General features: G+C 55.3%; 56 protein-coding genes and 4 pseudogenes. 38 read left to right on the top strand and 22 right to left on the bottom strand.

The genetic code is table 11. From position 1 onward, the window contains the following. The 4 genes and pseudogenes from G6Q29_RS21590 to G6Q29_RS09595 form a co-directional block, all read left to right on the top strand. Positions 1–68, top strand: a pseudogene (locus G6Q29_RS21590) (dimethyl sulfoxide reductase subunit B); the annotation flags it as partial. 1 nt (position 69) lies between these two features. Continuing rightward, positions 70–924, top strand: a complete 855-nt coding sequence (locus G6Q29_RS09585; protein WP_165465421.1) for a dimethyl sulfoxide reductase anchor subunit family protein — start codon at positions 70–72, stop codon at positions 922–924. 44 nt (positions 925–968) lie between these two features. Then, positions 969–1,583 (top strand): Tat proofreading chaperone DmsD, encoded by a 615-nt coding sequence (gene dmsD / locus G6Q29_RS09590; protein ID WP_165465422.1) that lies wholly within the window; start codon positions 969–971, stop codon positions 1,581–1,583. Positions 1,584–1,692: 109 nt separating this feature from the next. Then, positions 1,693–2,004: a YebG family protein gene (locus G6Q29_RS09595; protein ID WP_165465423.1), complete on the top strand. Its 312-nt coding sequence runs from the start codon at positions 1,693–1,695 to the stop codon at positions 2,002–2,004. 118 nt (positions 2,005–2,122) lie between these two features. Here G6Q29_RS09595 and G6Q29_RS09600 read toward each other — a convergent pair whose 3' ends face one another. The 3 genes and pseudogenes from G6Q29_RS09600 to G6Q29_RS09610 all read right to left on the bottom strand — a co-directional run. Then, positions 2,123–2,437 carry a nitroreductase gene (locus G6Q29_RS09600; protein ID WP_165465424.1) on the bottom strand — a complete coding sequence of 105 codons (315 nt, stop codon included), beginning with the start codon at positions 2,435–2,437 and terminating at the stop codon, positions 2,123–2,125. Positions 2,438–2,449: 12 nt separating this feature from the next. After that, positions 2,450–3,151, bottom strand: coding sequence for a type A chloramphenicol O-acetyltransferase (gene catA / locus G6Q29_RS09605; protein ID WP_165465425.1), 702 nt, complete (start codon positions 3,149–3,151; stop codon positions 2,450–2,452). 85 nt (positions 3,152–3,236) lie between these two features. Further along, positions 3,237–3,416 (bottom strand): annotated as a pseudogene (locus G6Q29_RS09610) (LysR substrate-binding domain-containing protein); the annotation flags it as partial. 62 nt (positions 3,417–3,478) lie between these two features. Between G6Q29_RS09610 and G6Q29_RS09615 the strand changes: the two are divergent. From G6Q29_RS09615 to clcB, 7 genes and pseudogenes are all read left to right on the top strand, one after another. After that, a pseudogene (locus tag G6Q29_RS09615) lies at positions 3,479–3,808 on the top strand (MFS transporter); the annotation flags it as partial. 146 nt (positions 3,809–3,954) lie between these two features. Further along, a complete protein-coding gene (locus G6Q29_RS09620; protein WP_165465426.1) occupies positions 3,955–4,704 on the top strand; it encodes a YoaK family protein in 750 nt (249 codons plus the stop codon). A gap of 250 nt (positions 4,705–4,954) precedes the next feature. Beyond that, positions 4,955–5,665, top strand: a complete 711-nt coding sequence (gene osmY / locus G6Q29_RS09625) for an osmoprotectant ABC transporter permease OsmY (protein WP_165465427.1) — start codon at positions 4,955–4,957, stop codon at positions 5,663–5,665. An 18-nt stretch (positions 5,666–5,683) separates the two neighbouring features. Continuing rightward, positions 5,684–6,583 carry an osmoprotectant ABC transporter substrate-binding protein OsmX gene (osmX, locus tag G6Q29_RS09630; protein ID WP_165465428.1) on the top strand — a complete coding sequence of 300 codons (900 nt, stop codon included), beginning with the start codon at positions 5,684–5,686 and terminating at the stop codon, positions 6,581–6,583. Between the two features lie 8 nt (positions 6,584–6,591). Beyond that, positions 6,592–7,239 carry an osmoprotectant ABC transporter permease OsmW gene (osmW, locus tag G6Q29_RS09635; protein ID WP_165465429.1) on the top strand — a complete coding sequence of 216 codons (648 nt, stop codon included), beginning with the start codon at positions 6,592–6,594 and terminating at the stop codon, positions 7,237–7,239. Continuing rightward, a complete protein-coding gene (gene osmV / locus G6Q29_RS09640) occupies positions 7,239–8,387 on the top strand; it encodes an osmoprotectant ABC transporter ATP-binding protein OsmV (RefSeq protein ID WP_165465430.1) in 1,149 nt (382 codons plus the stop codon). Before osmW ends, osmV begins: the two co-directional genes overlap by 1 nt. Positions 8,388–8,492: 105 nt before the next feature. Continuing rightward, on the top strand, positions 8,493–9,803 hold the full coding sequence (gene clcB, locus G6Q29_RS09645) for a voltage-gated ClC-type chloride channel ClcB (protein ID WP_165465431.1): 1,311 nt from the start codon (positions 8,493–8,495) through the stop codon (positions 9,801–9,803). Here the strand turns inward: clcB and bioD are convergent. From bioD to G6Q29_RS09660, 3 genes are all read right to left on the bottom strand, one after another. Continuing rightward, complete coding sequence (gene bioD / locus G6Q29_RS09650; RefSeq protein WP_165465432.1) at positions 9,738–10,433, bottom strand: dethiobiotin synthase; 696 nt, start codon at positions 10,431–10,433, stop codon at positions 9,738–9,740. The two genes, clcB and bioD, sit on opposite strands and share 66 nt — an antisense overlap. Before the next feature lie 131 nt (positions 10,434–10,564). Further along, positions 10,565–11,785 carry a sugar metabolism global transcriptional regulator Mlc gene (gene mlc, locus G6Q29_RS09655; RefSeq protein WP_165465433.1) on the bottom strand — a complete coding sequence of 407 codons (1,221 nt, stop codon included), beginning with the start codon at positions 11,783–11,785 and terminating at the stop codon, positions 10,565–10,567. 121 nt (positions 11,786–11,906) lie between these two features. Next, positions 11,907–12,812: a LysR family transcriptional regulator gene (locus tag G6Q29_RS09660; RefSeq protein ID WP_165465434.1), complete on the bottom strand. Its 906-nt coding sequence runs from the start codon at positions 12,810–12,812 to the stop codon at positions 11,907–11,909. Between the two features lie 121 nt (positions 12,813–12,933). Here G6Q29_RS09660 and G6Q29_RS09665 point away from each other — a divergent pair, with 121 nt between their 5' ends. Then, entirely contained in the window at positions 12,934–14,187 is a 1,254-nt protein-coding gene (locus G6Q29_RS09665) for an MFS transporter (RefSeq protein ID WP_165465435.1), read from the top strand. A gap of 73 nt (positions 14,188–14,260) precedes the next feature. Here the strand turns inward: G6Q29_RS09665 and G6Q29_RS09670 are convergent, their stop codons facing one another. Beyond that, complete coding sequence (locus G6Q29_RS09670; RefSeq protein WP_165465436.1) at positions 14,261–14,851, bottom strand: hypothetical protein; 591 nt, start codon at positions 14,849–14,851, stop codon at positions 14,261–14,263. Positions 14,852–15,115: 264 nt separating this feature from the next. Between G6Q29_RS09670 and G6Q29_RS09675 the strand changes: the two genes are divergently transcribed. The 4 genes from G6Q29_RS09675 to G6Q29_RS09690 all read left to right on the top strand — a co-directional run bounded on the left by G6Q29_RS09675 (position 15,116) and on the right by G6Q29_RS09690 (position 18,157). Beyond that, on the top strand, positions 15,116–16,603 hold the full coding sequence (locus G6Q29_RS09675; protein WP_165465437.1) for a carboxypeptidase M32: 1,488 nt from the start codon (positions 15,116–15,118) through the stop codon (positions 16,601–16,603). A 148-nt stretch (positions 16,604–16,751) separates the two neighbouring features. Continuing rightward, a complete protein-coding gene (asr, locus tag G6Q29_RS09680) occupies positions 16,752–17,057 on the top strand; it encodes an acid resistance repetitive basic protein Asr (RefSeq protein WP_003857459.1) in 306 nt (101 codons plus the stop codon). 92 nt (positions 17,058–17,149) lie between these two features. Beyond that, positions 17,150–17,233 (top strand): hypothetical protein, encoded by an 84-nt coding sequence (locus G6Q29_RS21870; protein ID WP_057979992.1) that lies wholly within the window; start codon positions 17,150–17,152, stop codon positions 17,231–17,233. Positions 17,234–17,335: 102 nt separating this feature from the next. After that, on the top strand, positions 17,336–18,157 hold the full coding sequence (locus tag G6Q29_RS09690) for a trypsin-like serine peptidase (protein WP_165465438.1): 822 nt from the start codon (positions 17,336–17,338) through the stop codon (positions 18,155–18,157). A 5-nt stretch (positions 18,158–18,162) separates the two neighbouring features. Here G6Q29_RS09690 and mdtI read toward each other — a convergent pair whose 3' ends face one another. From mdtI to G6Q29_RS21875, 3 genes are all read right to left on the bottom strand, one after another. Then, positions 18,163–18,492: a multidrug/spermidine efflux SMR transporter subunit MdtI gene (gene mdtI, locus G6Q29_RS09695; RefSeq protein WP_165465439.1), complete on the bottom strand. Its 330-nt coding sequence runs from the start codon at positions 18,490–18,492 to the stop codon at positions 18,163–18,165. Beyond that, positions 18,479–18,841, bottom strand: coding sequence for a multidrug/spermidine efflux SMR transporter subunit MdtJ (mdtJ, locus tag G6Q29_RS09700; RefSeq protein WP_165465440.1), 363 nt, complete (start codon positions 18,839–18,841; stop codon positions 18,479–18,481). Before mdtJ ends, mdtI begins: the two co-directional genes overlap by 14 nt. Before the next feature lie 118 nt (positions 18,842–18,959). Then, positions 18,960–19,130 carry a hypothetical protein gene (locus G6Q29_RS21875; protein WP_006808891.1) on the bottom strand — a complete coding sequence of 57 codons (171 nt, stop codon included), beginning with the start codon at positions 19,128–19,130 and terminating at the stop codon, positions 18,960–18,962. Between the two features lie 132 nt (positions 19,131–19,262). Here G6Q29_RS21875 and G6Q29_RS09705 point away from each other — a divergent pair, with 132 nt between their 5' ends. Continuing rightward, a complete protein-coding gene (locus G6Q29_RS09705; RefSeq protein ID WP_165465441.1) occupies positions 19,263–20,303 on the top strand; it encodes an AI-2E family transporter in 1,041 nt (346 codons plus the stop codon). Here G6Q29_RS09705 and G6Q29_RS09710 read toward each other — a convergent pair. Together G6Q29_RS09710 and G6Q29_RS09715 are read right to left on the bottom strand one after the other, a co-directional pair. Then, positions 20,300–21,247 (bottom strand): zinc-dependent alcohol dehydrogenase family protein, encoded by a 948-nt coding sequence (locus G6Q29_RS09710; RefSeq protein WP_165465442.1) that lies wholly within the window; start codon positions 21,245–21,247, stop codon positions 20,300–20,302. The two genes, G6Q29_RS09705 and G6Q29_RS09710, sit on opposite strands and share 4 nt — an antisense overlap. After that, on the bottom strand, positions 21,240–22,274 hold the full coding sequence (locus G6Q29_RS09715) for an LLM class flavin-dependent oxidoreductase (RefSeq protein WP_165465443.1): 1,035 nt from the start codon (positions 22,272–22,274) through the stop codon (positions 21,240–21,242). The genes G6Q29_RS09710 and G6Q29_RS09715 overlap by 8 nt, the downstream gene beginning before the upstream one ends. Positions 22,275–22,465: 191 nt before the next feature. Here G6Q29_RS09715 and G6Q29_RS09720 point away from each other — a divergent pair, with 191 nt between their 5' ends. Then, positions 22,466–23,359 (top strand): PhzF family phenazine biosynthesis protein, encoded by an 894-nt coding sequence (locus G6Q29_RS09720; RefSeq protein ID WP_165465444.1) that lies wholly within the window; start codon positions 22,466–22,468, stop codon positions 23,357–23,359. Between the two features lie 75 nt (positions 23,360–23,434). Next, the gene (gene yajD, locus G6Q29_RS09725; protein ID WP_045907530.1) at positions 23,435–23,782 is read left to right on the top strand and encodes an HNH nuclease YajD; all 348 of its coding nucleotides are present in this window, start codon (positions 23,435–23,437) and stop codon (positions 23,780–23,782) included. On the opposite strand, the gene G6Q29_RS21710 is transcribed toward yajD, so the two are convergent. Then, positions 23,754–23,999 carry a hypothetical protein gene (locus G6Q29_RS21710; RefSeq protein WP_242637209.1) on the bottom strand — a complete coding sequence of 82 codons (246 nt, stop codon included), beginning with the start codon at positions 23,997–23,999 and terminating at the stop codon, positions 23,754–23,756. The genes yajD and G6Q29_RS21710 overlap by 29 nt on opposite strands. 538 nt (positions 24,000–24,537) lie before the next feature. Here G6Q29_RS21710 and G6Q29_RS09735 point away from each other — a divergent pair. The 7 genes from G6Q29_RS09735 (at position 24,538) to pqqF (ending at position 31,190) form a co-directional block, all read left to right on the top strand. Continuing rightward, the gene (locus G6Q29_RS09735; RefSeq protein ID WP_165465445.1) at positions 24,538–25,557 is read left to right on the top strand and encodes a dipeptidase; all 1,020 of its coding nucleotides are present in this window, start codon (positions 24,538–24,540) and stop codon (positions 25,555–25,557) included. Between the two features lie 138 nt (positions 25,558–25,695). Further along, positions 25,696–25,767, top strand: a complete 72-nt coding sequence (gene pqqA, locus G6Q29_RS09740; RefSeq protein ID WP_165465763.1) for a pyrroloquinoline quinone precursor peptide PqqA — start codon at positions 25,696–25,698, stop codon at positions 25,765–25,767. Positions 25,768–25,822: 55 nt separating this feature from the next. Beyond that, a complete protein-coding gene (gene pqqB / locus G6Q29_RS09745) occupies positions 25,823–26,740 on the top strand; it encodes a pyrroloquinoline quinone biosynthesis protein PqqB (protein WP_165465446.1) in 918 nt (305 codons plus the stop codon). 2 nt (positions 26,741–26,742) lie between these two features. Beyond that, a complete protein-coding gene (gene pqqC / locus G6Q29_RS09750; protein WP_165465447.1) occupies positions 26,743–27,498 on the top strand; it encodes a pyrroloquinoline-quinone synthase PqqC in 756 nt (251 codons plus the stop codon). A gap of 2 nt (positions 27,499–27,500) precedes the next feature. Continuing rightward, on the top strand, positions 27,501–27,779 hold the full coding sequence (gene pqqD, locus G6Q29_RS09755; RefSeq protein WP_003857508.1) for a pyrroloquinoline quinone biosynthesis peptide chaperone PqqD: 279 nt from the start codon (positions 27,501–27,503) through the stop codon (positions 27,777–27,779). Continuing rightward, positions 27,766–28,908 (top strand): pyrroloquinoline quinone biosynthesis protein PqqE, encoded by a 1,143-nt coding sequence (pqqE, locus tag G6Q29_RS09760; protein ID WP_165465448.1) that lies wholly within the window; start codon positions 27,766–27,768, stop codon positions 28,906–28,908. The genes pqqD and pqqE overlap by 14 nt, the downstream gene beginning before the upstream one ends. A gap of 5 nt (positions 28,909–28,913) precedes the next feature. After that, on the top strand, positions 28,914–31,190 hold the full coding sequence (pqqF, locus tag G6Q29_RS09765) for a pyrroloquinoline quinone biosynthesis protein PqqF (RefSeq protein WP_165465449.1): 2,277 nt from the start codon (positions 28,914–28,916) through the stop codon (positions 31,188–31,190). Positions 31,191–31,276: 86 nt separating this feature from the next. Here pqqF and G6Q29_RS09770 read toward each other — a convergent pair whose 3' ends face one another. Continuing rightward, complete coding sequence (locus G6Q29_RS09770) at positions 31,277–33,706, bottom strand: glucose/quinate/shikimate family membrane-bound PQQ-dependent dehydrogenase (protein ID WP_165465450.1); 2,430 nt, start codon at positions 33,704–33,706, stop codon at positions 31,277–31,279. 236 nt (positions 33,707–33,942) lie between these two features. After that, positions 33,943–34,035, bottom strand: a pseudogene (locus G6Q29_RS09775) (DNA polymerase V subunit UmuD); the annotation flags it as partial. Positions 34,036–34,361: 326 nt separating this feature from the next. Here G6Q29_RS09775 and G6Q29_RS09780 point away from each other — a divergent pair. Further along, a complete protein-coding gene (locus G6Q29_RS09780) occupies positions 34,362–34,562 on the top strand; it encodes a hypothetical protein (RefSeq protein ID WP_006808907.1) in 201 nt (66 codons plus the stop codon). Between the two features lie 46 nt (positions 34,563–34,608). Here G6Q29_RS09780 and G6Q29_RS09785 read toward each other — a convergent pair whose 3' ends face one another. Beyond that, positions 34,609–35,475, bottom strand: a complete 867-nt coding sequence (locus tag G6Q29_RS09785) for an aldo/keto reductase family oxidoreductase (protein WP_165465451.1) — start codon at positions 35,473–35,475, stop codon at positions 34,609–34,611. A gap of 145 nt (positions 35,476–35,620) precedes the next feature. On the opposite strand from G6Q29_RS09785, the gene tcp reads away from it, so the two are divergent. Then, positions 35,621–37,282 carry a methyl-accepting chemotaxis citrate transducer gene (tcp, locus tag G6Q29_RS09790; RefSeq protein WP_165465452.1) on the top strand — a complete coding sequence of 554 codons (1,662 nt, stop codon included), beginning with the start codon at positions 35,621–35,623 and terminating at the stop codon, positions 37,280–37,282. A gap of 36 nt (positions 37,283–37,318) precedes the next feature. On the opposite strand, the gene smrA is transcribed toward tcp, so the two are convergent. Further along, positions 37,319–37,882 (bottom strand): DNA endonuclease SmrA, encoded by a 564-nt coding sequence (smrA, locus tag G6Q29_RS09795; protein WP_165465453.1) that lies wholly within the window; start codon positions 37,880–37,882, stop codon positions 37,319–37,321. A gap of 348 nt (positions 37,883–38,230) precedes the next feature. After that, complete coding sequence (locus G6Q29_RS09800; RefSeq protein ID WP_165465454.1) at positions 38,231–39,139, bottom strand: LysR family transcriptional regulator; 909 nt, start codon at positions 39,137–39,139, stop codon at positions 38,231–38,233. A 175-nt stretch (positions 39,140–39,314) separates the two neighbouring features. Here G6Q29_RS09800 and G6Q29_RS09805 point away from each other — a divergent pair, with 175 nt between their 5' ends. The 6 genes from G6Q29_RS09805 (at position 39,315) to uspE (ending at position 46,190) form a co-directional block, all read left to right on the top strand. Continuing rightward, complete coding sequence (locus G6Q29_RS09805) at positions 39,315–40,625, top strand: M20 family metallo-hydrolase (protein ID WP_165465455.1); 1,311 nt, start codon at positions 39,315–39,317, stop codon at positions 40,623–40,625. Beyond that, positions 40,625–42,070 carry a M20 family metallopeptidase gene (locus tag G6Q29_RS09810; protein WP_165465456.1) on the top strand — a complete coding sequence of 482 codons (1,446 nt, stop codon included), beginning with the start codon at positions 40,625–40,627 and terminating at the stop codon, positions 42,068–42,070. Before G6Q29_RS09805 ends, G6Q29_RS09810 begins: the two co-directional genes overlap by 1 nt. 44 nt (positions 42,071–42,114) lie before the next feature. Next, positions 42,115–43,641 carry a p-aminobenzoyl-glutamate transporter gene (gene abgT, locus G6Q29_RS09815; RefSeq protein ID WP_165465457.1) on the top strand — a complete coding sequence of 509 codons (1,527 nt, stop codon included), beginning with the start codon at positions 42,115–42,117 and terminating at the stop codon, positions 43,639–43,641. A 9-nt stretch (positions 43,642–43,650) separates the two neighbouring features. Then, positions 43,651–44,166: a methylated-DNA--[protein]-cysteine S-methyltransferase gene (ogt, locus tag G6Q29_RS09820; RefSeq protein ID WP_165465458.1), complete on the top strand. Its 516-nt coding sequence runs from the start codon at positions 43,651–43,653 to the stop codon at positions 44,164–44,166. Positions 44,167–44,349: 183 nt separating this feature from the next. Then, positions 44,350–45,102, top strand: coding sequence for a fumarate/nitrate reduction transcriptional regulator Fnr (fnr, locus tag G6Q29_RS09825; RefSeq protein WP_000611906.1), 753 nt, complete (start codon positions 44,350–44,352; stop codon positions 45,100–45,102). 137 nt (positions 45,103–45,239) lie between these two features. Further along, complete coding sequence (gene uspE, locus G6Q29_RS09830; RefSeq protein WP_165465459.1) at positions 45,240–46,190, top strand: universal stress protein UspE; 951 nt, start codon at positions 45,240–45,242, stop codon at positions 46,188–46,190. A gap of 39 nt (positions 46,191–46,229) precedes the next feature. Here the strand turns inward: uspE and G6Q29_RS09835 are convergent, their stop codons facing one another. The 3 genes from G6Q29_RS09835 to pntA form a co-directional block, all read right to left on the bottom strand. Beyond that, the gene (locus tag G6Q29_RS09835; RefSeq protein ID WP_165465460.1) at positions 46,230–47,342 is read right to left on the bottom strand and encodes a mechanosensitive ion channel family protein; all 1,113 of its coding nucleotides are present in this window, start codon (positions 47,340–47,342) and stop codon (positions 46,230–46,232) included. 107 nt (positions 47,343–47,449) lie between these two features. Next, complete coding sequence (gene pntB / locus G6Q29_RS09840) at positions 47,450–48,838, bottom strand: Re/Si-specific NAD(P)(+) transhydrogenase subunit beta (protein WP_165465461.1); 1,389 nt, start codon at positions 48,836–48,838, stop codon at positions 47,450–47,452. Positions 48,839–48,848: 10 nt separating this feature from the next. Further along, a complete protein-coding gene (gene pntA / locus G6Q29_RS09845; RefSeq protein WP_165465462.1) occupies positions 48,849–50,378 on the bottom strand; it encodes a Re/Si-specific NAD(P)(+) transhydrogenase subunit alpha in 1,530 nt (509 codons plus the stop codon). Positions 50,379–50,913: 535 nt separating this feature from the next. Between pntA and ydgH the strand changes: the two genes are divergently transcribed. The 3 genes from ydgH (at position 50,914) to folM (ending at position 54,187) form a co-directional block, all read left to right on the top strand. Further along, positions 50,914–51,858: a DUF1471 family protein YdgH gene (gene ydgH / locus G6Q29_RS09850; protein WP_165465463.1), complete on the top strand. Its 945-nt coding sequence runs from the start codon at positions 50,914–50,916 to the stop codon at positions 51,856–51,858. A gap of 184 nt (positions 51,859–52,042) precedes the next feature. After that, positions 52,043–53,425, top strand: a complete 1,383-nt coding sequence (locus G6Q29_RS09855; RefSeq protein WP_165465464.1) for an amino acid permease — start codon at positions 52,043–52,045, stop codon at positions 53,423–53,425. A gap of 39 nt (positions 53,426–53,464) precedes the next feature. Next, positions 53,465–54,187: a dihydromonapterin reductase gene (folM, locus tag G6Q29_RS09860; protein WP_165465465.1), complete on the top strand. Its 723-nt coding sequence runs from the start codon at positions 53,465–53,467 to the stop codon at positions 54,185–54,187. On the opposite strand, the gene G6Q29_RS09865 is transcribed toward folM, so the two are convergent. Continuing rightward, positions 54,184–54,519, bottom strand: a complete 336-nt coding sequence (locus G6Q29_RS09865) for a GlpM family protein (protein ID WP_165465466.1) — start codon at positions 54,517–54,519, stop codon at positions 54,184–54,186. The genes folM and G6Q29_RS09865 overlap by 4 nt on opposite strands. A gap of 127 nt (positions 54,520–54,646) precedes the next feature. Between G6Q29_RS09865 and rstA the strand changes: the two genes are divergently transcribed. Next, positions 54,647–55,363, top strand: a complete 717-nt coding sequence (rstA, locus tag G6Q29_RS09870) for a two-component system response regulator RstA (protein WP_165465467.1) — start codon at positions 54,647–54,649, stop codon at positions 55,361–55,363. Positions 55,364–55,567: the final 204 nt, after the last annotated feature.

Raw genomic sequence — 55,567 nt, forward strand, 5'->3', positions numbered from 1 at the left:
AGCCTAACGCCAACAGCCGTCCGACGGGTGACACCACCGGCTACCTGGCAAACCCGAAGGAGGTGTGAGATGGGAAGTGGATGGCATGAATGGCCGCTGGTGATCTTCACCGTTTTCGGGCAGTGCGTAGCCGGCGCGTTAATCGTGATGGGCTTCATCTGGCTTAGGGAAAATGATGGCAAGGCCAGAAAGCGCATCGTGCGCAGCCTGTTTTTGCTCTGGGTTATAATGGGTATTGGCTTTATGGCCTCGGTACTGCATCTTGGCTCCCCGCTGCGTGCCTTCAACTCGCTTAACCGCGTGGGAGCGTCAGCGCTAAGTAATGAAATCGCGGCGGGTTCGATCTTCTTTGCCGTGGGCGGTTTCTGGTGGCTGGTGTCGGTTATCGGTAAAATGCCCCCAGCTTTGGGCAAAATCTGGCTGGTTGTCAGCCAGCTTCTGGGCATCGTTTTTGTCTGGGCGATGACCCGGGTCTATCAGATTGAGACCGTCCCGACCTGGTATACGGGTTACACCACGCTGAGCTTCTTCCTGACGATGGTCCTTGCTGGTCCTCTGCTGGCTGCGCTGCTGCTGCGCATTGCAAACGTGACATTCACAGGTACTCCTGCCGCGTCTGTGAGCGTACTGGCACTCATCGTCTGCGTGGCAGTCGTCGTGTTGCAAATCAATACGCTGGGGACGATACAGAGTTCTATCCAGCAGGCCAGCGCCCTGCTGCCGGACTATGGTTCGCTTCAGGTATGGCGCATCGCGTTGCTGGCGGCGGGTTTGGGCTGCTGGATCTGCCCGCTTATTCGTCGTCAGGAGCCAAAAACGCTCGGCCTGTTTGCAGGTGTCGTGCTGGTGGCGCTGGGTGAACTGATTGGGCGTGGGCTATTTTATGGTCTGCATATGACCGCAGGGTTAGCAATTGCAGGTTAACACAGGTGCGCGGGGATACCCGCGCGCAAGTAAGGAAAGTCGTAATGAATGACGTCTCACACCGCGAATCGTTCGCGTTCAGCGCCCGGGTACTGGGCGCGCTGTTTTATTTCGCTCCAGACAGCGAGCAGACCGCACCGCTGGTGAGTGCTCTGACCGCAGGTGACTGGATTCAGGACTGGCCGCTGAGGGAGGAAAGCCTGCTGCCCGTCGCCAGGATGTTTAAGACCCCGTCGGATGAAGCGTTGAAAGACGCCTGGCAGCGTCTGTTTATTGGCCCGTATGCCCTGCCTGCCCCGCCGTGGGGCTCGGTCTGGCTTGATCGCGAGTCCGTGCTGTTTGGCGATTCGACCCTCGCGTTGCGTCAGTGGATGCGTGAAAACCATATCGCCTTTGAGATGCAGCAGAATGAACCCGAGGATCATTTCGGAACGTTGCTGATGCTGGCCGCATGGCTTGCCGAGAACGGTCGCGAAACAGAACGCGACCAGCTTCTGGCCTGGCATCTGCTGCCATGGAGCACGCGTTTCCTTAGCGTATTCGTTGAAAACGCGGCCCATCCGTTCTACTCCGCGCTGGGTAAACTTGCCCAGCTGACGCTGGCGGAATGGCAGTCCACTCTGTTGATCCCGATTACAGAAAAAACGCTGTACCGATAACAGCGCCTGGCTTGCTCATCCGTTGTGCAGGCCAGGTTCGCACATTTTTACTGCAACACAACTTCACAACTGCTATACTGTATATAATTACAGTATACGGGGGTGCACAATGGCTGTTGAAACAAAATTTGTTGTCGTAAGAAAAGGTGAAGAGAAAATGACATTTGCCAGTAAGAAAGAGGCTGACGCTCACGATAAACTGCTCGATATGGCAGAAGCGTTCACCGACTGGCTGTTGCAAAGCGGAATGCAGATGGATGAAACGCAGGCGGAAAACCTTGGTCTGTATCTCGCCGAGCAGAAAGAGTCCGTGCAGCATATCCTGCGTACCAGCAAGCTTCCCGAGCTCAATCCTGCAACGGATAAAACAGCATCAGATGCGGATGACAGCAAAAAAATCCGGGCCGTCAAAGCCGCCTGATCGTCAGAATCACTCATCGCCTGTCCTGCCGCCGCGGGCCGGAAACGGCTCGCGGCTTTATTATGGTCGACTTACAGAACCGGATATGTATTAACCGTAACCCTGAAAATACGTCCGGTTAACATGATTTGTCCGCCTCAACGTTTACGCTGATATTCAGCCTTTTGGCTTCCATAGTTATCAGTGTTTTGGCCAGTTCCTTATCGCCGCCGTGTACGTTATCTATCAGATCCTGTACAAGGGTCATCATCAGGAAGTTTTTATTTGCAGGATAGAAATCTGCCGTAGTGATCCCGTTATCCTTCAGGCGCTGATGCGCTACCTTCTCTGTATCTGCGATTATTTCAGCCACTTTCTCATGCATCTTTTCGATCTGCTCGAAAACAATGCGGTTAATCATTTCAATCTGTTCTGGCGTAAAATTTGGTTCCATTATCTCCCCTCGTCAACGATCTTCCCTTTGCGTCCCAGAAAAAACAAGCCCTTCAGAATGGCGCGGTAAATTATCGCACAACTCTTGCAACTCGTTGATCATCCGGGCCACATGGAAGCCGTCACAAACAGAATGATGAACCTGAACGGCGAAAGGCAACAGGACTTTACCATCCTGGTTAACGTATTTTCCAAACGTGAACATGGGCGCAAAAAAATTCCGCATGTTAGCTACGTTGACAGAAAAACTGGTAAAGCTGACCCATGGAATATCCGATATGAAAAATATATTTTCCCGTGACTCTTCCTTAGGCCAGTAGGCCAGGATATCGCCATAACGACTCACATCTTCTGCATAAACGCGTTGAAAACGGGCAATATTTCCATCGTAATGACTCCATAACGAAGAAAATGTCTCCGTTTCTTTATGGAAAAGGGTATAGCTTGGATGAACTTCATTCCATATTACAAGCTCATCATCCTTCATGGCCATGCGGAATTCCGGATGCCGGTTTACGACGTCAGAAATAAGGGAAATAATCGCAGGATAAAATTTCCAGCCAACCTCTTTGATATGCTTTAGCAGGACGGTAATGTCCAGCTGAACCGTTTGGTTAAAAGTGGATTGAGCAAAGCCCTGAAATACTTCAAAGTGTTCCTTTCTTGCCCAACGAGATAAGTCAACTACCGTATATTCTGGCGTTATTTTCGTCATTTCAGAGCCTTAGTTGAGCTGCGCTATATAAAATAGTAGCGTATCACAAACGTAGGGGCTGTATAGACCGTAGCATAGAGGCACTCTAAATTTTCAGCGTATCAATCACCGCTCTCAGCGCCGGGGATACGTTGCGGTGTGGATAATAGAGGTACAGTCCGTCCATCCGCAGGCTGTAGCGCTGTAAGACGCGTATAAGCGTGCCACGCTCCAGATCGTCAGCCACCAGCTCAACCGGGACATAAGCCAGCCCGAGTCCCAGCCGCTCTTCCAGCTCGCGAACCGATCGACCGATCCCGGATTGTGCCAGCCCGAGCCGTTGCGCGGCTGCCGCTGCTTATGGCGTTGTTTGCAGGGATATTAATGCTCACCGGGGACAGCCTGTGGATCGTGGCCGTGCTGTTAGGTTTCCGGGGAGTGCTGGCAACAGCGGCCCCCACGGGCTGGTGGACGTGGATCGCTCGTACGTTACCGAAAGATGCCGAGGCTGGCGGCGGGCTGATGGTCGCGGTGCTCCAACTCTCTATTGCGCCTGGCTCAACGGCGGGTGGCGTGGTGTTTGATACCTTTGGCTGGCAGAGCACCTTCGCTTTAAGCAGCATATTACTCCTGGGTGCAGGGGTGCTGACTTTTACGACGTCGCGCCATCGGAAATAAGGCATTATATTCACAGGGTTATTTTATTTAATTACAAAACCTCGCTCACCTCCCGTTGAAATAATAATTAAGCAATATCCTGGTCAGCCAGCGACATCGCTTTGTTAGCTTGAGCGTTCAGGCAAAGCTCAAACCGGAGGTATTCTTTGCTGATTAAATTAAAGAAAGAACGAACGCATCAGGAGGATCGTCGTCTTGCCCTCTGGCTGGCGACCTCTGCGGGACTGCTGAATGCCATTGCGCTGGGCGCGTTCGGTTTTTTTCCCTCTCATATGACGGGCAATACCTCGCAGTTATCCAGCGAAGTTTCCTCCACCGATCTCAGCGATATTCTTTTCTTTGGCGCCATTATTCTTTCGTTTGTCTCAGGCGCCATCGCTGCGCGGATTATTGTTATCTGGGGGATTATCCATAACGTCAGGCTGGTATTCAGCCAGGTCCTTTTTGTTGAAGGGCTATTACTGGCAGGGGTATCCCTGTACGAAATGTATTTTCACTCCTTTGCCACGAATCAGGAAATTATTATTTTCCTGTGCGGGTTGATGGGAATTCATAATTCCACCTCCACGCAGCTATCCGGCGGTCGGGTGAGATCCACGCACATCACCGGCACGCTGACCGATGCGGGCATTTCGCTGGCCTCCGTTATGGTCGCCATGCTGCGCCGGGACTATTCCAAAGATACGGCCGCACAAAAAAGTCAGCTCAAAACCCATTTAACCACCCTTTTCTCCTTTATCACCGGAGGTATCGCGGGGCTGATCCTGTTCAGAGCGTTTGGATTCCACGCGATGCTGGCGCTGGGCCTGATGCTGGTAGTCGTCGCCGCCTTCTCTATCGTCCGCATCTCGTGGCGGGTACGAAAAGTGCGCGCCGCGCTTAGTCGACAGGTTTAATCAGTACGCCTTACGTGACGGTGTCACATAAGATGTACTTCTTTAAGACTATTCTGCCTGCCCACTGACAGCCCTTATGCCATAAGGCTTCCCTCAGGTTGTCACTAATTTCATAGGGTTACTGATTTACTCCCTTTTATGGAACCCTTCCGTTTCGCTTGCTATAGGTGAAGTACCCCTGCCGAAACATGGCATAACAACAGGCAGCCGGTGGTTGCTATAACGCATGCGCACAGGGAGACACACCGCAATGCACCCAATACTTAAACGTTCGCTGCTTTTTGTCGGCGCGATTATCGTGGTTCTCGCTCTCCTCACCTGGGGAATTGGACTGGAGACGATTAAGGCGCGCCAGGTTGATCTGATCTACCTCGGGCAACAGCACCTCATTCTGGTCTTTTCATCCATGTTCTTTGCTCTGCTGGTGGGCATTCCAAGCGGCATTCTGCTGAGCCGACCGGCCGCGCGTGGTATCGCCGAATATGTGATGCAAATCTTTAACGTGGGCAACACCCTGCCGCCGCTGGCCGTTCTGGCTCTGGCGATGGTAGTCATTGGCATCGGTGATAAACCGGCCATTATCGCCCTCTTTCTGGCTTCTCTGCTGCCGATTGTACGTAACACCTATGCCGGGCTGTGCTCTGTTCCCGCGTCGTTGCTGGAAGCGGCAAACGGCATCGGCATGACCAAATGGCAGCGCCTGCGTCAGGTTGAGATCCCTAACGCGTGGCCGGTGATGCTTTCCGGTATTCGCATTGCCACTGCGATTAACGTCGGTACCGCACCGCTGGCATTCCTGATTGGCGCCAGCAGCTACGGCGAGCTGATTTTCCCGGGGATCTATCTTAACGACTTCCCGACGCTGATCCTGGGCGCGGCGGCCACCGCCCTGTTCGCCCTGATTCTGGATACGCTGCTGGCGGCACTGGGTCGACTACTGAGCCCGCATCTCGCGCGATAATTATAACAAGGAGCTTCTATGAGACTGTTTTCCGGCCTGACGGCGCTGTGCGCCGCCGCGCTCCTCACAAGCCAGGCGCTCGCCGCGCCGCTGATCCTGGCAACCAAGAGCTTCACCGAGCAGCACATTCTCTCGGCCATGACCGTGCAGTATCTACAAAAGAAAGGGTTTCAGGTACAGCCTCAGACCAATATTGCAACGGTGATTTCCCGTAACGCGATGATCAACAAGCAGATTGATATGACCTGGGAGTACACCGGCACGTCGCTGATCATCTTCAACCACATTAATAAACGCATGTCGCCGCAGGAGTCATACGAGACGGTGAAACGCCTCGACGCGAAGCACGGTCTGGTGTGGCTTAAACCTGCCGATATGAACAATACCTATGCCTTTGCCATGCAGCGCAAGCGCGCCGAGGCTGAACATATCAATACCATGTCTGAGATGGTGGCAAAGATTGAGCAGATCCGTAAAACCGATCCGGATAACAACTGGCTGCTGGGCCTTGACCTGGAATTTGCCGGGCGCAGCGACGGGATGAAACCGTTGCAGGCGGCCTACAACATGGAGCTGGACCGCCCACAGATCCGCCAGATGGATCCGGGCCTGGTCTATAACGCGGTGCGCGACGGGTTTGTCGATGCGGGGCTGATCTACACCACCGACGGGCGCGTAAAGGGCTTCGATCTTAAAGTGCTGGAAGACGATAAAGGCTTCTTCCCGAGTTATGCCGTGACGCCAGTTGTTCGAAAAGACACGCTCGAAGCTAACCCGGGGCTGGAGGAGGCGCTTAACACTCTCTCAGCCCAGCTCAATAACGACGTTATCACCGACCTGAATAAAAAGGTGGATATCGACCATCAGTCACCGCAGCAGGTCGCCCGTGATTTCCTGCGTAGCAAACAGTTGCTGTAGGAGGCGCTATGGAGACGATTCACTATATTCTCGACAACGGGGACTATCTCTTAACCCTGACGCTGCAACACCTCTGGCTGGTGGCTCTCGCCGTCGGCCTGGCAATTGTTATTGGCGTGCCGCTGGGCATTTTAATTGTCCGCCATAAATGGCTGGCAACGCCGGTGCTGGGGATTGCCACCATTGTGCTCACCATCCCGTCAATAGCGCTTTTCGGCCTGATGATCCCGCTCTTTTCGCTGATCGGTCAGGGCATTGGCGCCCTGCCCGCAATTACGGCAGTGTTCCTCTATTCGCTGCTGCCGATTGTGCGTAACACCCACACGGCGCTCGACAGCCTGCCGCCGGGCCTGCGTGAAGCGGGACGCGGCATCGGCATGACCTTCTGGCAGCGTCTGCGCTGGGTGGAATTCCCGATGGCGCTGCCGGTGATTTTTGGCGGCATCCGCACCGCCGTGGTGATGAACATCGGCGTCATGGCGATCGCCGCCGTGATCGGTGCGGGCGGGCTGGGCCTGCTGCTGCTTAACGGTATTGGCGGGAGTGACATTCGTATGTTGATTGCGGGCGCGCTGATGATTTGTCTTTTAGCGATTGTGCTCGACTGGTTGCTGCACCGTTTGCAGGTGGTACTGACTCCGAAGGGGATTCGATAATGATAAAACTGGAAAACCTCACCAAACAATTTTCACATAAACACGGCCAGACGTTTAAGGCCGTCGACAACGTCAACCTGAACGTGCCTGAAGGGGAAATGTGCGTGCTGCTCGGCCCGTCCGGCTGCGGGAAAACCACTACCCTGAAGATGATCAACCGTCTCATTACCCCAAGCAGCGGGACGATCCTGATTAACGGCGAAGACACGAGCGGCATGGACACCGTAACCCTGCGCCGCAACATTGGCTACGTGATCCAGCAGATTGGCCTGTTCCCCAACATGACCATCGAAGAGAACATTACCGTCGTGCCGCGCATGCTGGGCTGGGATAAAGCGCGCTGTAAATCCCGCGCCGAAGAGCTGATGGATATGGTGGCAATGGATCCGCATAAATTCCTTCACCGCTATCCGCGCGAAATGTCCGGCGGTCAGCAGCAGCGTATCGGCGTCATCCGTGCGCTGGCAGCGGATCCTCCGGTCCTGCTGATGGATGAACCGTTCGGCGCGGTCGACCCGATTAACCGTGAGGTGATCCAGAACCAGTTCCTGGAGATGCAGCGCAAGCTGAAAAAGACCGTGATGCTGGTGAGCCACGATATTGACGAAGCGCTGAAGCTGGGCGACCGTATTGCCGTCTTTCGTCAGGGGCGTATCGTGCAGTGCGCCAGCCCGGATGAGCTGCTGGCGAAACCCGCGAATGAGTTTGTCGGCTCGTTTGTGGGCCAGGACCGCACGTTGAAACGCCTGCTGTTGGTTTCGGCGGGCGACGTCACCGACCAGCAGCCTACCATTACGGTACGCGAATCGACGCCGCTGCCGGAGGCCTTCGCCACCATGGATGACAACGATATTCGCGCCATTACCGTAGTTGATGAGCACGGCAAACCGCTCGGCTTTGTGAAGCGCCGCGAAGCGCGTAACGCCAGCGGCAGCTGCGGGGATATTCTGCACCCGTTCCGCATGACCGGTAAGGCCGAGGATAACCTGCGCGTGGTGCTTTCTCGCCTGTATGAGAGCAACACCAGCTGGATGCCGATTGTGGACGAGGACGGACGCTATAACGGCGAGATATCCCAGGATTATATTGCGGAGTATTTGAGTTCCGGGCGTACGCGCCGGGCATTGAATATTCATAGCGAAATTTAAGCATTCAGGCCGGGTATTGCCCGGCCTTTTTCCGCACGCATACCTTTTGCTAACATCCCGAATTCCCGCCACAATATTGTATCGTCCCCGTTAAATCACGAGTTCATGCAACGTCTTCACGCTTACCCCGACATCCGCGCGATGTTTCGTCGTCTCCTGATAGCTACCGTCACCGGCGTGCTGGCGGCGCTGGCCGTTGCGGTGTTCCGCCACAGCATGTATCTGCTGGAGTGGCTATTTCTTAGCAACGAAAGCGGAAGTCTGGTGAACGCCGCAGCCGCGTTATCGCCCTGGCGGCGGGCGCTGACGCCTGCGCTGGGCGGTCTGGCCGCGGGAATGCTACTGTGGGGATGGCAGCGCATGACGGCACAACGTCCCCACGCCCCTACCGATTATATGGAAGCGCTTGAGACGGGTGACGGCCAGTTTGACTACGGCGCCAGCCTGGTGAAATCCCTCGCGTCGTTGCTGGTGGTCGCCAGCGGCAGCGCCATCGGCCGTGAAGGCGCCATGATCCTGCTCGCCGCCCTTGCCGCCTCCTTTTTTGCGCAACGTTGTACGCCAAAACCCGAATGGAAACTGTGGATCGCCTGCGGTGCCGCCGCCGGGATGGCCAGCGCCTATCATGCGCCGCTGGCGGGCAGCCTGTTTATCGCAGAGATCCTGTTTGGCACGCTGATGCTGGCCTCCCTCGGCCCGGTGGTGATTGCCGCTGTGGTGGCGCTGCTTACCACGCGCCTGTTAAGTCCCGGCGCGAATACGCTTTATACGGTACACCTGAGTGAGACACTAACAGCCGCAGATTATGCGCTAATAGCTGGCGTGGGTCTGCTGGCTGGCGTTTGCGGCCCGCTGCTGATGTGGCTGATGGCGGCCAGCCACAGGCTGTTTCTGCGTCTCAAACTCTCACCCCCGTGGCAGCTGGCGCTGGGGGGACTGATCGTCGGGCTGTTGTCGCTGCTGACGCCGAAGGTATGGGGGAATGGCTACAGCGTGGTTCAGGCGTTTTTGCAGTCGCCGCCGATGCTGTCGGTGATTGCCGGTGTCTTTATCTGCAAACTCCTGGCGGTGCTGGCAAGCAGCGGGTCCGGTGCGCCGGGAGGGGTGTTTACGCCAACCTTGTTCGTCGGTATGGCAACCGGCATGCTGTTTGCGCAGCTATTTACGCTGGGGTTTCCCGGTTCTGAGACGGCGATCCTGCTTGGGCTGGCGGGAATGGCAACGCTGCTCGCCGCCACAACGCATGCGCCAATTATGTCGGCCTTGATGGTATGTGAAATGACCGGGCAGTATTTTTTACTTCCCGGTTTGCTGGTTGCCTGTGTTGTGGCGTCGGTATTATCGAGAACGCTACGCCACGACTCGATCTATGGCCAGCATACCGCCGAAAGCCGCAAGATCGATATAGTGCGCTAATTCGCGCTGCTCGGCGCGTGGCAGATAAGGCAGTTCGCCCACCAGCGGGCCAGGCAGCTTTTTGCTCAGCACGTCGATGATTTCAGCGTAGTGCGCAAGGCCCGGGTTAATGCGGTTCGCCACCCAACCAATCAGCGGCAGGCCGTCATTAGCGATAGCCTGCGCCGTCAGCAAGGCATGGTTGATGCACCCTTCCTGAATGCCCACGACCATAATCACCGGCAACTGCTCCTGCACCACCCACTCGGAAAGGGGACGTAAATCGTTCATCAGGCTGCGCCAGCCGCCGGTCCCTTCAACAACTACGTGGTCAACCTTTTCACTCAGATTTGCCAGGCCATCAGAAAGCAGGCTGTAGTTGATAAGCCCACTGTGGGCAACGCTGCTTTCCTCTTCGCTTAACGCAATAGGATTGACGGCTTCATAAGGCAGGTCCGGAGACGAGACGCTTTGCAGAATCAGGGCGTCCTTATTGCGCAGCCCTTCCGGCGTCTCTTTACTGCCTTTTGCAACCGGCTTGTATCCTGCAACGCGTTTACCGCTTGCCGCCAGGGCCTGGAGTAACGCGCGGGATACGACCGTCTTCCCGACAGACGTATCCGTACCAGTAATAAAGAAACGCTTAAGCATGACTCATTCCACCTCTTGGGTATGCTTCAAAAAATATAAACCAGGTAAATAATTCAGTGGAGAAAGTCTACGGGAAGCGTGCGCTATCCAGCTTGAGATAGCGCAATTTTTCGTACATCTCTGGAAAAGAGTTAGCCCTGAAGCAAGCGAATCAGTAACGAGCCGTTGTACATAGCATCTTTTACCAGCGCGGCACCGGCCATGGTGCCCTGGTTGGAAAACTGCGTACTTTCGACCACGATATTTTTGCTGTAAGCGGGAAGCGCCTGCTGGTTGATGCAGGCGGAAATCGCAGGAAAGAGGATATCCGCGGCCTGGCTGAGCGGGGAGCCAATCAGTATTTTTTGTGGGTTAAACAGGTTCACCATAATGGCCAGAATGCGCCCGACGTTATTGCCCACGCCGGTAATGATGTCCTTTGCCAGCAGATCGCCCTGCCTTGCCGCCGTACACAGGGCATCGACGCTCAACGGTTGACCGTGCAGCGTGGAGCTCATCGACTGGCTGAGCCTCACCTGTGCCAGCTCCAGCACGCTTTCAACGCTGGCAATCGTCTCCAGACAACCATGGTTACCGCAGTAGCAGCGTTTTCCGTACGGATCGACCTGCGTATGGCCAATCTCCACCAGGCTACTGCTGCCGGCATGCAACAGGCGCCCGTCGGTGATCACCCCTGCGCCCACGTTGTGGTCAATCACCACCTGAATCACGTCCCGCGCGCCACGAGAGGCCCCAAACAGCGCCTCCGCCATCGTCCATGCGCTGATATCATGCTGAATGTAGACCGGCACACCGGTGTGGTTTTCCAGCACGTCGCCCAGCGGCATCTCTTTGACGTTTTCATAAAACGGCATGCGGTGCACAATGCCATTTTCGGTATCAATAATTCCCGGCAGGGTGATCGCAATCGCGGTTAAACGTTCAAGGCGCTGCTGGTGACGAATAAAGAACTGGTCGATATGGGTCAGAATGGCATCGAGGAGGGGTTGCTCTGCATCAAGCGGGAGTTCCAGCCGGTCTTCTACCACCAGCTTGCTGCTGAGGTCGCGCAGCGCAAGGAAGATCTCCCCACGGCTGATGCGCAGTGAAAGATAATGCCAGGCTTCCGTTTCCACCACCAGCCCGACCGCCGGACGGCCACGGCTACCCGGCTCCTGAATTTCCGTCTCCTGAACCAGATGGGCTTCCAGCATTTCGCGGACAATCTTGGTAATACTGGCGGGTGCCAGTTGTGCCAGGCGCGAAAGATCGATACGCGAAACGGGACCAAGCTGATCAATCAGGCGATAAACGGCGCCCGCGTTGGTTTGCTTGATCTGATCGATATGCCCTGGCTGACTATCAGCAACCACCTCGTACTCCCTTATTTTCGAGCTTCGAAATAAACTGAGGGCTATGGTGAAGCACTTCAATGGCTGACGTCAAATTTTTACTTAGCCATGTGATTTACAGCACATTTTCGCCCGCTTTTCCCTATAAATAACGCCCGCGAGAAGCGGTAATTAATTGTTCTTTGAAACGCTGTGCCGCATGGCTCTGTTCACGATGTTTAGACCATACCAGCCACATCTCTGAGACTGCATCCCGCTCGGCAATCGTCACCCAGCGCATTTCCGGCAGTTGTACCCGTTTAAACGAGGCCGGGAGAATCGACACGCCAAGCCCTGCGGCAACGAGACCAATGATCGTCATGGCTTCCCCCACCTCCTGCGCGATAGTCGGGACAAGGCCATAGCGCCGCATCAGACCCAGAATATCGTCGTACAGCCCGGTACCCACCTGTGGGTCAAAAAAGACAAACGGCTCTTTCGCCAGTTCAGCCAGCGTGACGCTGTGCTGCGCGGCGAGCGGATGATCCCTGGGGATCATCGCCATCAGCGGTTCGCGCAGGATCACCTGCCACGCCAGGGTATCAGGCAACTGGGTGTTTCGCATCAGCCCCAGGTCGAGCGAACCTTCGTTAAGCGGCGATATCTGCTCCCGGGTATTTATTTCGCGCGTCTGAATATGCACGTCCGGAAAGTGACGGCGAAACGAGGATAGCGTTTCCGAAACGGCGCTGATAAACGGGGCCGATGAGGTGAACCCGATGCGCAGCTCTCCCGTCTCCCCGAGATAAAGCCGTTCCGCTCTGGCGGCGGCGTCCTCCACCATACTCAGGATCTGCCGGCTATCGGCAAGAAACTGTTTTCCCGCCGCCGTCAGGCTCACGCTGCGGTTGGTTCGCGCCAGCAGACGCGCCCCGACCTGCTGCTCCAGGATCTGTATCTGCTGGCTTAGCGGTGGCTGAGAGATATTCAGCCTTGCCGCCGCACGACCAAAATGCAGCTCTTCGGCGACGGCGACAAAATAGCGTAGATGGCGCAGCTCGATATTCATATTTTTAAAGTATCATTTGAGATTATTAATATATTAGACAGAATATTTACATTTTCCTACTCTAATCTTGTGGTCATACCCGTCACCAGAAACCACGGGGATGTTTAAGCAAGGATTATGTGTGAGCCGTACAACGACCGTTGATATCGCGCCGGCCAGCGACATTGATGATTTACCCGCAGCACCGCAGCCGGTTCAGTTTATTAAACGTGGTACCCCCCAGTTTATGCGCGTCACGCTGGCGCTCTTCTCAGCGGGTCTCGCCACTTTCGCCCTGCTCTACTGCGTACAGCCGATCCTGCCGGTCCTGTCGCATGAATTTGGCGTGTCGCCAGCCAGCAGCAGTATTTCGCTCTCCATTTCAACCGGGATGCTGGCGATCGGTCTGCTGTTCACCGGGCCACTTTCGGATGCCATCGGGCGTAAGCAGGTCATGGTCACGGCGTTAATGCTGGCCTCCGTGTGTACCTTGCTGTCCACCATGATGACCAGCTGGCACGGCATACTATTCATGCGCGCGCTGATTGGTTTATCCCTGAGCGGCGTGGCGGCGGTCGGAATGACCTATCTCAGCGAGGAGATCCACCCGAGTTTCGTGGCCTTCTCCATGGGGCTATACATAAGCGGGAACTCTATCGGCGGGATGAGCGGACGCCTGCTCAGCGGTGTGTTTACTGATTTCTTTAACTGGCGCATTGCGCTGGCCGTTATCGGCTGCTTCGCCCTCGCTTCGGCGCTGATGTTCTGGAAAATCCTGCCGGAATCGCGCCATTTCCGCCCGACCTCCCTGCGTCCGAAAACGTTGTTTATCAACTTTCGCCTGCACTGGCGCGATCGAGGGCTGCCCCGTTTGTTTCTGACCGGTTTCCTGCTGATGGGCTCGTTTGTGACGCTGTTTAACTACATCGGCTATCGTCTGATGCTTTCACCGTGGCATCTTAGCCAGGCATTGGTGGGTTTACTCTCTGTGGCATATCTCACCGGGACATGGAGTTCACCAAAAGCGGGCGCGATGACCGCGCGCTTCGGCCGCGGTCCGGTGATGCTGGTTTCTACCGCCGTGATGTTGTTCGGACTGCTGATGACGCTTTTCTCTTCCCTGTGGCTGATTTTTGCCGGAATGCTGCTCTTCTCTGCGGGATTCTTTGCCGCGCATTCTGTTGCCAGCAGCTGGATTGGCCCTCGCGCGCGCCGCGCCAAAGGTCAGGCTTCGTCACTGTATCTGTTCAGTTACTATCTTGGTTCCAGCATAGCCGGTACGCTCGGCGGGGTGTTCTGGCATAACTACGGCTGGAACGGCGTGGGCGGATTTATCGCGCTGATGCTGTGCGCGGCACTGCTGGTGGGCGCGAGCCTGCATAAACGACTGCATTAAATTTAATTGAACTGACGATATTGCATATTACGAAAGGCCAAATTTGATGGCCTTTCGTTTTAAATGACTTAAATCAACGAGTATTGTAAGCGGCAATACCTGCGCCAACAACAGCCAATACACCCACCACTGCTTTAGCCTCTTTTACATGCTGGTTATGCATTATTGCTGCTTTATTAGCATTAACCGCGTTAGGGTCCAATGTAATAACATTGCTAAAATGATTCATGCAAGCTTCATCAACAGTTCCATTGAAGGTGCCCGAAAGTACTTTATCAGTTTTATTATCTATTGATAATGACAATGCACAAATATGAGTTGCCGTTGCACTGCCATAATTTCCAGTGGTGTCAGATGTTCCAACCGCCCCACCAGAAAAACCGTTACCATATCCCTGATAACTGGAACCACTCACCGCCACAGCATTAGTATCAGTACTAAAAGAACCGACAGACGTTGTCCCCTGATTACTGTCCCACTGATACATCGTCTGGCTGCCATTGATGGGCATTGTACGTGTTGGTATCCCTAAATCAGTCATTGCTTCTGCCTTACTATGCCCAATAAGGGTAATTGTGGCATTTCTATACTGAGAAGGAACGGGTTGCATCGCGCAGCCACTTAGCAAAGGCGCTGCAATCGCGCAGAAAATAAATTTATTCATTATAAGAGTTGCCTATTAATTGACTTTGACGCATTGAATATCGCGCCAGATAAGAATATTCCTATACACTCTTCTATATTTGACTATGAGAGCTATTTTCAACATCCAAATAATTCACCCAATCAATATAAACAACATTATTTATTTGCGAAGGTTATTCGATAACATAGAATATCAACGTCATTTGAATAAGTAACATATGTTTTAATCAGATATGAACCTCTGTATGCTCGTTATGACATTCAAACACAACGAGAGCACAGAATGAAAAATAACCATTTTTATCAATCTCTTACCAAAACCTTCCAGCGCCTCTCCCGCTTCTCGCACCTCTCCTCCATCGCCAGCTGGGACATGTTCACCATGATGCCGCCAGGTGGCAGTGCCGCGCGCGGTGAAGCGCTGGCGGAGATGAGCGTCCTGCAACATCAGATCCTGACCGATAAAAAAGTGGGTGAATGGCTGGCGGCGGCGGCAGACGAAGATCTGAACGACGTTGAGCAAGCCAACCTGCGTGAAATGACGCGTCACTACCAGCAGGCCACTTTACTGCCGGAATCGCTGGTGGAGGCCAAATCGCTGGCGGGCAGCAGGTGTGAACACGCGTGGCGCACTCAGCGTCCGGCCAACGACTGGCAGGGCTTTTCAGCCAACCTGAAAGAGGTGGTGAAACTCAGTCGTGAAGAAGCCCGCCTGCGCGCTGAGGCTAAAGGCTGCACGCCTTACGACGCGCTGCTGGATATCTTTGAACCCGATATGACCAGCGCTCGCCTGGATGTGCTGTTCGGCGATCTGAAGTCCTGGCTACCGGAGCTGCTGGCAAAGGTTGTGGAAAAACAGGCTCAACGATCGTTCGTTCCGCCACAGGGTCCCTTCCCGACCGCGACCCAGCGCGAGCTGGGCCTGGAAGCGATGACAATGCTTGGCTTCGATTTTAACGGCGGTCGTCTGGACGTAAGTGCCCATCCTTTCTGCGGCGGCGTGCCGGAAGATGTGCGTATCACCACGCGTTACGATGAAGATGAACTCCTCAGCGCGCTTTTCGGCGTGATCCACGAAACCGGACATGCGCGCTACGAGCAAAACCTTCCGCGAGCGTGGGCCGGCCAGCCCGTTGCGCTGGCGCGCTCTACGGCGATCCATGAATCCCAGAGTCTGTTTTTTGAAATGCAGCTGGGCCGCAGCGACGCTTTCCTGAAGCATCTGCTTCCGGCGGTTCATGCCCGTTTCGGCAGCCAGGCGGCATTTAGTGAAGAGAATTTTATTGCCTGGAACCAGCGCGTGAAGCCGGGATACATCCGGGTTGATGCGGATGAAGTGAGCTATCCGGCGCACGTGGTGCTGCGCTATGAGATCGAGCGCGCGCTAATCAACGGCGAAATTGAAGTGGATGATATTCCCGCGTTATGGGATGAGAAAATGCAGGCGTGGCTTGGGTTATCCACCAAAAATAACTATCGCAACGGCTGTATGCAGGATATCCACTGGACCGACGGCGGTTTTGGCTACTTCCCGTCTTACACGCTGGGAGCAATGTATGCAGCACAGCTGTTTCATGCTGCTAACACGGCGCTTCCCGGGTTGCAGGCATCCATCGCCGGGGGCGATTTCTCGGCGCTGTTCGACTGGCTGCGTCAGAATATCTGGCAGCACGGCAGCCGTTTCAGCACATCGCAGCTCATCACCCAGGCCACGGGTGAAGATCTGAATATCCGCTACTTCCGCGAACACCTGACGTCCCGCTACCTGTAACCGACCGCGCCGGGGTGCCGCCCCGGCGTTGTACATATGGTTACACGCCGATACCAATCACTCACGGAAACCCCGAATTAACAGGGATATAGTCATTTCAACGGCCCCGCAGTGGGGTTGAATGAAAACCAAATTCGAGGGTATGAAAATGAAAAAAGTATTAGCTCTGGTTGTTGCCGCTGCTATGGGTCTGTCTTCCGCTGCATTCGCGGCTGAAACTACCGCCACCGCAGCGCCTGCGGCATCCACCGCTGCTCCGGCCAAAACGGTTCACCATAAAAAACATCATAAAGCGGCTAAACCAGCGGCAGAGCAAAAAGCGCAGGCCGCGAAAAAGCACCACAAAAAAGCGGCAAAACCTGCGGTAGAGCAGAAGGCCCAGGCAGCTAAAAAGCATCACAAAAAAGCGGCAAAACACGAAGCGGCTAAACCTGCTGCACAGCCAGCAGCGTAAGAGTACAAGCTTAACCGTGCCCTTCGGGGCACGTTGGTAAACCGGCGCTGAACGGGTTTGCGGTCAGCGCCGTTTTTTTATCCGGAGGGCGTATGCTGCGGCGCTATCGGTTTGAGTTCATTCTTATCCTGCTAATTTTATGCGCGCTCATCGCCAGCCACTTTTATCTTTCCTGAATGTAGCACGCTGATTTTACTCCCACTTTCTCGCCGTCGCGTCTATAGTATTTTCATAGGGTTCACTTTTAATAATCATAATTACCCCCGCCAGAGTGTGATATGCGTAAATCTGTTGTGTTGTTACTGGGAACGTTTAGCCTTTTTGCTGGCTTTTCACATGCGGATGATGGCGACGATGACGCCATTAGCGCCAATGAGGTAAAGACGCTGTTTTTTGGTCATGACGACCGTACGCGTGTCGCCGATCCTACCGAATCGCCCTGGGATGCCATCGGGCAACTGGAAACCGCCAGCGGCAACTTATGTACCGCAACCCTCATTACGCCACGCCTTGCGCTGACCGCGGGTCATTGCCTGTTAATGCCGCCTGGTGGCAAACCCGATAAAGCGATCGCCCTGCGCTTTGTGTCGCAAAAAGGGATATGGCGCTACGAAATTCACGGTATTGAGGGGCGGGTGGATCCGTCACTTGGCAAACGCCTGAAACCGGATGGCGATGGCTGGATTGTGCCGCCCGGGGCGGCATCCTGGGATTTCGGGCTGATTGTTTTACGTTATCCGCCGTCCGGGATCACCCCGCTGCCCCTCTTTGATGGCGATAAAGCCGCACTCACCGCCGCCCTGAAAGGCGCCGATCGAAAAGTAACGCAGTCAGGCTACCCTGTTGATCACCTCGATTCGCTGTACACCCATACGGACTGCGTGGTGACGGGCTGGGCGCAAAACAGCGTGCTGTCGCATCAGTGCGATACGCTACCGGGTGATAGCGGATCGCCCCTGATGCTAAAAACCGATAACGGCTGGCAGCTGATTGGCGTTCAGAGTTCTGCGCCAGCGGCGAAAGACCGCTGGCGCGCCGATAACAGGGCGCTATCGGTGACCGGTTTTCGCGACCGGCTGGAAGCCCTGGCGCAGCAGTAGGTCACTCAGGCCAGTTTAATCATGATCATGCCGGCGAGCAGTAATACCAGCCCTATCCAGCCTTTATTGTTTAAACGTTGCCCGAACATAATCCAGCCTGCCGCCAGGGTGGCGGCAATACCGAAGCCCCCCCACAGCGCATAGGCCACGGACAGATCGATGCCTTTCACCGCCTGCGACAGGGCGCTAAACGCCCCCAGAACCGCGGCAATCGATAACAGGCCGTAGGCTTTGCGACGAAAACCGTCGGAGAACTTCAGAAAGACGTTCGCAATAATTTCCAGAACGATGGCGAAAGCCAGCCAGACCGCGTGGATCCATTCAAACTGCTGCATGGGTCTGCTCCTTCTGCGGTTTTGCCGGTTTGCGTGTACCCGATTTAATCAGCACGATACCTGCGACCAGGGTCGTCAGCCCGGCAATTTTCATTGTCGTCAGGGTTTCATCAAATAACATGACGCTAAACAGCGTAATCAATAAAATACCAATACCTTCCCACAATGCGTATGCCACGCCCAGCGCGATTTTTTTAACCGCGAAAGAAAGGAAAATATAGGAAAGCGTAATCATGACCAGCATCAAAATAAAACCGGTGCTGCCATCACTCACGCTCGCCCATTTCATTGACAAGGTGCCGGTAATTTCAGCGACGATCGCCAGAGCTAATAAAATCCAGTAAAACATGTTTTTTCTCCTGCTTGAGAATATAATTCATCGAGGCTCGCTGCGGACAGCAAACCAAAAAATTGGGAATTAAATCAGTTAGCTAAGCGCATAGCGCCAGCTCAGGCAGAAGACGTGACTATAGCGCGGAACGCCAGTGTTGCTCACCAGAAAGCAGGCAGAGGGAGGTAGAAAACAGAGCAGAGTTGTTTGAAAAATACGTCCTGAACAAATTGTCCATAAAATTACAATTATCCGCGGTGTTGCTTCTCGTCTTTGCGGATGAAAATTGTCCTCGGTAGTTGAACACGCCTGATTTGTATCATAAGCCAGGAATTTACTCAAAGCCTTTTCATTTCTTTACCCAGTCTGTTTGATTTTGGTTAGTTTTTTTAATCCGCTTTCCCCTCTATTATAAATAAAAAACTGTTCAGGAACGTCCATGGCCAAACCTATTATCACCCTCAACGGGCTTAAGATCGTCATCATGCTGGGCATGCTGGTGATCGTTCTGACCGGCGTTCGTTTTGCGGCCGATATCATCGTGCCCTTTATCCTGGCGCTTTTTATCGCGGTGATCCTCAATCCACTGGTGCAGCGAATGGTGCGGCTGCGCATCCCGCGGGTGCTGGCGATAAGCCTGCTTATCAGTATTATTATCGTTGCGATGGTGCTGTTGGTCGCCTATCTGGGAACCTCTCTGAACGAGCTGGCGCGGACGCTACCGACATACCGCTCTTCCCTGGCAACCCCGCTGCTGCAAATTGAACCCTGGCTGCAACGCGCGGGTATCGAAGTCTCGGTTGAGGAGCTGCTTAAATACATCGATCCGAATGCCGCCATGACGATTGTCACCAGCCTGCTGGCACAGCTCTCCAACGCCATGACCTCGATTTTCCTGCTGTTCCTCACGGTTGTGTTTATGCTGCTGGAAGTTCCACAGCTGCCTGCGAAGCTCCAGCACATCATGGTGCGTCCGGTAGAGGGAATGGGCGCCATTCAGCGCGCGCTCGACAGCGTTTCACGCTATCTGGTGCTGAAAACGGCCATCAGCCTGGTGACGGGATTAGTGGTCTGGGGGATGCTCGCCGCGCTGGATGTCCGTTTTGCCTTTGTCTGGGGGCTGCTGGCCTTTGCGCTCAACTATATTCCTAACATCGGCTCCGTGCTGGCGGCGATCCCCCCTATCCTTCAGGTGCTGGTTTTCAGCGGTTTGTATGATGCCCTGATTCTGCTGGCAGGCTATCTGGTGATTAACCTTGTCTTCGGGAACATTCTCGAACCACGGATAATGGGACGCGGGCTGGGGCTTTCAACCCTTGTTGTGTTTCTGTCCCTGATTTTCTGGGGCTGGCTGCTCGGGCCTGTCGGCATGCTGCTCTCCGTTCCGCTGACGATTATTGTCAAAATTGGTCTGGAGCAGACTGCCGGTGGACAAAGTATCGCTGTCCTGCTGAGCGACATGAGCCACAAGGCCGATTAATTGTCCATCGACAGCATGGGCTTGCCCGTTCTTCCCGCCTCGCGATAGTTGCCCACTGCCCGCTGCCATTCCGACAGCGGGTAGAGGGTGACATTGCTGCACCGGCTGGCCCGCAGTTTAGGCCAGATGCGCCGAAACTCCGCCTGCCACCCCTCAGCGCTCAGCGCGTCCAGATAGTTTCGAATGTGAAACCACGCCACCCGCGGCATCGGCCGCAGCTGCCGGAAGGTCTGCCCTGAAAGTAGCCCGTAGCAGACAAAAGTGCCGGTTTCGGGCATCACGCTCAGTATCGTCTCCGCCAGGCTCCCGCCCGTGGCGTCGTACACTACCTCCGCTTGCGCGGCGGCAGCGTTGACGGCAGCCAAATCATGTTGCGCAATCGGGACGATCCCCAACTCAGCCAGACGTTGAGCGTGCACGGGGGAACGGTGGATCCCGTAAACCGCCTCTGCACCCGCCTGGCGTGCCCATTGCCCGACCAGAACGGCGCAGTCAGAACCGGCCGCGGTGAGCAGCACCGTTTTCCCGACCGGAGGATAGCGGTCCAGCATCATCTGTGCAGCAAGCGGGTTGATATACGCCCGCGCGGCAAGAAGCGAGTCGACGTCGTCCGGGACGGGAACCGCATAGGCCGCCGGGCAGTCGACATAGCGCTGCCAGGTACCCTGCCCCCGTAACGGCAGGACCCGCTGGCCCAGCAGCGCCGGGTAAGCGGCGGGCGTTTCGGTCACTATTCCGACGCCCTCATAACCGGCTATCGCAGGCAGCGGCGTGCGATGGCGATACGCCCCGGTTATGGGGATGAGATCGGAGGCGTTCACCGGAGAAAAAAGCATGCGCACACGTATCTCTCCCGGCTGTCGCGGCGTCAATGGTGTGGTTTCCGCTTGCAGTACCGATTCAGGCTCACCAAACCGGCGATACCAGAGGGCCAGATTACGCATTGCGATCGCGCCATCCCATTTCCGGTGCGACATGTTTCAGGATGGACTCGATCACATGTGCGTTGTATTCCACGCCCAGCTGATTCGGCACGGTAAGCAACAGCGTATCCGCTTCCGCGATCGCTTCATCCTTTTTCAACTGTTCAATCAGCTTGTCTGGCTCTGCGGCATAGCTGCGTCCGAAAATGGCCCGCGTTTTCTCATCCAGATAGCCCACGCTGTCGCTCTCATTGCGGCTTGATCCAAAATACATCCGGTCTCGATCGTCCATCAGGGCAAAAATACTGCGGCTGACAGAAACGCGTGGCTGACGAGTATGCCCTGCTTCAGCCCAGGCCTGTCGAAAGGCACGGATCTGTTTTGCCTGCTGAATATGGAACGGTTCGCCGGTTTCATCATCTTTCAGCGTTGAGCTTTGCAGGTTCATCCCCAGTTTTGCCGCCCATACTGCCGTTGCATTAGAGCCAGCCCCCCACCAGATCCGATCGCGTAAGCCTTCTGAATGCGGCTCCAGACGCAACAATCCCGGCGGGTTTGGGAACATCGGCTGTGGGTTAGGCTTTGCAAAGCCTTCACCGCGTAATACATCAAGCAGTACCTCAGTGTGGCGGCGCGCCATATCAGATTCGTTTTCCCCTTCCTGCGGCACGTAACCAAAATAACGCCAGCCATCAATCACCTGCTCCGGGGAACCCCGGCTGATACCAAGCTGCAATCGCCCGCCGGAGATGAGATCTGCCGCGCCTGCATCTTCCGCCATATACAGCGGATTTTCATACCGCATGTCGATCACGCCCGTCCCGATTTCGATGCGTTTGGTTTTCGCGCCTATCGCAGCCAGCAAGGGGAAAGGCGAACTGAGCTGGCGGGCAAAGTGATGCACACGGAAATAAGCGCCGTCTGCGCCCAGCTCTTCGGCGGCGACTGCCAGATCGATGGACTGTAGCAGTGCGTCAGCCGCGGTTCGCGTGCCGGACTGGGGTGTTGGCGTCCAGTGACCAAACGACAAAAATCCGATCTTTTTCATAGTGGAGTATCCTGATAAAGCATTGCGTTATCCCTACTCTACGCATTAACCGATGAATATAAATGGTGATTATTTAACGGAATGCTTCAAATAAACTGACAGGGCTATCAGGTTTCAATCTATTCTACACTGGTTATCTGTTTGATTTAACGCTATTACTGTAAGCCTTTTCCCGCCAGGCAGAACAGATAATGAAAAGACGCTATGTCGTTGCAGATGTTTTTACGAATACGCCGTTTCACGGCAACCCGGTCGCCGTCGTCCTTGATGCTGAAGGTCTGAGCAGCGATCTGATGCAGCAGGTTGCCGTTGAATTTGGCTACAGCGAAACGACGTTTGTGCTGCCGCCAGAAAATCTCTCCAATTCAGCACGCGTGCGGATATTCACTCCCTCGCGCGAAATTCCTTTCGCCGGGCATCCAAATTTAGGAACCGCCTTTGTGCTGGCGCAGCATGCCATAGAAAACGGGCAGACATTACCCGACACCTTGTACTTCGAAGAAATCGCGGGGATGGTGCCGGTGCGGCTGTTAAAACAGAACGGCACCGTGACGGGAGGCGAGCTGTTAGTTCCTGAGGCGCTTTCCTGCCATTCTGAAGTCAGCGCGGAACAGGTTGCTGCCTGCCTTTCCTTAAGCCCGGACGATATACGCAGGGACGTGCATAATCCTGTTGTTGCCTCGGTGGGTCTGCCCTTTTTGATCGTAGAGCTGGCCTCCCGCGATGCGCTTCGTCGATGCGTGCCCAATCTACAAGGTTTTCGTGCGACTCTGCCGCTTGACGGCGCAGTCTCAGTCTATGCGTATACCTTAGACAGAGCTTCAGATGAGTCCGCCGATCTTCTGGCACGTATGTTTACTCCTCGAATGACGGAAGATCCTGCAACAGGCAGTGCAACCGCCGCAGCCACGGCGTTGCTGGCCCTGCATCGCGAACAAACCACACTTTCGCTGAAGGTCAGCCAGGGCGTAGATATGGGGCGGGCAAGCGTGCTATTTTCGGAATACGATGCATCGTCAGGTAAGTCTATGGTTCGGGTTGGTGGTGAATGCGTCATTACGTTTGAGGGAACATTTATGCTTTAAGGCAGAGACGCGTTCCTCTTCCATTCTCTTATGCGATATATTGGCACTATAATTTTTTAACAGGTGACATCAGCAATGGCTCTTATTCCCAAAAACTACGCACGGCTGGAAAGCGGCTACCGTGAAAAAGCGCTAAAAATATACCCCTGGGTTTGTGGACGCTGCTCGCGTGAGTTTGTTTATTCAAATCTTCGTGAACTCACGGTTCACCATATCGACCACGATCACACCAATAACCCGGAAGATGGCAGTAACTGGGAGCTGTTGTGCCTGTTTTGTCATGACCATGAACACTCGAAGTACACCGAAGCGGACCAGTATGGCACCACCGTTGTCGCGGGTGAGGATGCGCAAAAAGACGTGGGTGTCGCCACGTTTAACCCCTTTGCAGATCTTAAGGCAATGATGAGCAAGAAAAAGTAATACCGTCGGCTTCACTGCCCATATTTGCCGTATGGGCAGTCAGAAAGCCGCATATGCTGTATTCCAGCCACAGGTTGAATAATGAAACGGCCTTAATTTCTGCTTCAGGATTCACGCGTTTTACTGCCTCCAGAAACGCAGCGAAGTTTCGATTAAACACCGTCAGATTATTATAAAACTGCACCTGTTTTTCACGGGTTCCCTCAAGATAACTCACAGACCCGATCCGCCTGTTATTTACTACTGTCGAGCCTGGTTTAATTTTTACGCTAGTGGTCAGCTCAATTTTACGGGGGCCGCTCGTTATAATCTCGTATAAATACTGCTCATCATAAAAGTAGGTTTTACCTGACGATCCGCCAAACCAGAAAGGATGAGCAGAGATTTTTTCATTCTCCGGCTGTCGGTAACGATGCGCGCTGGATGCTTAATACGCCTGACGTAAAAGCGTATTAGCATAATCAGTGACACAACAGACAGCACCACAAAAAGCACGTTAATGCTCTCCCGCATATTTCTTTACCTGCCATGCAACACGCGACGTGACGGAGAATAACTCAGGGAACGTATGCGGTGTAATGGCAGATGAAACGGGAAAGGCTTGTGTCTCGACACGGAATACGATGTGCCAGCCGCTTTACTGTTTAGTAATATTAACAATTGCTGCTAAGTTGTAAATTTCCCCTTGCCGGACCGGACAAATCGGTTATTGTGCCAGGCAACTTTCGCGGCAATAAAAGACAGTGGGATGCGCTATGGCGATTTTTGACGGTCACAATGACCTGTTGCTTAATTTATGGCTTCACCATCGCCAGGATCCGGTAACGGCCTTCTTCTCCGGCATTGAGAACGGACACCTCGATTATCCGCGTATGCAGCAAGGCGGATTCTCCGGCGGGCTGTTCGCGCTGTTCGTGCCGCCGCAGGAGTATATCGCCCGCATGGCGCCACAATACGCCAGCGAGCCGTGGCAGCCGGTCGACATTCTCTGGCAGCAGCTGACTATCCTTAAGCAGCTTGTCGCACACTCCGATGGACGGGCGCGATTGTGCCTGAACGCGGCGGATATCGAACGCTGTCGGCAGGATAAGGCGCTGGCGATGGTGGCGCATATTGAGGGTGCGGGGGGCTTTGACGGCGAGGGAGACGATCTACAGGCTTTTTATGACGCCGGTGTGCGCAGCATTGGGCCTTTCTGGAATATTGCTAACCGTTTTGGCACCGGCGTTAACGGGGCGTTTCCCGGCAGCCCCGACAGCGGCCCGGGGCTTACCGCTGAGGGTATCGCCCTCATTAAGCATGCTAACGCCCTGAACATGCTGATTGACGTTTCGCATATGAATGAAAAGGCATTCTGGGATACCGCGCATCATTCCTCTTCACCGCTCGTCGCTACCCATTCCAACGCCCATACGCTGTGCCCGCAACCGCGCAATCTGACCGACCGGCAGCTGCTGGCTATCCGCGACAGCGGCGGCGTGGCAGGCATCAATTTCGGCAACGCGTTTCTGCGCGCCGACGGTAAACGCGATAGCGATACCCCGCTGAGTACGATTGTTCGCCATATCGACTATCTTATTAACATCATGGGTGACGACCATGTCGTGCTGGGCTCCGATTTTGACGGCATTACGTTGCCTGATGACTTACACGATGTAAGTGGTTTACCACGGCTAATCAGCGCGTTGCGTGACAGCGGTTATGATCAATTTGTGCTGAATAAACTGCTGTGGGGTAACTGGCAAAAGGTATTGCAAAATGTTTGGCAACAATAGGTTATGTTGTAAACATTAAGTTAATTCCTTACATCTTTCGGGTTGAGCTTTGCCCTCCTGTGACGCATTATTTGATGACCATCACAAAACTGGCACAAACCATGGCGTTGGTGCTGCATTTTTAAAGAGGAAAAAACGATGTGGAAGAAACCTGCTTTTACTGATTTACGTCTTGGCCTGGAAGTGACCCTGTACATTTCCAACCGCTAATCACCCTGCCCGCCAGCCGTGCGGGCATTTTTGTTTTACTACCTGGCCTATCTTCATGTTGATTAAAGTCCTCGGTTCCGCCGCCGGCGGCGGTTTCCCCCAGTGGAACTGTAACTGTGCCAACTGTCAGGGTTTGCGCAACGGTACCCTTCAGGCGCCCCCTCGCACCCAGTCGTCGATCATCGTCAGCGATAACGGCAAAGAGTGGGTGCTGTGTAACGCCTCCCCCGATATCAGCCAGCAGATTGCCCATACGCCAGAACTGAATAAGAAAGAGGTTCTGCGCGGCACGCATATTGGCGGCATTATTCTCACCGATAGCCAGATTGACCACACCACCGGGCTGCTCAGCCTGCGCGAGGGGTGCCCGCATCAGGTATGGTGTACGCCGGAGGTGCATGAAGATCTCTCCAGCGGATTCCCGATTTTTACCATGCTCCAGCACTGGAACGGCGGCCTGATTCATCACCCGATCGCGCCGCTCACCGCCTTTAGCGTGGAAGCCTGCCCTGATTTGCAGTTTACCGCCGTCCCCATCGCCAGTAACGCACCGCCCTATTCGCCGTGGCGCGACCGCCCGCTGCCGGGGCATAACGTGGCGCTGTTTATTGAAAACCGCCGCAACGGTCAGACGCTGTTCTACGCGCCGGGTCTCGGTGAACCCGATGACGCCATCCTGCCGTGGCTTAAAAAGGCGGACTGTCTGCTGATTGACGGCACCGTCTGGCAGGACGATGAACTCCAGGCCACCGGCGTCGGGCGCAATACCGGCCGCGACATGGGACATCTGGCGCTCGGGGATGAACACGGCATGATGGCGCTGCTGGCCTCGCTGCCGGCAAAGCGCAAGATTCTTATCCATATAAATAACACCAACCCGATCCTTAACGAGCAGTCGCCGCAGCGTCACGCCCTCGCGCAGCGAGGAATAGAAGTGAGCTGGGACGGGATGAACATCACGCTTCAGGACTAACTATGCACATTCGCGAAACGCTCTCGCCGGAAGAGTTTGAACACGCCCTCCGCGCGAAAGGCGCCTACTATCATATTCACCATCCGTACCATATCGCGATGCATAACGGCGAGGCCAGCCGCGAGCAGATCCAGGGCTGGGTGGCGAACCGTTTTTACTACCAGACGACGATCCCGCTGAAAGACGCGGCAATTATGGCGAACTGCCCGGATCCGCACACGCGTCGCAAATGGGTGCAGCGGATCCTCGATCATGACGGCAGCAACGGTCATGACGGCGGTATCGAAGCCTGGCTACAGCTGGGCGAAGCCGTGGGGCTCAGCCGCGAGGACTTGATCAGCGAACGCCACGTGCTGCCCGGCGTCCGTTTCGCCGTCGACGCTTACGTTAACTTCGCCCGCCGCGCCAACTGGCAGGAGGCGGCATGCAGCTCGCTCACCGAACTGTTTGCCCCGCAAATCCATCAGTCGCGCCTCGACAGCTGGCCGCAGCACTACCCGTGGATCAAAGAGGAAGGCTATTTTTATTTCCGCAGCCGCCTGAGCCAGGCCAACCGCGACGTTGAACACGGTCTGGAGCTGGCGAAGCGTTACTGCGATAGCGCAGAAAAGCAGAATCGGATGCTGGAGATCCTTCAGTTTAAACTCGATATCCTGTGGTCGATGCTCGACGCGATGACCATGGCCTACGCGCTACAGCGTCCGCCTTATCACACGGTCACCGACAAAGCGGCCTGGCACACAACCCGACTGGTATAAGCATGCAAAAAAACTCCATCGTCGCCTTTCGTCGCGGCTATCGCCTGCAATGGGAAGCCGCTCAGGACAGCCATGTCATCCTCTATCCGGAAGGCATGGCCAAACTCAATGAGACCGCGGCCGCAATCCTCGAACTGGTCGATGGCCAACGCGACGCGGCGGCCATCATTGCCATACTCAACGAACGGTTCCCGGAAGCCGGCGGCGTGGATGACGACGTCGTAGAATTCCTGCAAATCGCTTATCAACAGAAGTGGATTATTTTCCGTGAGCCAGAATAAACCCGCCGTCAATCCACCGCTGTGGCTGCTGGCAGAGCTGACCTATCGCTGTCCGCTACAGTGTCCTTACTGCTCTAACCCGCTGGACTTTGCCCGGCAGGATCAGGAGCTGACCACCGAACAGTGGATTGAGGTTTTCCGCCAGGCGCGGGCGATGGGCAGCGTGCAGATAGGTTTTTCAGGCGGCGAACCGTTGACGCGTAAAGATCTGCCGGAGCTGATCCGCGCCGCCCGCGATCTTGGTTTTTATACCAACCTGATCACCTCGGGAATTGGCCTGACGGAAAGCAAGCTCGACGCATTCAGCGAGGCCGGTCTGGACCATATCCAGATTAGCTTCCAGGCCAGTGATGAAGTGCTCAACGCTGCGCTGGCGGGGAATAAAAAAGCCTTCCAGCAGAAGCTGGCGATGGCCAGGGCGGTTAAAGCCCGCGATTACCCGATGGTGCTGAATTTCGTCCTGCACCGGCATAATATCGATCAGATCGATAAAATCATCGAGCTGTGCATCGAACTGGACGCCGACGACGTAGAACTTGCCACCTGTCAGTTCTACGGCTGGGCATTCCTTAACCGTCAGGGGCTTCTGCCGACGCGGGAACAGATTGCCCGCGCGGAACGCGTGGTTGCCGAATATCGGCAAAAAATGGCCGCCAGCGGCAATTTGACCAACCTGCTGTTCGTCACCCCCGATTATTACGAAGAGCGGCCAAAAGGCTGTATGGGCGGCTGGGGGTCGATTTTCCTCAGCGTGACCCCGGAAGGCACCGCGCTGCCCTGCCACAGCGCGCGCCAGCTGCCGGTGGATTTCCCGTCGGTGCTTGAGCAGAGCCTGGAATCCATCTGGTATGACTCTTTCGGCTTTAACCGCTATCGCGGGTTTGACTGGATGCCGGAGCCGTGCCGCTCCTGCGATGAAAAGGAGAAAGACTTCGGCGGCTGCCGTTGCCAGGCTTTTATGCTTACCGGGAATGCTGATAACGCCGATCCGGTGTGCAGCAAATCGCCGCATCATCATAAAATTCTGGACGCGCGACGCGAAGCAGCCTGTAGCGATATGAAAATCGGCCAGCTTCAGTTCCGCAACCGTACCCGTTCTCAGCTTATCTATAAAACCCGGGAATTGTAGCGACAATGACCACCCGCATCGTGGAACTGGCTGGCGGTTTACGCGCAACGCTGGTGCATCAGCCGCAGGCGACACGCGCGGCGGCGCTGGCGCGCGTGGGCGTCGGAAGCCATCACGAGCCACCGCGCTTCGCCGGTCTTGCGCACTTACTTGAGCACCTGCTGTTCCGCGGTAGCCAGCGCTATCAGGGCGACGAGCGACTCATGGCCTGGGTCCAGCGCCAGGGCGGCAGCGTCAATGCCACCACGCTGGCTCGCCATAGCGCTTTTTTCTTCGACGTTGCCGCCGATAGCCTGTCCGACGGCGTCGCGCGACTGCGGGATATGTTGCAGGCACCGCTGCTTTCACCGCATGACATACAGCGCGAAGTGGCGGTCATTGATGCGGAAAACCGGCTCATTCAGCAACATGATTCCGCCCGGCGCGAAGCGGCGGCGCGCCACGCAATGGAAGAACCCGCGGTTTTTCGCCGTTTTCAGGTGGGTAGCAAGAAGTCTCTGGGGCAGGACCCGGTATCGCTGCAAACCGCGTTGCGCGACTTTCATCGCCGCTATTATGTGGCTGGACACCTGCAATTGTGGCTACAAGGACCGCAAACGCTGGATGCGCTGGCCGAGCTCGCCCATACGTTTGCGTCAGGTTTTGCATCAGGAGGCATGACTGAAACCGCTCCCCCGTTGCGTCTTAGCGCTGAAGCAGATTATCAGCTGGCGGTGACGGAGCGGCCCACACTGTGGCGCTGTCCGTTAATTCGAAAAAGTGACAACGTCACATTATTCCGGGAGTTTTTACTGGACGACGCTCCCGGAAGCCTGATTGCAGGGCTACGGGCGCGCGGGCTGGCAGAAGAAGTAGCCCTGAGCTGGCTTTATCAGGATGACGATTACGGCTGGCTGGCGCTAACGGTTGATAGCGAACGGCCCGAGGACATTGACCCGCATATTACCCACTGGCTACAGGCGCTACGGCAAACGACGGATGAGCAGCAGCGGCATTATTATCGGCTGGCACAGCAGCGTTTCAGCGCCCTGCCGACGCTGGAGCAGCTGCGCCAGCGGGCGTTTGGTTTTGCGCCCGGCGCGGCGCCCGTGGATTTTTCCGCCTTTTGTGCCGACTTACTGGCGGCGCCCACCTCGTATCTGGCCTGCAAAAAAATAGAAACCGCTGAAACTATCACCAGCCAGGGTTTTGTCCTGCCGCTTAGCCATTGGCGTCGCCAGCCGGTTGCAGATGATAGCCCCCTCGCGTTTTCCTTCTATCCGCAGACTGCCAGGCATGCTGCGCCAGCCCCGACGTCAGAAGCCGCTCCGCTGCTGCATTTGTCGGCGCAAACACAACCGCCAACGCTGATCCTGCGCAGGCCTTTTTATTCGCGCGTGGAACGGGCGCAGGGGGTGGCGATAGGCAAACAGTTACGCCCTCTTCTTGCTGAACTGCGCCATATTGACGGCAGCGGCGAGTGGCAAACGGTTGACGGTAGCTGGCAGCTCACCCTGCGGCTTCCTGACGCCCTGGTGACGGCGGAACACATCATCGGGGCGATAATCGATCGCCTCTCCCACCCCGCTCCGGCTATTACGCCAGCGCCAGAAGGCATTGCCATCCGTGAGCTGCTTCAGCAATTGCCTGAACGTCTGGCATCGGGTCCGCCACGGGACGGCTGGCTGGCGGCGTTAGTTGGCGGCAGCGCCGGGCACGCGCGCGGGTTAGCCCGGCAGCTTAGCCTGCTCGGGGCGCCGGTTAACGCCAAGACGTTGCCGTTAAGCGGTTATTCCGGCGGGATCGAACACATTCCGCACGCCAGCGCGGATTCGGCGCTGCTGGTGTTTATTCCCCTGCCGCCGGGCGCGTCGCTCGCCGCGCTGCGGCTGCTGGCGTTATGCTGCGAACCGCAATTTTTCCAGCGCCTGCGCGTGGAACAGCAGATTGGCTACGTGGTCAGCTGTCGTTATCAGCGTATTGCCGATCGCGATGGCCTGCTGCTGGCGTTACAGTCGCCCGATCGTTCTCCCGTGAACCTGTTGGGTTGCTGCAAACGATTTTTGCGTGAGCTGACGCTATGCGATGAGGCAGCATTCAGCGTGTTGCGACAGCAGCTGGCGACGCAGATCCGCTCATCGATGGATGCCAGCGCCACGGCAGCGGCCGCGCTGCGCCAGCGCTATGGTTTGCCGGTGTTAACGCCGCAGGCTATTGATGCCCTGCAACCTGACGAGATAGTCGCGCTATGGCGCAAGATGACTCGCCGTCGCCGACGCTGGCGAGTGCTTTTCACGGGCTGACCGGAACCGCCGCTTTCTTCCTGTGCGTGGTTTTTAGTCAAAAAAAAGCCCCGCACTAAGACGGGGCCGGGCTGCTCATTTCGCTGTTATTTATCCAGCGCGTAGGCAATCACGTAGTCACCACGATCCGGCGACTGGCGTGCACCGCCGGCAGAGATCAGAATGTACTGTTTGCCGGTTTTCGGGGATACATAGCTGATAGGTCCGCCCTGGCTACCCACCGGGAGACGCGCTTTCCACACTTCTTCCCCGGTAGAGGAATCAAAGGCGCGCAGGTAGTAATCCTGGGTTCCCGCAATAAAGACCAGACCGCCCTGCGTGGCCAGCGTACCGCCCAGCGTCGGCATACCGACAGGCATCTGCATACGCATTTTTACCCCAAACGGACCGGTATCCTGAACGGTACCGACCGGCACCTGCCAGACGATTTTCTGCGTTTTCAGGTCAATCGCGGAGAGGGAGCCAAACGGTGGTTTCTGGCACGGAATGCCCAGCGGTGACATGAAACGGTTTTTGTTGACCGAATACGGCGTTCCTTTCATCGGAACAGCGCCCATCCCGGCGTTCACGGCTTCACCGCCCGTGTTTGCCACCGCGCTCTGCGGATCTTGTTTAATCAGCTGGACCCACAGACCCAGACGCATGTCGTTGACGAAGATGTACTGGTTGTTCGGATCGGTGGACAAGCTGCCCCAGTTCATCCCCCCCAGCGAGCCCGGGAAGCTCAGGGAAATATCGGTTCCCGGCATCGTGTACAGACCGTCATAGCGCATTGATTTGAAGCTGATACGACAGGCCAGCTGGTCAAACGGCGTCGCCCCCCACATATCCGATTCTTTCAGCGTTTCCGCGCCAATCTGCGGCATCCCCACAGAGCGCGGCTGCGTTGCCGGGTACTGTTCACGTGGAATATCCGCTGGTTTTACCGGAACCTCTTTCACCTCAGTGAGCGGTTTACCCGTCAGGCGATCAAGAACGTAAATTTGCCCCGCCTTGGTGCCCACCACCACCGCGGGCTTGTTGCCCTCTTTCGTCGGGAAATCAACCAGGCTCGGCTGCATCGGGATATCGAAATCCCAGAGGTCGTTATGCACGGTCTGGTATACCCACTTCTCTTTCCCGGTCGTCGCATCCAGCGCGAGGATTGAGGTGGCGTATTTGTGATCTTCCGGAATACGGTCAGCGCCCCACAGGTCGACAGAAGAACTCCCCATCGGGATAAACACGGTATTCATCGACGCATCCCAGGACATAGGGGCCCAGGCGTTTGCGGAGCTACGTTTGTAGTGTTCGCCCGGTTTCAGAACGTAGTTCGGATCCGGATTACGCGGATCGAACGCCCAGCGCAGCTGGCCGGTAATCGCGTCATAACCACGTATAACGCCGCCCGGCATATCGGTGCTGACGTTATCCGCAACGCGGCCACCAACGACAACCGTCGTACCCGCCAGCGTCGGAGCCGACGTCAGCACGTAGGTTGGATCTGACGCGTCGCCCATCCCTTCATGCAGGTTAACGCTGCCGTTAGTGCCGAAGTCCGGGCAGAATTTGCCGTTATCGGCGTCTAACGCGATCAGCTTACCGTCAATGGTATTCATCAGGATACGGCGCTGGCATGCAGCGCCCGGTGCGACCTGCGCTGGCAGAACCGGCGTGGAGCCAGCTACCGTTGGCTGTGCCAGCGGTTTGGTGGCATCGAAGTACGCCAGACCACGGCAGCGCATCCAGATTGCAGACTTAGCGTTGATTTCCGCTTTCCAGATCGCTTTCCCGCTATCGGCATCCACGGCAATCACGTTGTTATGCGGCGTACAAAGGAAGACACGATCGCCAACCTGGAGCGGCGTTTGCTGATCTTCTGCACCATTGCCGTCCGGACTTTCCGGTACGTCACCGGTATGGAAGGTCCATACCGGTTTCAGGTTTTTCACGTTGTCACGGGTTATCTGGTCCAGCGCCACAAAGCGACTACCGCCGGCCGTATTACCGTAGTGATCCCAGTTCTGCTGTTTCGCATCATCTTTTACCGGCACCAGCGGGCGTTTTTCACCGCTAAACGGCACGGTCGGATGGGGTTGAAACATCTGAACAAAGGTGACGCCCATGGCGATAATAAGAATTGCGCAGATCCCCAGAACCCCTTTGGTGCAGGAAGGTTTTCCTTCACGTTTACGCAATGCAGGCCAGGTGGCTACTGCCAACAACATCAGTCCGGCAGGCACCATTAAACGGGAAACCAGCGGCCAGAAGTCGAGCCCGGCATCGAAAAATGCCCAAATCAGGGTGCCAAGAAACACCAGGGCAAACAGCCCCACGGCAGAGGCCTTGCGGCGGAAGAACTGAATCGCAGAGAGCAGAGTGATCACTCCGGCGATGAGAAAATACCAACTCCCCCCCAGGGAAACCAGTTTAAAACCGCCGATGGTAAAGAACAGCCCCGTCACAAGAAGTGCCACACCCACCAACAGGCACCACAGACCTAACCAGCCGAATGGGCGGGGATTATTGTCTGACATAAAAATGAATCTCCTGATTTCTTTATATAAAGCAGGGTTTTATTCACTGCCACGATGCTAAAACCCTGCACAGCGCCAATTGTTCGTGTGCGAATCATAAATTAAAATTATAATGTATACAAAATGTATTCTGTCGTAAGAAAAGAAAACCACTCCTTTACAACGGTTTAACAAAAACAATTAGCTCGCGCATTTCATGATATACGTCACCACACCAAACAAATGAAGCGTATCGTCGCTGTCAGGCTGGGGAATCCGCACTGTACAAAGTCACTGAAAAGTGGAATAGCAACGATTTCACGCAACTCTGCTGGTTTAAAAAAGTTCATGAAAAACACGTAATACTTTCTTACATACAGCAGTCTTAGCTGAGATATAGGACAAGCCATGTCAGCGTAAGCAGCTGGACACTGCTTAATCGCTTTGCTTATACCCCCCCTTTTGCAATGATGATTATTTGCTTAATGGATTTTTAGCGCAGGGTAATCTTAACGCATCGAAAAGCTTCACTACCCAATCACTTCCTCATGACTTTAAAAAAATCAAAAGACAATAAATTATTACTCCTAATTCACTATGAATTGACTTTCAAATTAGACTAGCGCATATTTTACAGCACAAATTAACAAGACAATTTTTTTGGAGGACGTTTTCTATGCCAGCCCGTGATTATCCCGATAAGCGTGTTGCTCGCGGTGTAGCAAAGGAGGCTGAACTCAGGATGTTAAGTGCGCGCATCGATCCTGCGCTGATGGAGTACATCCGCATTACCGCGTATGAAACACGGAAAAGTAAGCAGGAGATCGTGGCGGAAGCGTTAGCGCTTCATCGCCAAAGAAGTCAGATGGGATCATAAACAGCAAAAGCCCGAAATCTCTTCCGGGCTTTTGTTGCAGCCGGGGTTAATTCCCTAGCGAGTTTAACGTTTCCAGCGCCTCAGTCGGCAATACCAGATCGGCGGCTGCCAGGTTTTCACGCAGGTGCGCCACCGAAGACGTTCCGGGGATCAAGAGGATATTTGGCGAGCGTTGCAGCAGCCATGCCAGCGCCACCTGCATCAGCGTCGCGCCCAGAGTATCCGCCACCGCCTGTAGCCCGGAAGATTGCAGAGGCGTAAAACCACCCAGCGGGAAGAACGGCACCCAGGCGATCCCCTGCTGCGCAAGCGTTTCTATCAGCGCATCGTCACCGCGATTCACAACGTTATACATGTTCTGTACGCACACCACGGAAACCATCTTCTGCGCTTCAGCAACCTGCGAAGCGGTGACGTTGCTCAGACCAATATGGCGAACCAGCCCCTGCTGTTGCAGCTCCGCAAGGACGCTCAGCGGCGCGGCAATCGATCCTTCCGCCGGTCCGTGGGCGCTAAACATGATCCGCAGGTTAACCACGTCCAGCACATCCCGCTTCAGGTTACGTAAGTTGTCATGCACCGCCTGCGTCAGCTCCTGCGCGGAAAACGCCGGCAGCCAGGAGGCATCCTCGCCGCGTCGGGCTCCGATCTTGGTCACAATCGTCAGGTCGTCCCGGTACGGATGAAGCGCCTCGCAGATAAGCTGGTTGGTCACATGAGGTCCGTAAAAATCGCTGGTATCAATGTGATTCACGCCCGATGCCACCGCTTCGCGCAGCACCGCCAGCGCCGCATTTTTGTCTTTTGGCGGACCAAAAACGCCAGGTCCGGCAAGCTGCATCGCGCCATAGCCAAGTCGTTTCACCGTACGCGTACCGAGCGAGAACGTTCCGCTTTTATCTATGCTGCTCATGCTGACCTTCCTCATAAAAAATGATCCGGATTTACAACAGGTTCCGCTACGAAACCATTAGTTAAGCAATAGTAAAATTAAAGTTTAAATTCGCTACGACGATAGTAGTGAAGTAACCCTGCCTCTTCTCTTACGGATGACCGCCATGCTGAAAAATTTGCACGTGATTACCGGAATTATCTTTGCCCTCACCATATTCTGTCTGCTGCAAGTTGTCACGGGAGGGTTGTTCTACTCTGCCGTTAACAACGATCGTCACAACTTTCAGAACTCCGGGTTACTCAATGCCCAACAGGAGAGCCTGAGCGACAGCGTCAACACGCTGGTAAAAACGCGCGTTACCGTTACCCGCGTGGCGATCCGCTACCTGAAAAATCAGCGAGATCCAGCGTCCCTCGCAGCGATCAACACCCTGCTGGGCACGGCGAACGCTTCGCTGGCTAAAGCCGAAGACTATTATAAAAGCTGGCAGGCGATCCCGCAGGTGAAGGGCCAGAATGCCGCGCTCACCGAAGAGATGCAGAAAGCGTGGAAGCAAATGCACGAGGTAATGCGCTTGTCCATTGAATATCTGCGCGCCGATAACTATCAGGCCTATGGTGACCTGGACGCCCAGCAGGCGCAGGATGAGATGGAGGCGGTCTATACCCGCTGGCGCGCCGAAAACAACGTGCTGCTTAAAGCCGCCGCCGAAGAGAACCAGAGCAGCTTTACCCAGATGCAGTGGACGCTGGCAGCGATCTTCCTGACCGTGGTCGCCGTGCTGGTGGTGATCTGGCAGGGTTTACAGCACCTGCTCCTGAAACCGCTCAACGCCATCATGAACCATATTCGCACTATCGCGAGCGGCGATCTGACGCAAAATGTCGCTATTACCGGGCGCAACGAGATGGGGCAGCTGGCTGCCGGCCTGCACGAGATGCAGCAGTCGCTGGTGAGCACCGTTAGCGCCGTGCGCGGCAGCACAGATTCTATCTACACGGGTGCAGGAGAAATTGCCGCCGGAAGTAACGACCTTTCCGCCCGAACCGAGCAGCAGGCAGCCTCGCTGGAAGAGACCGCCGCCAGCATGGAAGAACTGACTGCCACGGTGAAACAGAACTCGGATAACGCCCGTCAGGCGACGCTGCTGGCGAAGAATGCGTCTGAAACCGCGGCACGCGGCGGTCATGTAGTAGATAACGTGGTGCGTACCATGAATGATATTGCCGACAGTTCTCAGCAAATTGCGCATATCACCGGCGTTATCGATAGCATTGCCTTCCAGACCAACATTCTGGCGCTGAACGCGGCGGTTGAAGCCGCCCGTGCCGGGGAACAAGGTCGCGGCTTTGCGGTCGTGGCAGGTGAAGTACGGACGCTGGCCAGCCGTAGCGCGCAGGCGGCGAAAGAGATCAAAGGGCTTATTGAAAACTCCGTCAGCCGGGTAAATACCGGCTCGGAACAGGTGAGCGAGGCGGGGGCGACCATGAAAGAGATCGTCGCGGCCGTGACGCGTGTAACCGGTATTATGGGGGAGATCTCGTCGGCCTCTGACGAGCAGAGCCGCGGTATAGAGCAGGTCAGCCTGGCGGTCTCGCAGATGGACAGCGTCACGCAGCAAAACGCCGCGCTGGTACAGGAGTCGGCAACGGCGGCGGCAGCGCTGGAAGATCAGTCTGAACAGCTGCGCCAGGCCGTGGCGGCATTTCGGCTGAATGCTCAGGCATCGCTGGCGGATCGCCCTAAAAACGTGAAAACGCCCGTACTGCTGCGCCCGTCAGCGGCAGGCGCGAACACATCCGACGCAAACTGGGAAACCTTCTGACTGACAGGCGGGCGATATGCTCGCCCGCCTTCCCCATTAGCGGCTACGCTTGGCGTGGCGTTCCCAGTTATCTCGCTTCGCGTCATCTGACTTACGCAACGAGACATAGCATGCTCCGCTGCCGCCGTGATACGGCTGCGCTTCGCAAAAGGCCTGTACTTCTTCGAACTCGGTTAACCAGCGCGCAAGATAGCTGCGCACCACGTTAGGGTGTGATTGCTGTTCGCGCCCTTTACCATGGATGATGATCAGGTTGCGTAGCCCGTCACGTCCGGACTGGCGAATAAAGGAATAGACCAGCTGGCGGCATTGCTCCGCAGGCTGGCGTAACAGCGTTAAGCTGGCCTGACGGGAATATTTGCCGGAACGCAGCTTATCAAACACCCCCTGCTGTACCCCTTCGCGCTGAAACATCAGCGGCTCTTCAAGCGGCACCAATTCCAGAAACCCCAGCGTCAGAAAGTTATCGAGCTGCTCAGTATCGATTTCCTGACGCGCCCGCGCGTTGCGGCTCTGCTGCCAGTGAATATCCGTGCAGCGTTTGAGCGGCTGGACATCGTCCATGGCGTCAAGAAAAAGTGATTTGTCGTCAGGGTTCATGGAAATCCTCCGGCTACATCTGAGTGCTGTACTATACCTGCGCCCGCTGTGGGTCTCAATCACCTGGGCAAAGGTTAAAATAATAATTCAGGAAAGGGATCAATCACGGACGCTATATACTTCACTCCAACTTAACTTAAATTTCAGTCTTGATTAATTTAAAAATTCACGTTAAAAAATCGTGAAATCAATCACTCAACGGCCTTCTCTTTTGAAAAAAAACTGTTATAACTTTATAAACCTGCCCAATGGATAATGCATGTAGGATCCGCCAAAGGATGCACGACTGTGTGTACTGTAGAGTCTGTCTGATGTCGGACAGGCTCTATTTTTTTATTATTGTTATTTTTATAAAATTAATTTTCTGGCTTCCCTTCTGAACTGCGTAATTAATGATTCGGCAAGCGGTGTCTGGCGAGAATCGCGTCGCTGAATTAAATAATATGCGGCTTTAGGCAGGGGTTCGACAACCGGCAGCATTATCAGACGGTGCGCCAGAAGCGGATCGCAACCCAGCTCCTGCGGTAAAATGCTGATGAAATCGCTTTGTGCGACGAGGCTAATACAGGAGGAAAAGGTCTCACAGACAACGCCAATTCGCGGTATTTGAGAGCGGTGGTTAAAGGTATCCTGCAACTGCTTATAATAACTTCCCCGGGGGGTAGGCATCGTCCAGTTATATTGCAGAAGTTCCTGAATTGAGGTCGCCCCTGTCGCCGGATGTCCTGCCCGGCAAAATACGGCAAAAGATTTTTCAAACAACTTTTCAAACGTAAATTCGTGATCGTACGGCCCCTGATAATAGGTGTTGATGGTAAAATCCAGCTCACCCTGACGTAATTCATTAATCATCGACACCAGCTGGCCTTCCATAATCCGGACGTTGACCTGAGGATACTGCGCATGAAAACGCGTAATGACGGCCGGCATCAGGCTGCGCGAAATGCTGGCTCCCATCCCAATATTGATCTGCCCGGCAAGTTCGCCCTGCCGCTGGCGGATGTCATCCTGCGCCGCCCGTAGCTCTTCCAGAATCAAATTAGCGCGGTGGTAAAACCCTTCCCCACACTCGGTCAGCGCGACGCCTTTACTCCGGCGCACAAACAGCTGGGCCGCCATGCCCTCCTCCAGCTCTTTGATAGATTTGGTCAGCGCGGGCTGCGAAAGATTAAGCGTCCGACTGGCACCGCGAATACTGCCCTGGCGGGCCACCTCGACAAACGCCCTGATTTGATGAAATTTAATCTGAAATGACATATCGCGACCGATAACCGTTGTTTATCAGAGTAAAGAAACTGTCATCTACTTTAATGGAAATGGATGTGCGAGGGTAATTCCTGAACGGTTAAAGCTGTGAAAAATCGCTTAGTGATAAGTAAAAACTATCACAGCGTGAAGCAGTTCACATATTTTAATGATGACAGGAAAGGATATGAACTCACTGGCGAATTACATCCAGACATTAACCCCACAACTTAGCGCATGGCGTCGCGATTTCCACCATTTCGCGGAATCTGGCTGGGTGGAGTTTCGAACCGCGGCAAAAGTGGCGGAGATCCTCGACTCGCTGGGTTACGAGCTGGCGATGGGTCGCGACGTGGTGGACGCCGAAAGCCGTATGGGACTGCCCGATGACGCCACCCTTTCGCGAGAGTTTGCCCGCGCCCGGGCGCAGGGCGCGCCGGAGAAATGGCTCGCGCCGTTCGAAGGCGGGTTCACCGGCATTGTCGCGACCCTGAATACCGACCGCCCCGGCCCGACGCTAGCCTTTCGCGTGGACATGGACGCGCTTGACCTGAGCGAAGCGCATGCCGACACCCACCGTCCATACCGCGACGGTTTTGCCTCCTGCAACCCGGGCATGATGCACGCCTGCGGACACGACGGGCATACCACCATTGGTCTGGGGCTGGCGCAGGTGCTTAAGCAGTACGAAGCGCAGCTCAACGGCACCATCAAACTGATCTTCCAGCCTGCCGAAGAGGGTACGCGCGGCGCGCGCGCTATGGTCGCCGCAGGCGCGCTGGACGGCGTGGACTACTTTACCGCCATACACATTGGGACTGGCGTTCCTGAAGGGACGGTGATCTGCGGCAGCGATAACTTCATGGCGACCACCAAATTTGACGTGCGCTTTACGGGGGTCGCCGCACACGCTGGCGGTAAACCGGAAGAGGGCCGTAACGCCCTGCTCGCGGCAGCCCAGGCCGCTATCGCGCTGCATGGCATCGCGCCACACAGCGAAGGCGCGTCCCGGGTCAACGTTGGGGTCATGCAGGCGGGCAGCGGTCGCAACGTGGTTCCGGCTGATGCGTTGCTTAAGGTTGAAACCCGCGGCGAAAGCGAAGCCATTAATCAGTATGTCTTCGATCGCGCGCAGGCGGTGATTAACGGCGCGGCGGCGCTCTACGGCGTTACAGCCGGGATAAGCCTGATGGGGGCGGCGACCTCCAGCGCCCCTTCCCCGGCCTGGGTCGGTTATCTGCGCGAACAGGCAAGCCAGGTGCCCGGCGTTACTCATGCCATTGATAAGGTGAAAGCGCCTGCGGGCTCCGAAGATGCCACGCTAATGATGGCCCGCGTGCAGCAGAACGGCGGCATGGCCTCGTATATGGTTTTCGGCACCGAGCTGAGCGCCGGACATCACAACGAAAAATTCGATTTTGATGAGCAGGTGATGAACGTTGCCATCGAAACGCTGGCGCGAACAGCGCTTAATTTCCCGTGGACGCGAGGTGTGTAATGCAGGAGAACTACGCTTTTATCGCTGATGCCATCGACACGCGACGTCAGACGTTTACCGATATTGCCGACGACATCTGGGATCATCCCGAAACGCGCTTCGAAGAGTTTTGGTCCGCCGAACGGATTGCCGGCGCGCTGGAAGCCGAGGGCTTTACCCTGACGCGAGAAGCCGGAGGCATTCCTAACGCCTTTATTGCCAGCTACGGCAGCGGCAAGCCCGTAATCGCCCTTCTGGGCGAATACGATGCTCTGGCGGGATTAAGCCAGCAGGCGCACTGCGCGACGGCGCAATCCGCCACGCCGGGGGCGAACGGCCACGGCTGCGGGCATAACCTGCTAGGTACTGCTGCCTTTGCCGGTGCGGTGGCGGTGAAAAGCTGGCTGGAACAGCACGGCGGCAGCGGAACGGTACGCTTTTACGGCTGCCCCGGCGAGGAAGGCGGCTCCGGTAAAACCTTTATGGTACGTGAAGGGTTATTTGACGACGTGGACGCTGCCGTGACATGGCACCCGGAAGCCTTTGCCGGGATGTTTAACGTCAGTACGCTGGCCAATATTCAGGCCGCCTGGCGGTTTAAGGGGATCGCCGCCCATGCCGCAAACTCCCCACATCTGGGACGCAGCGCGCTGGATGCCGTAACGCTGATGACCACCGGCACAAACTTCCTTAACGAACACATCATTGAAAAAGCGCGCGTTCATTACGCCATCACCGACACCGGCGGGATTTCGCCCAACGTGGTGCAGGCCCAGGCCGAGGTGCTGTACCTGATCCGCGCCCCGGAGATGGCCGATGCGCAGCAGATCTACGCGCGCATCGGGAAGATCGCCCAGGGCGCGGCGATGATGACCGAAACTACCGTCGAGTGTCGCTTTGATAAAGCCTGCTCCAGCTATCTGCCGAACCGTACGCTCGAAGCGGCGATGTACCGCGCATTGCAGCATTACGACACGCCGTCCTGGACGGAAGAGGAACGCGAATTTGCCCGTGAAATCCGCGCCACGCTCACGCCAAACGACCTGCAAAACAGCCTGAAAAACATTGCCGCAACGGGGGGCGAAGAGGGAAAAGCGTTTGCGCGACGCCATCAGGAGACGCTGCTGGTGGATGAAGTTGCCCCTTACGCCATCACCGATAACGTGCTGGCTGGCTCCACCGATGTGGGGGATGTCAGCTGGAAGATGCCCGTCGCCCAGTGCTTTAGCCCCTGCTTTACCGTCGGCACGCCGCTGCATACCTGGCAGTTAGTGGCGCAGGGACGTACCTCCATTGCCCATAAAGGTATGCTGCTGGCCGGAAAAGTCATGGGCGCGACCGCGCTGCATCTGCTTCAGGATGCCGACCTGCTGCAAAAATGCCGTGAAGAGTTCGAACAACACATAACAGAAAAACCGTACGAGTGTCCGATCCCGCAGGGCGTGACACCGTCACCTTTAAAATAAAAAAACACAACACAACAACACAACAACAGTCCCGAGGAACGCCCATGAGTATGTCTTCCATACCTTCGCATTCCCCATCCGGTAAGCTCTATGGCTGGGTTGAAAGGATCGGCAATAAAGTGCCGCACCCTTTCCTGCTTTTTATCTATTTAATTATCATCCTGATGGTCGCGACGGCCGTGCTGTCCGCCTTTGATGTGAGCGTGCGCAGCCCGGCCGACGGCAGCATGGTGGCAGTGAAAAACCTGCTCAGCGTTGAAGGGTTGCACTGGTTTTTGCCGAACGTGATTAAAAACTTCAGCGGTTTTGCGCCGCTGGGCGCCATCCTGGCGCTGGTGTTAGGCGCGGGTCTTGCCGAACGCGTGGGTCTGCTGCCCGCGCTGATGGTGAAAATGGCCTCGCACGTCAGCGCGCGTTATGCCAGCTATATGGTGCTGTTTATTGCCTTCTTCAGCCATATCTCGTCCGACGCGGCGCTGGTGATCATGCCGCCGATGGGGGCGCTGATTTTCCTCGCCGTTGGCCGTCATCCTGTTGCGGGCCTGCTGTCGGCGATTGCGGGCGTCGGCTGTGGGTTTACCGCTAACCTGCTCATTGTTACTACCGATGTGCTGCTCTCCGGCATCAGCACGGAGGCAGCCAGAACCATCGATGCGGCCATGCACGTCAGCGTGATCGACAACTGGTACTTTATGGCCAGTTCGGTGATTATTCTGACGACTGTCGGGGGGCTGATTACCGATAAGATCATTGAGCCGCGCCTGGGTAAATGGGAAGGCCGGAGCGATGAAAAGCTGGAGACGCTGAGCAAAGAGCAGCAGTTCGGCCTGCGCGTAGCCGGGATTGTCTCGCTGGCGTTCATTGCGGTGGTGGCGCTGATGGTGGTACCAGAAAATGGCGTGCTGCGCGATCCGATCAAACACACCGTACTGCCCTCGCCGTTTATTCAGGGCATTGTGCCGCTGATCATTCTCTTCTTCTTCGTCGTTTCGCTCGCGTACGGCATCGCCACCGGCAAAATACGCCGTCAGGGAGACCTGCCTCACCTGATGATCGAGCCGATGAAAGAGATGGCCGGTTTCATCGTGATGGTGTTCCCGCTGGCACAGTTTGTGGCGATGTTTAACTGGAGCAACATGGGCAAGTTTATGGCCGTGAGCCTGACGGATGCGCTGGAGGCGGCAGGATTGAGCGGCGTGCCGGCGTTTGTCGGGCTGGCGCTGCTGTCGTCTCTGCTGTGCATGTTTATTGCCAGCGGGTCGGCCATCTGGTCGATTCTGGCCCCCATCTTTGTTCCCATGTTTATGATGCTCGGCTTCCATCCGGCGTTCGCCCAGATCCTCTTCCGGGTCGCCGATTCCTCAGTGATACCGCTGGCGCCCGTGTCACCCTTTGTTCCGCTCTTTTTAGGCTTCCTGCAACGCTACAGACCGGAGGCTAAACTGGGTACCTACTATTCGCTGGTCCTGCCCTATCCGCTTATCTTTTTAGGGGTATGGCTGGTAATGCTGGTGGCGTGGTATCTTGTCGGCCTGCCGATTGGACCGGGTGTTTACCCGAGGCTGAACTAAGGAGTACTGATGCTGAGATTACTCGAAGATAAGATTGCGACGCCGCTGGGGCCGCTGTGGGTTATCGCGGATGAAGCGTTCAATCTGCGCGCTGTTGAATGGGAAGAGCACAGCGACCGGATGGTTGAGCTGCTCAACATCCATTATCGCGCCGAGGGTTATGAGCGTATTACCGCCCGTAATCCTGGCGGGCTGAGCGATAAACTGACGGCCTACTTCGAGGGCGATCTCGGCATTATCACTACCCTGCCAACTGCCACCGCGGGCACCCCTTTCCAGCGTGAGGTGTGGCAGGCGCTGCGATCTATTCCCTGCGGGCAGGTGATGCACTACGGTCAGCTGGCAGAACAGCTTGGCCGTGCCGGCGCGGCGCGGGCGGTCGGTGCGGCAAATGGCGCTAACCCCGTTAGCATTGTGGTACCTTGCCATCGCGTGATTGGGCGCAACGGCACCCTGACCGGCTATGCCGGGGGCGTACAGCGCAAAGAGTGGCTGCTGCGTCACGAAGGGTATTTTCTGCTCTAATTCCCAGGCTTTTTGTGCTTAATTTTCTCCCTGCTTGACCAAAAATCCTTAATCAATATGTGGAATTTCAATGAGATGGCGCCACGCTGCCGTCTCTTGTCTTTATTGGGGGGTTGCCAGGCTTACGTCCTTACCAAAAAGATGTTAAAATTGACCAATATCAATTAAGGCTTGAGCAAACCTATGATCCCGGAAAAGCGAATTATACGACGCATTCAGTCTGGCGGTTGTGCTATCCATTGCCAGGATTGCAGCATCAGCCAGCTCTGTATCCCGTTTACCCTGAATGAGCATGAACTCGATCAGCTTGACAATATTATCGAGCGCAAAAAGCCTATTCAGAAAGGACAGACGCTGTTTAAGGCGGGAGACGAACTGAAATCGCTCTATGCTATCCGTTCTGGCACCATCAAAAGCTATACCATTACCGAACAGGGCGACGAGCAGATCACCGGCTTCCATCTGGCAGGCGATTTAGTGGGCTTTGACGCCATCGGCAGTGGACATCACCCGAGCTTTGCTCAGGCGCTGGAGACCTCTATGGTCTGTGAAATCCCGTTTGAGACGCTGGACGATCTGTCCGGTAAGATGCCGAACCTGCGTCAGCAGATGATGCGTCTGATGAGCGGTGAGATCAAAGGCGATCAGGACATGATCCTCCTGCTTTCCAAAAAGAATGCGGAAGAGCGCCTGGCCGCGTTTATCTACAACCTCTCCCGCCGTTTTGCGGAACGGGGCTTCTCCCCACGCGAATTCCGTCTGACCATGACGCGCGGTGATATTGGTAACTATCTGGGCCTGACCGTGGAAACCATCAGCCGTCTGCTGGGTCGCTTCCAGAAGAGCGGCATGCTGGCGGTTAAAGGTAAGTATATCACCATCGAAAACGGTGAAGCGCTGGCCATTCTGGCGGGTCACTCGCGTAACGTGGCATAACTCTTCCGGATACCTTATGCCAGGTCGATAAATTTTCATGATTATTGATCTGGCAAAAACTTCCCCCCTGTTTCATTCAAGATATATAGGTTACTCTTTTACTTACAGACTGTGGTGACAGTAGTAAGGAGACCTGTATGGCAAAGTATCAAAACATGCTGGTGGCTATCGATCCTAATCAGGACGATCAGCCGGCATTACGACGTGCTGTGTATTTACATCAACGGATTGGTGGCAAAATTAAAGCCTTTTTGCCGATTTATGACTTCTCATACGAGATGACCACCCTTCTGTCGCCTGACGAGCGCACCGCTATGCGTCAGGGAGTGATCAGCCAGCGTACCGCGTGGATCCGCGAGCAGGCGAAGTATTACCTGGAAGCGGGCGTACCGATTGAGATCAAAGTGGTCTGGCACAACCGACCTTTCGAAGCCATTATTCAGGAAGTGGTGGCCGGCGGGCATGACCTGCTGCTGAAAATGGCGCACCAGCATGACAAACTGGAATCCGTGATTTTCACCCCAACCGACTGGCACCTGCTGCGCAAATGCCCTTGCCCGGTGTGGATGGTGAAGGATCAGCCGTGGCCTGAGGGCGGGAAAGCCGTTGTGGCGGTGAATCTGGCGAGCGAAGAGGATTATCACAATTCGCTCAACGAGAAGCTGGTGAAGGAAACCATCCAGCTTGCCGACCAGGTTAACCACACCGAAGTCCATCTGGTGGGAGCGTATCCGGTTACGCCAATCAATATCGCCATAGAATTGCCTGAATTTGACCCGAGCGTGTATAACGACGCGATTCGCGGCCAGCATCTGCTGGCCATGAAAGCACTGCGCCAGAAATTCAGTATCGATGAAAACATGACGCATGTAGAAAAAGGGTTACCGGAAGAGGTTATTCCGGATCTGGCGGAGCATTTGCAGGCCGGGATTGTGGTGCTGGGCACCATTGGCCGGACGGGTATTTCTGCCGCGTTCCTGGGGAATACCGCCGAGCAGGTGATCGACCATCTGCGCTGCGACCTTCTCGTCATCAAACCGGATCAATATCAGACGCCGGTTGAACTGGACGATGAGGAAGACGATTGACCCACTAAATGAAAGCCCGCCGGTAACGGCGGGCTTTTTTTATTGCGCTTCGCTCAACCGTTGCGCAGATGCCTCGTCGTCGGCATTCATCCAGGGCGCGTGCAGCACCATGCTCGGCAGCGCCAGCTTGATCTCCTGCTGGTTCAGTCCCTCCAGAATACGGATATTGATCTCCTGCTGAATATCCATGTACTTGTTGTAGTCCGCCGTATTAACGATATGGACCACCTCGAAGGTCAGACGGTCGCGATCGAAGCCCAGGAAATGGGCGCGGTCAAACTTTGTTTCCCCGACGTCGGTAATGATCTGTTTGACCATCTCACCCACTGAACGCAGCTTTTCGGGCGCCGTGTCGCTGGCGACCCCGAAGGTAAAAACAATCCGGCGCGTTTGCATCCGCTTGTAGTTATGCAGCGTCTGTTGCAGCAGGATGGCGTTCCCGCAGACAATTTGCTCCCCGCTCAGGCTGCGGATACGGGTGGTTTTCAGGCCAATGTGCTCTACCGTCCCGGCGACATCGTTAAATACCACAAAATCGCCGATTTCGAACGGCTTATCAAAACCGATAGAGAGCGATGCAAACACGTCGCTCAGGATCGTTTGTACCGCGAGGGCGATGGCAATACCCCCTACCCCAAGGCTGGCAACCAGAGCAGTGATGTTGACGCCCGCGTTAGCAAGAATAGACAGCAGCATCACTGACCAGACAATGGCACGGAGGATAAGCCCCGTGATCACCAGCGTTACCGGGTTTTTATGGCTTCCCGGCGCCAGCATGACGTGACGAAGCCACGACACGACCCCCTGATCCATCCACAGCGCCACCTGGATCGCGAAGACCAGGAACCAGGCGTGGCTCACGGTACCAAAGAGATGATCCGGTAAGTCGACGAAGCGCAGGCTGAACAGCAGCGCCACCACAAACAGCAGAAAACGGCTGGTACGGTTAAGCATATCCGTCAGGATAAAGCGCATCCGGTTGGTGCTGGGATGCTTGTCGCCCCAGGTGGTGATCCCTTTCTTAACGAAGGCGATCAGGCGCGTCAGCAGCCAGTACACCAGCAGAGTCACAAAGACCACCGTGGCGACGCCGAGCCAGAAAGACGGCGCCATCATCAGCTCGATGATGTCGAAGCGGGACAAAAATCGCATTACACCTCCTCGTATTACACAAAGGGTAAAGTATAGACAGAGGAGAAATGCTGGCCGCAGAAATAAGAAAACCGCCCCAGGGGGCGGTTTGTCAGGATGAAACGCAATTACAGCGCTTTCAGGATCGCATCCACGCTAGCCTTGGCGTCGCCAAAAAGCATGTGGGTGTTATCTTTAAAGAACAGCGGGTTCTGCACGCCAGCATAGCCGGTGTTCATAGAGCGTTTGAAGACAATGACGTTCTGCGCCTTCCACACTTCCAGCACAGGCATACCCGCAATCGGGCTTCGCGGATCGTCCTGCGCCGCCGGGTTAACGGTGTCGTTGGCGCCAATTACCAGCACAGTGTCGGTGTCGGCGAAATCATCGTTGATCTCGTCCATTTCCAGCACGATGTCGTAAGGCACTTTCGCTTCCGCCAGCAGCACGTTCATGTGGCCTGGCAGACGCCCCGCCACCGGGTGAATACCAAAGCGAACCTTGATACCGCGCGCGCGGAGTTTCTCGGTGATTTCCGCCACCGGGTACTGCGCCTGCGCCACCGCCATGCCATAGCCTGGGGTGATGATGACGGAATGCGAGTTTTTCAGCATCTCTGCGGTGTCTTCCGCGCTGATCTCGCGGTGTTCACCCGCTTCCTCATCGGAACCGGTAGAAGAGCCGTCCGTGCCGAAGCCGCCCGCAATGACGCTGATAAACGAACGGTTCATCGCCTTACACATGATGTAGGACAGGATCGCACCGGAAGAACCGACCAGCGCACCGGTGACAATCAGCAGGTCGTTGCTCAGCATAAAGCCTGCCGCCGCCGCCGCCCAACCGGAGTAGGAGTTCAGCATGGAAACCACCACCGGCATATCTGCTCCGCCGATAGACGCCACCAGATGCCAGCCGAAGGCCAGCGCGATGATGGTCATCACCAGTAAAGCCAGCACCTGCAAGCCTACGCTTTCGGTACGAACGAAGACCACCAGCAGCACAAAGGAAACAACCAGCGCCGCCAGGTTCAGCTTGTGGCGGTTAGGCAGCATCAGCGGTTTAGAAGAGATCTTCCCGCGCAGCTTGCCGAACGCCACAATCGACCCGGTGAAAGTCACCGCACCGATGAAGATGCCGAGGAACACTTCGGTCAGGTGAATGTTAACCAGAATCGGCTCCAGGCCCGGTTCGTGGTACAGGTAGCTATTGAAGCCCACCAGCACCGCCGCCAGCCCCACAAAGCTGTGCAAAATGGCAACCAGCTCCGGCATTTCGGTCATTTCAACGCGTTTCGCCAGACGAATACCAATCGCGCCACCGATGATCATCGCCACCAGGATCCACGCCACGTTGCCGGTGTCCGGCCCGAAGATGGTGGCAATCAACGCAATCGCCATCCCGGCGATACCAAAGTTATTTCCTTGCTGAGACGTTTCGTGTTTGGAAAGCCCCGCCAGACTGAAAATAAACAGGATTGCAGCAACAATGTATGCGGCTGTAACTAATCCTCCAGACATATGCTACCCCTTAGCCTTTACGAAACATTTTCAGCATGCGCTGAGTCACGGTGAAACCACCGAAAATATTGATACTGGCAATCAGCACCGCAATGAAGCTCAGGAAGCTGATCCAGCCGCCGTGACCAATTTGCAGCAATGCCCCAACCACGATAATCCCGGAGATGGCATTGGTAACCGACATCAGTGGGGTATGCAGCGCATGGGAGACGTTCCACACGACGTAGTAACCCACCACGCAGGAGAGCGCGAAGACGGTGAAGTGGCCAAGGAACTCTTTTGGCGCGACGTCCGCCAGCCAGCCAAACAGGATAATGACCAGCGCCATGATGGCGTATTTGCGCCACGGCGACGCAGGTTTTGCCGGCTCCGCGGGCTCTGGCGCCGCTTTCGGCGCGGCCTGAGGCTGAGCGGAAACCTGAATTGGCGGTGCAGGCCAGGTGATTTCCCCTTCACGCACCACGGTAACGCCACGCACCACCACATCATCAAAATCAACGGTAATGTTGCCGTCTTTCTCTTTGCAGAGCAGCTTCAGCAGGTTAACGAGGTTCGTGCCGTACAGCTGAGAGGACTGGGTTGGCAGACGCCCTGGCAGATCGGTATAACCGATCACCTTCACGCCGTTCGCGGTCGTCGTGACCTGGTTTGGCACGGTATACTCACAGTTACCGCCGTTTTGCGCCGCCAGATCGACAATAACGCTGCCCGGCTGCATGGAATCCACCATCTCACGGGTGATCAGCTTCGGCGCCGGCTTACCCGGAATAAGCGCGGTGGTGATAATGATGTCCACCTCTTTTGCCTGCGCCGCAAAGAGCGCCATTTCCGCCTTAATAAAGGCTTCAGACATCACCTTCGCGTAACCATCACCGCTGCCCGCTTCTTCCTTGAAGTCCAGCTCAAGGAATTCGGCGCCCATACTCTGCACCTGCTCCTTCACTTCCGGTCGGGTATCGAACGCGCGAACAATAGCGCCCAGGCTGTTTGCGGCCCCGATAGCGGCAAGACCTGCCACACCGGCACCAATCACCATCACCTTCGCGGGTGGTACTTTACCTGCCGCCGTAATCTGACCGGTAAAGAAGCGACCAAACTCATGCGCAGCTTCAACAATGGCGCGATAGCCGGCAATGTTCGCCATTGAGCTCAGCGCATCCAGAGACTGCGCGCGCGAAATACGCGGCACGGAGTCCATCGCCATCACGGTGACACCGCGTGCCGCCAGCTTCTCCATAAGCTCCGGGTTTTGGGCTGGCCAGACAAAGCTTACCAGCGTAGTGCCCGCGTTCAGCAGTTCAATTTCACTCTCTTCCGGTGCGTTGACCTTCAGAATAATGGGTGATTGCCAGACCTCAGCACCATCCACTACGTCCGCGCCAGCCTGAGTAAAGGCCTCGTCATCGAAACTCGCCAGTTTGCCCGCGCCGCTTTCAATCGCGACGGTAAAACCCAGTTTAAGCAGTTGCTCCACCGTTTTTGGTGTTGCCGCTACGCGGGTTTCATTGGCTAACCGTTCTTTTGGTACCCCAATACGCATAGTTTTCCCTTCCATCGGTTTTTGATGATGGTTTGTCGATAATTGCCCGCGGTTTGTATCAAATTTCACCATCGAGATAACGACGGAGAATGATTAACCCCGGAAAATAAAACAGTAACAAACTTTCTATAACCTACTGAAAATAGCGCCCGTGATCTACCGCCAGAAAACACTATTTCTTACTTTATCTGTGAAAAATAAGCGATCGGGGTCACTGACAGAGATATTTACCTTAAATTCGCCGTCAGGACCGATAAATCGCGCAAGCGAAGCGGTAAAAACATGATATAGCGCCATAAAAGAACAACTCATTAACATTAAATTAACTTGTAAAAGTCATATGCTTAATCAGTTTTGCTTGTGAAACGCCTGTTTTTTCCACATATCACAAAATGTTATCGAATCAGGTCCTTTGGTGAGCACAGGCTGTGAAAAATGCCGCAGACAGCGACGGGTGTTAAATGCCATAATCGGGACCGTCTCAAATAAACAACAACACCAGTACATGGTTTGCGCAAGGCGAAGGATTATTTTTATGAAGCTTAAGAACACACTCCTGGCGTCCGCACTTCTTTCCGCGACCGCCCTGTCTGCGAATGCCGCGACAGAGTTGACGCCGGAGCAAGCGGCAGCGTTAAAACCTTTTGACCATACGGTCATTGTGGGTCGCTATAACTCTATTGGCGATGCCGTCGCCGCCGCATCAAAAGCCGCCGATAAAAACGGCGCTGCCTCGTTTTACGTTGTTGACCAGTCCGATCAGGGCAACAGCGGCAACCAGCGCGTGACGATTGCGCTGTACAAAGAGAATGCCCCAAAAGCAGATGAACAAAAAAACCGCGTGATTAACGGCATTGTTGAACTGCCGAAAGATCAGGCTGTTCAGCTGGAACCGTTTGACACCGTGACCGTTCAGGGCTTCTACCGCAGCCAGCCTGAAGTTAACGATGCCATCACCAAAGCCGCGAGAGAAAAAGGCGCTTACGCGTTTTATATCGTGCGTCAGGTTGATGCGAACCAGGGCGGAAACCAGCGCATCACCGCCTTCATCTATAAGCAAGATGCGAAAAAACGCGTTGTTCAAAGTCCGGATGCCATTCCAGCGGATTCTGATGCAGGCCGTGCCGCGTTAGCGAAAGGCGGTGAAGAAGCGAAGAAAGTGGAAATTCCGGGCGTAGCAACCTCTGCGGCACCAAGCGCTGAAGTGGGTCGTTTCTTTGAAACCCAATCCACCAAAGGCGGTCGTTATACCGTTACGTTACCAGACGGCACGAAAGTTGAAGAACTGAACAAAGCCACTGCCGCGCAGATGGTGCCGTTCGACAGCATCAAGTTTACGGGCAACTATGGCAATATGACGGAAATCTCCTATCAGGTGGCGAAGCGTGCTGCGAAGAAAGGCGCGAAGTATTACCACATCACCCGCCAGTGGCAGGAACGTGGTAACAACCTGACCATCAGCGCCGATCTGTACAAGTAACAAAACGGCTTCATAAAGGCGGCGCAGTGCCGCCTTTTTGTTACTTTTTTTCTGATTTCTGCCACACGTCATTGCATGCACCCTTCACACTCCGTAAAATCCCGCGCCTTAGCGTGATCCACCATTTTTATGCGCCTTAGCGAAATAATTATTCTGGATTTGGACTTTTCATAACAGGAAGCCAATGGAAAAGAAACTTGGCCTGAGTGCGTTAACTGCACTTGTATTGAGCTCAATGCTGGGCGCGGGCGTATTCAGTTTGCCGCAGAACATGGCGGCCGTCGCCAGCCCGGCCGCATTACTGATTGGCTGGGGCATTACCGGCGTCGGGATTTTGCTGCTGGCGTTCGCCATGCTGCTGCTGACCCGTATCCGACCGGATCTGGACGGCGGAATATTCACTTACGCTCGGGAAGGTTTCGGCGAGCTGATTGGCTTCTGCTCCGCCTGGGGTTACTGGCTGTGCGCGGTGATCGCCAACGTCTCCTATCTGGTTATCGTCTTCTCGGCGCTCAGCTTCTTTACCGATACGCCCGCGCTGCGCCTGTTTGGTGACGGCAATACCTGGCAGTCCATCGTCGGCGCCTCGGTGCTGCTGTGGATTGTTCACTGGCTGATTTTGCGCGGCGTCCAGACCGCGGCCAGCATTAACCTGGTGGCGACGCTGGCCAAGCTGGTGCCGCTTGGCCTGTTCGTCGTGCTGGCCTTCCTCGCCTTCCGTCTCGATGTCTTTACGCTCGATTTCAGCGGCATTGCGCTGGGCGTTCCCGTATGGGAACAGGTGAAAAATACCATGCTGATCACCCTGTGGGTGTTCATCGGCGTTGAAGGTGCCGTTGTGGTCTCTGCCCGCGCACGTAACAAGCGCGACGTGGGACGCGCCACGCTGCTGGCCGTACTGGCGGCGCTGGGCGTTTATCTGCTGGTGACGCTGCTGTCGCTCGGCGTGGTGGCCCGCCCTGAACTGGCGGAAATGCGTAACCCGTCCATGGCCGGGCTGATGGTGAAAATGTTGGGTCCCTGGGGGGACGTGATTATCGCGGCGGGTCTGATTGTCTCCGTTTGCGGCGCCTATCTGAGCTGGACCATTATGGCAGCGGAAGTCCCGTTCCTGGCGGCCACGCACAAAGCGTTCCCGCGCCTGTTTGCCCGTCAGAACAAAAACAGTGCGCCATCGGCCTCTCTGTGGCTCACCAACATCAGCGTGCAGGTCTGTCTGGTGCTGATCTGGCTCACAGGATCGGACTATAACACGCTGCTGACCATCGCCTCCGAGATGATTCTGGTACCCTATTTCTTAGTGGGCGCATATCTGTTAAAAATTGCGACCCGCCCGGCACACTATGCGGTAGGCGTTGGCGCCTGTATTTACGGTCTATGGTTGTTGTATGCTTCCGGCCCGATGCATCTGCTGCTGTCCGTGGTGCTCTACGCGCCGGGCCTGCTGGTGTTTATCTACGCTCGCCGTACACATCAGCTTGATAATGCCCTTAAGCGCCGCGAAATGGCGTTGATAGGTTTGCTGTTAGTCGCTGCCGTACCGGCAACGTGGATGTTAATGGGATAGTGTCGCCTGTCCCATTGTTGAACTGAAAAGGAGATTACGATGGGACACCCGCAGCAACGCCCAATATTGATCACTGGCGCAGGCCGTCGCATCGGCCTCGCCCTCGCCCATCACTTTCTTAACCTTCGTCATCCGGTTATCGTCAGTTACCGCACGGAATATCCCTCCATTGAAGGGCTACGAAATGCCGGAGCAGTCTGCATTCAGGCGGATTTCTCCACAGATGAAGGTATTCTCGCCTTCGCGGAAAAAGTGAAGTCGACCACCCACGGACTGCGGGCGGTTATTCATAACGCCAGTACCTGGCTTCCCGAAAAAGCAGGACATTCGCTCAGCGAAACGCTCGCCTGCATGATGCAGATCCACGTAAATGCGCCTTATCTGCTCAACCATGCCCTACAGGATCTGCTGCGCGGACACGGCCATGCCGCAGGCGACATTATCCATTTCACCGATTACGTGGTGGAGCGAGGAAGTGATAAACACATCGCCTATGCGGCCAGCAAAGCCGCGCTTGATAATATGACCCGCTCTTTCGCACGCAAGCTGGCGCCTGAGGTAAAGGTCAACGCGATTGCTCCGGCGATGATTTTATTTAACGAGCACGATGATGCCGAATATCGTCAGCAGGCGCTCAACAAGTCGCTAATGAAAATTGCGCCCGGCGAGAAAGAGATAATCGACCTGATCGATTATCTGCTGACCAGCTGTTACGTCACGGGCCGAACGTTTGCCGTGGACGGTGGCCGCCCGCTGCGCTAGTGAAAGCGGCTCCAGAAGAAGATGAGCACCCAGGCGCTGAGGCTCCAGCAGACCACCGCCCCGCCCAGCGCCAGGGGCAGACGTAGAAAACCGGTGAAGTACCACAGCGACAGCAGGTAGATAAAATACGGGATGATCGACCACATCCCGAACACAATAGTGGCGCGCAGCGCCTCAGTACCCCGCTCAGAGGCCACAATGTAATGCGCAATTAACGCAAAGGTGGGAAACAGCGGGATCAGCCCGGCAATGTAGTAGTTCTTCGTTTTAGCCAGCACCCCAATCAGCAGCACGACCAGCGCACCCAGCGCGGCTTTAATCACCAGCCCCATTCTTTTCCCTTAACAATCAAATAACATTCCCGTGCAGGATAACGGAACTGCGGCTAATTTAGAAAGATTAATGGAAGGTTAAGGTTGTGCGGTGTATGTTGACGTTTTTCGCGATGACAGACGTAGTATGAATAAGATTGTTTATGTTGAAGATGAACCCGAGGTGGGGCAATTAATCGCCGCTTATCTGGGTAAACATGATATGGAGGTTATTGTTGAACCTCGTGGCGATCGCGCTGAAGCCGTCGTCACCCGCGAAAATCCGGATCTGGTGCTGCTGGACATCATGCTGCCCGGGAAAGATGGCATGACGCTCTGCCGGGATCTGCGCGCGAAATGGGACGGCCCGATCGTACTGCTGACCTCACTGGACAGCGATATGAATCATATTCTGTCGCTTGAGATGGGCGCTAATGACTATATCCTCAAAACCACGCCGCCTGCGGTTCTGCTTGCCCGTTTACGCCTTCATCTGCGTCAGCGTGCCAGCGCTGAGCGCGAAGCGCCTGGGCCCTCTTTAACGCCGCATAAAGCGATGCGGTTTGGCACGCTATCTATCGACCCGGTCAATCGCCAGGTTATGCTTTCCGGGGAGCTGATTGCACTCTCTACCGCAGATTTTGACCTGCTGTGGGAGCTGGCAACCCATGCAGGACAGATTATGGACAGGGATGCATTGCTGAAAAATCTGCGCGGCGTAAGTTACGACGGAATGGATCGTAGCGTTGATGTGGCGATTTCACGTCTGCGTAAAAAATTGCTGGATAGTGCCACAGAACCCTACCGCATTAAAACCGTGCGCAATAAGGGCTATCTGTTTGCACCGCACGCCTGGGAAACCTGAAAAATGAACCACAAAGGATTACTCAAAAATAACTCACGATGCATCGAAATGGTTATCGATGTTGCTGAATGTATCGATTATTTGCATCGTCAGTTATGAAATCTACCTTGTTGACGATCCTCTCCCCCATTCTATTTCGGTGTGCATTTCACCTAAACAAAAGTATATCTAATGTATTCGATTGCTATAGTACAATATATATTC

This window comes from Enterobacter cloacae (genome assembly GCF_011078175.1).
GTDB lineage: Bacteria > Pseudomonadota > Gammaproteobacteria > Enterobacterales > Enterobacteriaceae > Enterobacter > Enterobacter cloacae_Q.

Excerpts from the sequence above, each read along its gene's own strand:
- G6Q29_RS09585 (WP_165465421.1), top strand. The coding sequence starts at position 70 with ATGGGAAGTGGATGGCATGAATGGCCGCTGGTGATCTTCACCGTTTTC.
- dmsD (WP_165465422.1), top strand. The coding sequence starts at position 969 with ATGAATGACGTCTCACACCGCGAATCGTTCGCGTTCAGCGCCCGGGTA.
- G6Q29_RS09670 (WP_165465436.1), bottom strand. The coding sequence starts at position 14,851 with ATGAATAAATTTATTTTCTGCGCGATTGCAGCGCCTTTGCTAAGTGGC.
- G6Q29_RS09705 (WP_165465441.1), top strand. The coding sequence starts at position 19,263 with ATGGCCAAACCTATTATCACCCTCAACGGGCTTAAGATCGTCATCATG.
- ydgH (WP_165465463.1), top strand. The coding sequence starts at position 50,914 with ATGAAGCTTAAGAACACACTCCTGGCGTCCGCACTTCTTTCCGCGACC.
- fnr (WP_000611906.1), top strand. The coding sequence starts at position 44,350 with ATGATCCCGGAAAAGCGAATTATACGACGCATTCAGTCTGGCGGTTGT.
- G6Q29_RS09800 (WP_165465454.1), bottom strand. The coding sequence starts at position 39,139 with ATGTCATTTCAGATTAAATTTCATCAAATCAGGGCGTTTGTCGAGGTG.
- G6Q29_RS09770 (WP_165465450.1), bottom strand. The coding sequence starts at position 33,706 with ATGTCAGACAATAATCCCCGCCCATTCGGCTGGTTAGGTCTGTGGTGC.
- G6Q29_RS09720 (WP_165465444.1), top strand. The coding sequence starts at position 22,466 with ATGAAAAGACGCTATGTCGTTGCAGATGTTTTTACGAATACGCCGTTT.
- tcp (WP_165465452.1), top strand. The coding sequence starts at position 35,621 with ATGCTGAAAAATTTGCACGTGATTACCGGAATTATCTTTGCCCTCACC.
- G6Q29_RS09855 (WP_165465464.1), top strand. The coding sequence starts at position 52,043 with ATGGAAAAGAAACTTGGCCTGAGTGCGTTAACTGCACTTGTATTGAGC.
- pntB (WP_165465461.1), bottom strand. The coding sequence starts at position 48,838 with ATGTCTGGAGGATTAGTTACAGCCGCATACATTGTTGCTGCAATCCTG.
- clcB (WP_165465431.1), top strand. The coding sequence starts at position 8,493 with ATGCAACGTCTTCACGCTTACCCCGACATCCGCGCGATGTTTCGTCGT.
- G6Q29_RS09785 (WP_165465451.1), bottom strand. The coding sequence starts at position 35,475 with ATGAGCAGCATAGATAAAAGCGGAACGTTCTCGCTCGGTACGCGTACG.
- G6Q29_RS09690 (WP_165465438.1), top strand. The coding sequence starts at position 17,336 with ATGCGTAAATCTGTTGTGTTGTTACTGGGAACGTTTAGCCTTTTTGCT.
- pqqD (WP_003857508.1), top strand. The coding sequence starts at position 27,501 with ATGCAAAAAAACTCCATCGTCGCCTTTCGTCGCGGCTATCGCCTGCAA.
- osmW (WP_165465429.1), top strand. The coding sequence starts at position 6,592 with ATGGAGACGATTCACTATATTCTCGACAACGGGGACTATCTCTTAACC.
- G6Q29_RS09660 (WP_165465434.1), bottom strand. The coding sequence starts at position 12,812 with ATGAATATCGAGCTGCGCCATCTACGCTATTTTGTCGCCGTCGCCGAA.
- folM (WP_165465465.1), top strand. The coding sequence starts at position 53,465 with ATGGGACACCCGCAGCAACGCCCAATATTGATCACTGGCGCAGGCCGT.
- G6Q29_RS09780 (WP_006808907.1), top strand. The coding sequence starts at position 34,362 with ATGCCAGCCCGTGATTATCCCGATAAGCGTGTTGCTCGCGGTGTAGCA.
- G6Q29_RS21870 (WP_057979992.1), top strand. The coding sequence starts at position 17,150 with ATGCTGCGGCGCTATCGGTTTGAGTTCATTCTTATCCTGCTAATTTTA.
- G6Q29_RS09835 (WP_165465460.1), bottom strand. The coding sequence starts at position 47,342 with ATGCGATTTTTGTCCCGCTTCGACATCATCGAGCTGATGATGGCGCCG.
- G6Q29_RS09600 (WP_165465424.1), bottom strand. The coding sequence starts at position 2,437 with ATGGAACCAAATTTTACGCCAGAACAGATTGAAATGATTAACCGCATT.
- asr (WP_003857459.1), top strand. The coding sequence starts at position 16,752 with ATGAAAAAAGTATTAGCTCTGGTTGTTGCCGCTGCTATGGGTCTGTCT.
- uspE (WP_165465459.1), top strand. The coding sequence starts at position 45,240 with ATGGCAAAGTATCAAAACATGCTGGTGGCTATCGATCCTAATCAGGAC.
- mdtJ (WP_165465440.1), bottom strand. The coding sequence starts at position 18,841 with ATGTTTTACTGGATTTTATTAGCTCTGGCGATCGTCGCTGAAATTACC.
- G6Q29_RS09715 (WP_165465443.1), bottom strand. The coding sequence starts at position 22,274 with ATGAAAAAGATCGGATTTTTGTCGTTTGGTCACTGGACGCCAACACCC.
- abgT (WP_165465457.1), top strand. The coding sequence starts at position 42,115 with ATGAGTATGTCTTCCATACCTTCGCATTCCCCATCCGGTAAGCTCTAT.
- pqqB (WP_165465446.1), top strand. The coding sequence starts at position 25,823 with ATGTTGATTAAAGTCCTCGGTTCCGCCGCCGGCGGCGGTTTCCCCCAG.
- G6Q29_RS09810 (WP_165465456.1), top strand. The coding sequence starts at position 40,625 with ATGCAGGAGAACTACGCTTTTATCGCTGATGCCATCGACACGCGACGT.
- G6Q29_RS09595 (WP_165465423.1), top strand. The coding sequence starts at position 1,693 with ATGGCTGTTGAAACAAAATTTGTTGTCGTAAGAAAAGGTGAAGAGAAA.
- rstA (WP_165465467.1), top strand. The coding sequence starts at position 54,647 with ATGAATAAGATTGTTTATGTTGAAGATGAACCCGAGGTGGGGCAATTA.
- ogt (WP_165465458.1), top strand. The coding sequence starts at position 43,651 with ATGCTGAGATTACTCGAAGATAAGATTGCGACGCCGCTGGGGCCGCTG.
- mdtI (WP_165465439.1), bottom strand. The coding sequence starts at position 18,492 with ATGCAGCAGTTTGAATGGATCCACGCGGTCTGGCTGGCTTTCGCCATC.
- pqqC (WP_165465447.1), top strand. The coding sequence starts at position 26,743 with ATGCACATTCGCGAAACGCTCTCGCCGGAAGAGTTTGAACACGCCCTC.
- smrA (WP_165465453.1), bottom strand. The coding sequence starts at position 37,882 with ATGAACCCTGACGACAAATCACTTTTTCTTGACGCCATGGACGATGTC.
- catA (WP_165465425.1), bottom strand. The coding sequence starts at position 3,151 with ATGACGAAAATAACGCCAGAATATACGGTAGTTGACTTATCTCGTTGG.
- osmV (WP_165465430.1), top strand. The coding sequence starts at position 7,239 with ATGATAAAACTGGAAAACCTCACCAAACAATTTTCACATAAACACGGC.
- bioD (WP_165465432.1), bottom strand. The coding sequence starts at position 10,433 with ATGCTTAAGCGTTTCTTTATTACTGGTACGGATACGTCTGTCGGGAAG.
- G6Q29_RS09735 (WP_165465445.1), top strand. The coding sequence starts at position 24,538 with ATGGCGATTTTTGACGGTCACAATGACCTGTTGCTTAATTTATGGCTT.
- pntA (WP_165465462.1), bottom strand. The coding sequence starts at position 50,378 with ATGCGTATTGGGGTACCAAAAGAACGGTTAGCCAATGAAACCCGCGTA.
- yajD (WP_045907530.1), top strand. The coding sequence starts at position 23,435 with ATGGCTCTTATTCCCAAAAACTACGCACGGCTGGAAAGCGGCTACCGT.
- G6Q29_RS09675 (WP_165465437.1), top strand. The coding sequence starts at position 15,116 with ATGAAAAATAACCATTTTTATCAATCTCTTACCAAAACCTTCCAGCGC.
- G6Q29_RS09710 (WP_165465442.1), bottom strand. The coding sequence starts at position 21,247 with ATGCGTAATCTGGCCCTCTGGTATCGCCGGTTTGGTGAGCCTGAATCG.
- G6Q29_RS09805 (WP_165465455.1), top strand. The coding sequence starts at position 39,315 with ATGAACTCACTGGCGAATTACATCCAGACATTAACCCCACAACTTAGC.
- pqqF (WP_165465449.1), top strand. The coding sequence starts at position 28,914 with ATGACCACCCGCATCGTGGAACTGGCTGGCGGTTTACGCGCAACGCTG.
- osmX (WP_165465428.1), top strand. The coding sequence starts at position 5,684 with ATGAGACTGTTTTCCGGCCTGACGGCGCTGTGCGCCGCCGCGCTCCTC.
- G6Q29_RS09865 (WP_165465466.1), bottom strand. The coding sequence starts at position 54,519 with ATGGGGCTGGTGATTAAAGCCGCGCTGGGTGCGCTGGTCGTGCTGCTG.
- osmY (WP_165465427.1), top strand. The coding sequence starts at position 4,955 with ATGCACCCAATACTTAAACGTTCGCTGCTTTTTGTCGGCGCGATTATC.